The sequence below is a fragment of the Thermococcus sp. M36 genome, assembly GCF_012027355.1.
Classification (GTDB): domain Archaea; phylum Methanobacteriota_B; class Thermococci; order Thermococcales; family Thermococcaceae; genus Thermococcus.
The window spans coordinates 275284-332300 of the sequence record NZ_SNUH01000002.1; the positions used below are offsets into that span (position 1 = coordinate 275284).

The 57017-nt window shown below is 53.4% G+C and carries 56 protein-coding genes, 2 pseudogenes and 1 CRISPR repeat array (2 of these 59 only partly in view); of the genes and pseudogenes, 26 read left to right on the forward strand and 32 right to left on the reverse strand.

The genetic code is table 11. The features are described from left to right. From ppsA to upp, 4 genes are all read left to right on the forward strand, one after another. On the forward strand, positions 1–2230 hold the 3' portion of the coding sequence (gene ppsA, locus E3E36_RS09315; protein WP_167895136.1) for a phosphoenolpyruvate synthase. 125 nt of this gene lie to the left of the window's left edge; only the last 2230 of its 2355 coding nucleotides appear in the window; its start codon lies beyond the left edge, outside the window; its stop codon occupies positions 2228–2230. A gap of 135 nt (positions 2231–2365) precedes the next feature. Further along, positions 2366–3766 carry an MATE family efflux transporter gene (locus E3E36_RS09320; RefSeq protein WP_167895137.1) on the forward strand — a complete coding sequence of 467 codons (1401 nt, stop codon included), beginning with the start codon at positions 2366–2368 and terminating at the stop codon, positions 3764–3766. A 39-nt stretch (positions 3767–3805) separates the two neighbouring features. Then, positions 3806–5263 (forward strand): MATE family efflux transporter, encoded by a 1458-nt coding sequence (locus E3E36_RS09325; protein WP_167895138.1) that lies wholly within the window; start codon positions 3806–3808, stop codon positions 5261–5263. A 70-nt stretch (positions 5264–5333) separates the two neighbouring features. Next, the gene (upp, locus tag E3E36_RS09330) at positions 5334–6002 is read left to right on the forward strand and encodes a uracil phosphoribosyltransferase (RefSeq protein WP_167895380.1); all 669 of its coding nucleotides are present in this window, start codon (positions 5334–5336) and stop codon (positions 6000–6002) included. 64 nt (positions 6003–6066) lie between these two features. Here the strand turns inward: upp and E3E36_RS09335 are convergent, their stop codons facing one another. Continuing rightward, a complete protein-coding gene (locus tag E3E36_RS09335; RefSeq protein WP_167895139.1) occupies positions 6067–6387 on the reverse strand; it encodes a cupin domain-containing protein in 321 nt (106 codons plus the stop codon). Positions 6388–6481: 94 nt separating this feature from the next. Here E3E36_RS09335 and topA point away from each other — a divergent pair. Both topA and E3E36_RS14210 read left to right on the forward strand, forming a co-directional pair. Further along, positions 6482–9781, forward strand: a pseudogene (topA, locus tag E3E36_RS09340) (DNA topoisomerase I); the annotation flags it as partial. Positions 9782–9928: 147 nt separating this feature from the next. Then, positions 9929–10165, forward strand: a pseudogene (locus E3E36_RS14210) (topoisomerase DNA-binding C4 zinc finger domain-containing protein); the annotation flags it as partial. 4 nt (positions 10166–10169) lie between these two features. On the opposite strand, the gene E3E36_RS09345 reads toward E3E36_RS14210, so the two are convergent. From E3E36_RS09345 to E3E36_RS09355, 3 genes are read right to left on the reverse strand one after another with little or no spacing between them, the layout of a single operon-like run. After that, complete coding sequence (locus E3E36_RS09345) at positions 10170–11351, reverse strand: NAD(P)/FAD-dependent oxidoreductase (protein WP_167895381.1); 1182 nt, start codon at positions 11349–11351, stop codon at positions 10170–10172. A gap of 5 nt (positions 11352–11356) precedes the next feature. Next, complete coding sequence (locus tag E3E36_RS09350) at positions 11357–11560, reverse strand: DUF362 domain-containing protein (protein WP_167895141.1); 204 nt, start codon at positions 11558–11560, stop codon at positions 11357–11359. Further along, on the reverse strand, positions 11544–12254 hold the full coding sequence (locus E3E36_RS09355; protein ID WP_167895142.1) for a helix-turn-helix domain-containing protein: 711 nt from the start codon (positions 12252–12254) through the stop codon (positions 11544–11546). Before E3E36_RS09355 ends, E3E36_RS09350 begins: the two co-directional genes overlap by 17 nt. A gap of 136 nt (positions 12255–12390) precedes the next feature. Here E3E36_RS09355 and E3E36_RS09360 point away from each other — a divergent pair, with 136 nt between their 5' ends. The 3 genes from E3E36_RS09360 (at position 12391) to cas2 (ending at position 15925) form a co-directional block, all read left to right on the forward strand. Beyond that, positions 12391–13071: a thioredoxin family protein gene (locus tag E3E36_RS09360; RefSeq protein ID WP_167895143.1), complete on the forward strand. Its 681-nt coding sequence runs from the start codon at positions 12391–12393 to the stop codon at positions 13069–13071. A gap of 200 nt (positions 13072–13271) precedes the next feature. Then, positions 13272–14204 (forward strand): hypothetical protein, encoded by a 933-nt coding sequence (locus tag E3E36_RS09365; protein WP_167895144.1) that lies wholly within the window; start codon positions 13272–13274, stop codon positions 14202–14204. 42 nt (positions 14205–14246) lie between these two features. Continuing rightward, a CRISPR array of direct repeats spans positions 14247–15152; the repeat unit is 29 nt; unit sequence TTTCAATTCTCCTAGAGTCTTATTGCAAC. A gap of 515 nt (positions 15153–15667) precedes the next feature. Then, a complete protein-coding gene (gene cas2 / locus E3E36_RS09370; protein ID WP_167895145.1) occupies positions 15668–15925 on the forward strand; it encodes a CRISPR-associated endonuclease Cas2 in 258 nt (85 codons plus the stop codon). On the opposite strand, the gene E3E36_RS09375 is transcribed toward cas2, so the two are convergent. From E3E36_RS09375 to E3E36_RS09465, 19 genes are all read right to left on the reverse strand, one after another. Continuing rightward, positions 15918–16583, reverse strand: coding sequence for a PD-(D/E)XK nuclease family protein (locus E3E36_RS09375; protein WP_167895146.1), 666 nt, complete (start codon positions 16581–16583; stop codon positions 15918–15920). The genes cas2 and E3E36_RS09375 overlap by 8 nt on opposite strands. Next, positions 16583–17356, reverse strand: a complete 774-nt coding sequence (cas6, locus tag E3E36_RS09380; RefSeq protein ID WP_167895147.1) for a CRISPR-associated endoribonuclease Cas6 — start codon at positions 17354–17356, stop codon at positions 16583–16585. The genes E3E36_RS09375 and cas6 (E3E36_RS09380) overlap by 1 nt, the downstream gene beginning before the upstream one ends. Then, positions 17346–18023, reverse strand: coding sequence for a CRISPR-associated CARF protein Csa3 (gene csa3 / locus E3E36_RS09385; RefSeq protein ID WP_167895148.1), 678 nt, complete (start codon positions 18021–18023; stop codon positions 17346–17348). The genes cas6 (E3E36_RS09380) and csa3 overlap by 11 nt, the downstream gene beginning before the upstream one ends. Continuing rightward, positions 17992–18657: a CRISPR-associated endonuclease Cas3'' gene (locus tag E3E36_RS09390; protein ID WP_167895149.1), complete on the reverse strand. Its 666-nt coding sequence runs from the start codon at positions 18655–18657 to the stop codon at positions 17992–17994. The genes csa3 and E3E36_RS09390 overlap by 32 nt, the downstream gene beginning before the upstream one ends. Continuing rightward, on the reverse strand, positions 18654–20222 hold the full coding sequence (cas3, locus tag E3E36_RS09395) for a CRISPR-associated helicase Cas3' (protein ID WP_167895150.1): 1569 nt from the start codon (positions 20220–20222) through the stop codon (positions 18654–18656). Before cas3 (E3E36_RS09395) ends, E3E36_RS09390 begins: the two co-directional genes overlap by 4 nt. After that, on the reverse strand, positions 20219–21457 hold the full coding sequence (gene cas8a2 / locus E3E36_RS09400; RefSeq protein ID WP_167895151.1) for a type I-A CRISPR-associated protein Cas8a2/Csx9: 1239 nt from the start codon (positions 21455–21457) through the stop codon (positions 20219–20221). The genes cas3 (E3E36_RS09395) and cas8a2 overlap by 4 nt, the downstream gene beginning before the upstream one ends. Then, the gene (gene cas5a, locus E3E36_RS09405) at positions 21447–22190 is read right to left on the reverse strand and encodes a type I-A CRISPR-associated protein Cas5a (RefSeq protein WP_342764402.1); all 744 of its coding nucleotides are present in this window, start codon (positions 22188–22190) and stop codon (positions 21447–21449) included. The genes cas8a2 and cas5a overlap by 11 nt, the downstream gene beginning before the upstream one ends. A 1-nt stretch (position 22191) precedes the next feature. Then, on the reverse strand, positions 22192–23139 hold the full coding sequence (gene cas7a / locus E3E36_RS09410; protein WP_167895153.1) for a type I-A CRISPR-associated protein Cas7/Csa2: 948 nt from the start codon (positions 23137–23139) through the stop codon (positions 22192–22194). Beyond that, positions 23139–23486 carry a type I-A CRISPR-associated protein Csa5 gene (csa5, locus tag E3E36_RS09415; RefSeq protein ID WP_167895154.1) on the reverse strand — a complete coding sequence of 116 codons (348 nt, stop codon included), beginning with the start codon at positions 23484–23486 and terminating at the stop codon, positions 23139–23141. Before csa5 ends, cas7a begins: the two co-directional genes overlap by 1 nt. A gap of 201 nt (positions 23487–23687) precedes the next feature. Continuing rightward, a complete protein-coding gene (gene cas1b / locus E3E36_RS09420) occupies positions 23688–24668 on the reverse strand; it encodes a type I-B CRISPR-associated endonuclease Cas1b (RefSeq protein WP_167895155.1) in 981 nt (326 codons plus the stop codon). Beyond that, on the reverse strand, positions 24665–24832 hold the full coding sequence (locus E3E36_RS09425) for a hypothetical protein (protein ID WP_167895156.1): 168 nt from the start codon (positions 24830–24832) through the stop codon (positions 24665–24667). Before E3E36_RS09425 ends, cas1b begins: the two co-directional genes overlap by 4 nt. A 10-nt stretch (positions 24833–24842) precedes the next feature. Next, positions 24843–25355, reverse strand: coding sequence for a CRISPR-associated protein Cas4 (gene cas4, locus E3E36_RS09430; RefSeq protein ID WP_167895157.1), 513 nt, complete (start codon positions 25353–25355; stop codon positions 24843–24845). A gap of 113 nt (positions 25356–25468) precedes the next feature. After that, the gene (gene cas5, locus E3E36_RS09435) at positions 25469–26140 is read right to left on the reverse strand and encodes a CRISPR-associated protein Cas5 (RefSeq protein ID WP_167895158.1); all 672 of its coding nucleotides are present in this window, start codon (positions 26138–26140) and stop codon (positions 25469–25471) included. Continuing rightward, complete coding sequence (locus E3E36_RS09440) at positions 26141–27094, reverse strand: DevR family CRISPR-associated autoregulator (protein WP_167895159.1); 954 nt, start codon at positions 27092–27094, stop codon at positions 26141–26143. After that, on the reverse strand, positions 27087–27416 hold the full coding sequence (locus E3E36_RS09445) for a hypothetical protein (protein ID WP_167895160.1): 330 nt from the start codon (positions 27414–27416) through the stop codon (positions 27087–27089). The genes E3E36_RS09440 and E3E36_RS09445 overlap by 8 nt, the downstream gene beginning before the upstream one ends. Next, positions 27400–28431, reverse strand: coding sequence for a hypothetical protein (locus tag E3E36_RS09450; RefSeq protein WP_167895161.1), 1032 nt, complete (start codon positions 28429–28431; stop codon positions 27400–27402). Before E3E36_RS09450 ends, E3E36_RS09445 begins: the two co-directional genes overlap by 17 nt. Further along, the gene (cas3, locus tag E3E36_RS09455; protein WP_167895162.1) at positions 28400–30685 is read right to left on the reverse strand and encodes a CRISPR-associated helicase Cas3'; all 2286 of its coding nucleotides are present in this window, start codon (positions 30683–30685) and stop codon (positions 28400–28402) included. Before cas3 (E3E36_RS09455) ends, E3E36_RS09450 begins: the two co-directional genes overlap by 32 nt. Then, positions 30645–31403 carry a CRISPR-associated endoribonuclease Cas6 gene (gene cas6, locus E3E36_RS09460; RefSeq protein ID WP_167895163.1) on the reverse strand — a complete coding sequence of 253 codons (759 nt, stop codon included), beginning with the start codon at positions 31401–31403 and terminating at the stop codon, positions 30645–30647. Before cas6 (E3E36_RS09460) ends, cas3 (E3E36_RS09455) begins: the two co-directional genes overlap by 41 nt. Before the next feature lie 148 nt (positions 31404–31551). Further along, positions 31552–32250: an acetate--CoA ligase family protein gene (locus E3E36_RS09465; RefSeq protein ID WP_167895164.1), complete on the reverse strand. Its 699-nt coding sequence runs from the start codon at positions 32248–32250 to the stop codon at positions 31552–31554. A gap of 146 nt (positions 32251–32396) precedes the next feature. Here E3E36_RS09465 and E3E36_RS09470 point away from each other — a divergent pair, with 146 nt between their 5' ends. Continuing rightward, positions 32397–33701 (forward strand): DUF4139 domain-containing protein, encoded by a 1305-nt coding sequence (locus E3E36_RS09470; protein ID WP_167895165.1) that lies wholly within the window; start codon positions 32397–32399, stop codon positions 33699–33701. Here E3E36_RS09470 and E3E36_RS09475 read toward each other — a convergent pair whose 3' ends face one another. Continuing rightward, positions 33702–33935 carry an amidohydrolase gene (locus tag E3E36_RS09475; RefSeq protein WP_167895382.1) on the reverse strand — a complete coding sequence of 78 codons (234 nt, stop codon included), beginning with the start codon at positions 33933–33935 and terminating at the stop codon, positions 33702–33704. 93 nt (positions 33936–34028) lie between these two features. On the opposite strand from E3E36_RS09475, the gene E3E36_RS09480 reads away from it, so the two are divergent. From E3E36_RS09480 to trmBL2, 3 genes are all read left to right on the forward strand, one after another. Beyond that, entirely contained in the window at positions 34029–34559 is a 531-nt protein-coding gene (locus E3E36_RS09480; RefSeq protein ID WP_167895383.1) for an SWIM zinc finger domain-containing protein, read from the forward strand. 52 nt (positions 34560–34611) lie between these two features. Next, entirely contained in the window at positions 34612–38295 is a 3684-nt protein-coding gene (rgy, locus tag E3E36_RS09485; protein ID WP_167895166.1) for a reverse gyrase, read from the forward strand. 315 nt (positions 38296–38610) lie between these two features. Continuing rightward, complete coding sequence (gene trmBL2, locus E3E36_RS09490; RefSeq protein ID WP_167895384.1) at positions 38611–39405, forward strand: HTH-type transcriptional regulator TrmBL2; 795 nt, start codon at positions 38611–38613, stop codon at positions 39403–39405. A gap of 65 nt (positions 39406–39470) precedes the next feature. Here the strand turns inward: trmBL2 and E3E36_RS09495 are convergent, their stop codons facing one another. The 8 genes from E3E36_RS09495 to E3E36_RS09530 form a co-directional block, all read right to left on the reverse strand. Further along, a complete protein-coding gene (locus E3E36_RS09495; protein ID WP_167895167.1) occupies positions 39471–40382 on the reverse strand; it encodes a hypothetical protein in 912 nt (303 codons plus the stop codon). Next, complete coding sequence (locus tag E3E36_RS09500) at positions 40367–41383, reverse strand: DUF4855 domain-containing protein (RefSeq protein WP_167895168.1); 1017 nt, start codon at positions 41381–41383, stop codon at positions 40367–40369. Before E3E36_RS09500 ends, E3E36_RS09495 begins: the two co-directional genes overlap by 16 nt. A 151-nt stretch (positions 41384–41534) precedes the next feature. Next, a complete protein-coding gene (locus tag E3E36_RS09505; protein WP_167895169.1) occupies positions 41535–42509 on the reverse strand; it encodes a hypothetical protein in 975 nt (324 codons plus the stop codon). Next, complete coding sequence (locus E3E36_RS09510; protein ID WP_167895170.1) at positions 42485–43456, reverse strand: hypothetical protein; 972 nt, start codon at positions 43454–43456, stop codon at positions 42485–42487. Before E3E36_RS09510 ends, E3E36_RS09505 begins: the two co-directional genes overlap by 25 nt. Continuing rightward, positions 43440–44474, reverse strand: a complete 1035-nt coding sequence (locus tag E3E36_RS09515) for a DUF4855 domain-containing protein (protein WP_342764403.1) — start codon at positions 44472–44474, stop codon at positions 43440–43442. Before E3E36_RS09515 ends, E3E36_RS09510 begins: the two co-directional genes overlap by 17 nt. Positions 44475–44610: 136 nt before the next feature. Further along, positions 44611–44823, reverse strand: a complete 213-nt coding sequence (locus tag E3E36_RS09520) for a helix-turn-helix domain-containing protein (protein WP_167895171.1) — start codon at positions 44821–44823, stop codon at positions 44611–44613. Next, on the reverse strand, positions 44820–45146 hold the full coding sequence (locus tag E3E36_RS09525; RefSeq protein WP_167895172.1) for an Sjogren's syndrome/scleroderma autoantigen 1 family protein: 327 nt from the start codon (positions 45144–45146) through the stop codon (positions 44820–44822). Before E3E36_RS09525 ends, E3E36_RS09520 begins: the two co-directional genes overlap by 4 nt. 5 nt (positions 45147–45151) lie before the next feature. Continuing rightward, positions 45152–45877: an arginase family protein gene (locus tag E3E36_RS09530; protein WP_167895386.1), complete on the reverse strand. Its 726-nt coding sequence runs from the start codon at positions 45875–45877 to the stop codon at positions 45152–45154. Positions 45878–46017: 140 nt separating this feature from the next. Between E3E36_RS09530 and hxlAB the strand changes: the two genes are divergently transcribed. The 13 genes from hxlAB to E3E36_RS09595 form a co-directional block, all read left to right on the forward strand. Next, a complete protein-coding gene (hxlAB, locus tag E3E36_RS09535; RefSeq protein ID WP_167895173.1) occupies positions 46018–47238 on the forward strand; it encodes a bifunctional 3-hexulose-6-phosphate synthase/6-phospho-3-hexuloisomerase in 1221 nt (406 codons plus the stop codon). Positions 47239–47247: 9 nt separating this feature from the next. Beyond that, entirely contained in the window at positions 47248–48003 is a 756-nt protein-coding gene (locus tag E3E36_RS09540) for a hypothetical protein (protein ID WP_167895174.1), read from the forward strand. A gap of 3 nt (positions 48004–48006) precedes the next feature. Then, the gene (locus tag E3E36_RS09545; RefSeq protein ID WP_167895175.1) at positions 48007–48660 is read left to right on the forward strand and encodes a TIGR02253 family HAD-type hydrolase; all 654 of its coding nucleotides are present in this window, start codon (positions 48007–48009) and stop codon (positions 48658–48660) included. Next, positions 48657–48836, forward strand: coding sequence for a hypothetical protein (locus E3E36_RS09550; RefSeq protein WP_167895176.1), 180 nt, complete (start codon positions 48657–48659; stop codon positions 48834–48836). Before E3E36_RS09545 ends, E3E36_RS09550 begins: the two co-directional genes overlap by 4 nt. Positions 48837–48839: 3 nt before the next feature. Then, entirely contained in the window at positions 48840–49649 is an 810-nt protein-coding gene (locus E3E36_RS09555) for a glutamate cyclase domain-containing protein (protein ID WP_167895177.1), read from the forward strand. 4 nt (positions 49650–49653) lie between these two features. After that, a complete protein-coding gene (locus E3E36_RS09560; RefSeq protein WP_167895178.1) occupies positions 49654–50274 on the forward strand; it encodes an HD domain-containing protein in 621 nt (206 codons plus the stop codon). A 102-nt stretch (positions 50275–50376) separates the two neighbouring features. Then, a complete protein-coding gene (locus E3E36_RS09565) occupies positions 50377–50889 on the forward strand; it encodes a KH domain-containing protein (RefSeq protein ID WP_167895179.1) in 513 nt (170 codons plus the stop codon). Between the two features lie 43 nt (positions 50890–50932). Then, positions 50933–52249, forward strand: a complete 1317-nt coding sequence (gene aspS, locus E3E36_RS09570) for an aspartate--tRNA(Asn) ligase (protein ID WP_167895180.1) — start codon at positions 50933–50935, stop codon at positions 52247–52249. A gap of 109 nt (positions 52250–52358) precedes the next feature. Next, complete coding sequence (locus tag E3E36_RS09575) at positions 52359–54359, forward strand: DUF11 domain-containing protein (RefSeq protein ID WP_240911837.1); 2001 nt, start codon at positions 52359–52361, stop codon at positions 54357–54359. A 52-nt stretch (positions 54360–54411) separates the two neighbouring features. Beyond that, positions 54412–54768: a peptidyl-tRNA hydrolase Pth2 gene (pth2, locus tag E3E36_RS09580; RefSeq protein ID WP_167895182.1), complete on the forward strand. Its 357-nt coding sequence runs from the start codon at positions 54412–54414 to the stop codon at positions 54766–54768. A 3-nt stretch (positions 54769–54771) separates the two neighbouring features. Further along, entirely contained in the window at positions 54772–56022 is a 1251-nt protein-coding gene (gene truD / locus E3E36_RS09585) for a tRNA pseudouridine(13) synthase TruD (protein ID WP_167895183.1), read from the forward strand. A gap of 75 nt (positions 56023–56097) precedes the next feature. Next, positions 56098–56835 (forward strand): phosphoglycolate phosphatase, encoded by a 738-nt coding sequence (locus E3E36_RS09590; protein WP_167895184.1) that lies wholly within the window; start codon positions 56098–56100, stop codon positions 56833–56835. Further along, positions 56810–57017, forward strand: the 5' portion of a protein-coding gene (locus tag E3E36_RS09595; RefSeq protein ID WP_167895185.1) for a GNAT family N-acetyltransferase. The gene runs 626 nt beyond the window's last position; only the first 208 of its 834 coding nucleotides appear in the window; it begins with the start codon at positions 56810–56812; its stop codon lies beyond the right edge, outside the window. The genes E3E36_RS09590 and E3E36_RS09595 overlap by 26 nt, the downstream gene beginning before the upstream one ends.

Consider the following 57017-nt stretch of genomic DNA (forward strand, 5'->3'; position numbering starts at 1 on the left):
CTGCGTTACCGCTGAGGCCTACAAGTATTTTGTCGAGAATGTCAAGCTTGAGGACGGTAAGACCCTTCAGGAGTGGATTATGGAGATCATCGCCCAGACCAACGTTGATGACTCCAAGCAGCTCCAGGAGAACACCGCTAAGATCAGGCAGAAGATAATCGAACTTCCGATGCCCGCCGAGATAGCCGGGGAGATTGAGAGGGCCTACAAGGAGCTCTCCCAGAGGTTCAACAAGGACGCCGTTTACGTCGCCGTCAGGAGCTCGGCCACCGCCGAGGATCTCCCGGAGGCCAGCTTCGCCGGCCAGCAGGAGACCTACCTCGACGTCTACGGCGTTGACGACGTCATAGACAAGGTCAAGAAGTGCTGGGCCAGCCTCTGGACTGCCAGGGCTACCTTCTACAGGGCCAAGCAGGGCTTCGACCACAGCAAGGTCTACCTCTCAGCTGTCGTCCAGAAGATGGTCAACAGCAAGACCAGCGGTGTTATGTTCACCGCCAACCCGGTCACCAACAACAGGAACGAGATCATGATCAACGCCAGCTGGGGCCTCGGTGAGGCCGTCGTCAGCGGCAGCGTTTCCCCGGATGAGTACATCGTCGAGAAGGGCACCTGGAGGATCAAGGAGAAGTACATCGCCAAGAAGGAGGTCATGGTCGTCCGCAACCCGGAGACCGGCAAGGGGACCATCTACGTCAAGGTCGCCGACTACCTCGGTCCGGAGTGGGTTGAGAAGCAGGTTCTCACCGAGGAGCAGATCATCGAGGTCGCCAAGATTGGTGCCAGGATCGAGGAGCACTACGGCTGGCCGCAGGACATCGAGTGGGCCTACGACGCCGACGACGGCAAGCTCTACATCGTCCAGAGCAGGCCGATCACCACCCTCAAGGAGGCCGAGACCGCCCAGGAGGCCGCTGAGGTTGAGGAGGCCGAGGTCATCCTCAAGGGTCTCGGTGCTTCACCGGGCATCGGTGCTGGCAGGGTCGTCGTCATCTTCGAGGCCGACGAGATCGACAAGGTCAAGGAGGGCGACATCCTCGTTACCACCATGACCAACCCGGACATGGTTCCGGCCATGAAGAGGGCTGCAGCCATCGTCACCGATGAGGGTGGAAGAACCAGCCACGCCGCCATCGTCAGCCGTGAGCTCGGCATCCCGGCAGTCGTCGGTACCAAGGAGGCTACCAAGAAGCTCAAGACCGGCGACTACGTCACCGTTGACGGTACCCGCGGTGTCGTCTACAAGGGCATAGTCAAGAGCCTCGTCGAGAAGAAAGAGGAAGAGAAGGCCGCTGGCGGACAGGTCGTCGTTGCCGGTGCTCCGCTCGTCACCGCCACCAAGGTCAAGGTCAACGTCTCCATGCCGGAGGTCGCCGAGCGCGCCGCCGCCACCGGCGCCGATGGTGTCGGTCTCCTCCGCGCTGAGCACATGATCCTCACCATAGGCAAGCACCCGGTCAAGTTCATCAAGGAGGGCAAGTTCGACGAGCTCGTCGAGAAGCTCGCCGACGGCATCAGGACCGTTGCCGCTGCCTTCTACCCGAGGCCGGTCTGGTACAGGACCCTCGACGCCCCGACCAACGAGTTCAAGGAGATGCCCGGCGGAGAGGACGAGCCGGACGAGAGGAACCCGATGCTCGGATGGCGCGGAATCAGGAGGAGCCTTGACCAGGTCGAGCTCCTCAAGGCCGAGTTCACCGCCATCAAGAAGGTCGTCGAGGAGGGCTACGACAACATCGGCGTCATGCTCCCGCTCGTTGCCAACCCCGAGCAGATCAGGAAGGCCAAGGAGATCGCCAGGAGCGTCGGCCTTGAGCCGCACAAGGACGTCGAGTGGGGAATAATGGTCGAGGTTCCGGCCGCTGCGCTCATCATCGAGGACCTCATCAAGGAGGGCCTCGACTTCGTCAGCTTCGGCACCAACGACCTCACCCAGTACACCCTCGCCATCGACAGGGACAACGACAGGATAGCCTACCTCTACGACGAGAAGCACCCGGCAGTGCTCAAGCTCATCGAGAACGTCATCAAGGTCGCCAAGAAGTACGGCGTCGAGACCAGCATCTGCGGACAGGCCGGCAGCGACCCGAAGATGGCCAAGATCCTCGTCAGGCTCGGCATCGACAGCATCAGCGCCAACCCCGACGCGGTGGAGCTCATCAGGAAGACCGTCGCCCAGGAGGAGCAGAAGCTCATCCTCGAGGCGGCTCGCAAGAAGCTCTTCGAGTGAGCTTTCTTCCCTTTTCTATTCGTTTCTATCGTTTTGAAAATCGGGCAGCGTTTCTCCGAGTAAAGGGGAAGTTTTAGTCGCTGGCTCTTTTATCCACGATAAGCTTTTTATACCAACGTTTCGACAGCCATCTCAATGAGGCGTGAAGTAGAGGCAATGCGCGACCAGATCGTCAGTGGGCCGATAGTGAAGACGCTCATCGTGCTAGCCTATCCTCTAATCATAAACCAGCTCGTTCAGGTTCTCTACAACCTCACCGACACATACTGGCTCGGGAAGCTCGGGAGGGAGGAGCTGGCGGCACCGGGGACGGCGTGGCCGTTGGTGTGGTTCTTCATGGCCATAGGGATGGGCTTTGCAACGGCAGGCTTCGCCTTCGTGAGCCAGTACGTCGGGGCGAAGGCGTATGAAAAAGCGAACAGGGCCGCGGGAGCGCTCTACTCCCTCATGATGTTCTTTGCTATCGGTGTTGGAATATTCGGCGTTATCTCCGCCCCATACCTCCTTGAATTCATGAACGTGAGCGACACTGTCTACCCCTACGCCCTCGACTACACGAGGGCCATATTCGGGGGCATTCCCTTCGCCTTCACGCTGTTCGCCTTCAACTTCCTCCTGAGAGCGATAGGCGACACAAAAACGCCCGTCAAGATAAACATAGCAACCGTGCTCCTCAACCTGGTTTTAGATCCATTCTTCATCTTCGGCTGGGGGCCGTTTCCAGAGCTCGGAGTCGTCGGTGCGGCAGTGGCGACAATGCTCTCCAACAGCCTCGGCTCCATAGTCGGCGGCTACCTGCTCTTCAAGGGGAAAGTGGGGATTCACCTGACCCCTGAGAACCTCCGGCCTGACTGGGAGTTCTACAAGCGCATCTTCCGCGTCGGGATTCCGGCGAGCGTTGGCTCATCGACCACTGCTTTGGGCTTCGTCATACTCGCAAGGATCATATTCACCCTCGGCGGCCAGTTCGGCAACGCCGACGTCGCTTTCGCAACCTATTCGATAACCAACAGACTGACCAACTTCATGTTCGCCTTCTCAGACGGGATAAGCATGGCTATGGGGACGATGGTGGGCCAGACCGTCGGGGCGAAGCTCTATGAGAGGGCAAAGGTCATAGCGGAGAAGACGATGGCCATAAACTTTACAATACTAGGCGTCGGAACGCTGCTCTTCACCCTCTTCAGGGTCGAGATATTCAGCTTCTTCATAAACGACCCGGCGATAGTAGCCGAGAGCGCCAAGGTCGTGAAGTACTTCTCGGCCTCGCTCCCGTTCTTTGGGATATTTTCAGCCGTCAACAACGTCTTCCAGAGCTCCGGGCACACTAAGAAGAGCATGGTGCTCTCGATGCTCCGCCTGTGGGGCATGAGGCTCCCGCTGAGCTACGGGCTGGGCCTCTTCATGAGGGACACAGCCGGGCTCTGGCTGGGGATGGGCTTAAGCAACTTCCTCGGGGCCCTTGTGGCGCTCGCTTGGTTCCTAACGGGGAGCTGGATGGAGAGGATAATTGAGGAATCCGCGAGCACATCATAAACCTTTTATATCAGCGTTTCGATTGCGGTCTGATAGGCAATGCGGGACGGAAAAATCCAGAGGATGCGCGAGCAGATACTTAACGGGCCGATTGAGAGAACCCTGCTCACCCTCGCGGGGCCACTGATCGTAAACAACCTTGTCCAGGTAGTTTACAACATAACGGACACGTTCTGGCTGGGCAAGCTTGGCAGAGAGGCACTCTCCGCCCCCGGAACCGTATGGCCGATAATCGGGACGCTGATGGCCCTGGGAATAGGCTTTACCACGGCGGGCTTTGCTTTTGTCGGGCAGTACATAGGTGCGGAGGAGTACGAAAAGGCCAACCGCTCGGCAGGGGCTTTGTATTCCCTCATGACCTTCTTCTCGGTCGCGACGGCAATAATAGCACTGCTGGTGCTTCCTTACGCGCTGCGCTTCATGCGGGTTAGCGAGAACGTCTACCCCTACTCCCTTACCTATGCCACGATAGTTTTCTTAGGCCTGCCCTTCTCCTTCGCGTTCATGGCATTTTCGGCCCTCATGCGAGCCACCGGCGACACAAGGACACCGGTTAAGATAACCCTCCTAACCGTGGCAATAAACATAGTCCTCGATCCGCTCCTCATATTCGGCTGGCTCGGCTTTCCGGAGATGGGCGTCGCCGGTGCAGCACTCGCGACGGTCGTCGCCAACGCCGTTGGGGCAGTGATAGGGCTCTACCTCCTGTTCAACGACCGCGTGGGAATAAGCCTGAGCCTTGAAAGCCTCAAACCGGACTTCGAGTTCTACAGCAGAATCTTCCGCGTCGGCCTTCCCTCCAGCATAGGACAGTCGGCGAACAGCTTTGGCTTCGTCATCCTGACGAGGATAATCTTCGGCTTCGGCGACGTCACCTACGCGGCATACACTATAACGACCAGACTGGTCAACTTCCTGACGAGCATCTCCCGCGGAATAAGCATGGCGATGGGAACCATGGTCGCCCAGAACGTCGGTGCAGAGAACTACGGGCGGGCGAAGAAGATAGCGGAGCGCACGATGGCCGTAAACTTCGCCATAGCCACCTTTGCGGTTCTGGTGATAGGAATCTTCCGCGTGGAGATATTCCGCTTCTTCCTCGACGACCCGGCGGTAATAAAGGAGAGTGATGTAGTTCTTAAGTACTTCCTAATCTCGGTGCCCTTCTTCAACGGGGTTTTCATAGTCGTGAACAGGGCCTTCAGCTCAGCGGGACACACCAAGAAGAGCATGGCCCTCGGAATATTCCGCCTCTGGGGATTGAGGATACCCCTCAGCTACGCCTTTGGCTACGTGCCCGCGCTGACGTTCACATTAGCGCTCCTCGGCCACAGAATTTTTGTCAGAATCCCGCTCGCAGAGCTCTTCAACTTTACAAGCCGGGGAGTCTTCTTCGGCATGGGCATGAGCAACTTCATAGCCGCCCTAGTGGCCCTCGCCTGGTTCCTGCGGGGGACGTGGATGAGGCGCATTATCGGGGAGGAGTCAAAAAAGTGATACACCATTGGCAAAAATTGGCAGGCGGAAGTCTAATAAACCCAGCGCCGAAGGCTCTCTGGTGAGACGCATGAAGAGGGACGAACGCTGGGAGGGTGTCTACTCCTTCGAAGACAGCCCGTTTATAATGGAGATACTGACCGAGCTGAGGGACGAGAGGACAGGGCCGATACCCTTCAGGAAGGGCCTCGTCAAGCTCGGCCGCTATATGGCCTATGAGATAACCAAGACCATGGAGGTCGAGAGGGTAAAGGTCAAAACACCGCTTGAGGAGACCGAGGGGACCCTCATAAAGGACAGGCGCAACGTAGTCATAATAACAGTTCTCCGCGCGGCGATACCGCTGATGGAGGGGCTCATCAAGGTTCTTGACCACGCGAGGGTTGGAATAGTCTCGGCCTCCCGCGGAAAGGCCCCGAAGTTCGAGATAGAGATGAAGTACGTCAAGGTGCCACAGGTTAAGCCGGATGACACCGTCATAATAGCCGATCCTATGATAGCCACCGGCTCGACGCTCATCAAGGTTCTCGAAGAGGTCAAGAAGTACGGGAAGGCCAAGCGTTACGTCATAGTCGGTGTTCTAGCGGCGCCAGAGGGAATAAGCAGGATAAAAGCCGCCCATCCCGACGTCGAGATGTTCGTGGCGGCGATAGACAGGGAGCTCAACGAAAAGGGCTACATCTTGCCCGGCCTCGGTGATGCCGGCGACAGGGCCTTTGGAGCGCCGATTAAGCTCTAACTCCGTTTTTCTTTTAGGTGCGGCCACGTTGGCTTAACTCGACTGCGCGTTCGCTGTCTACCGCTCACTCCTCCCTTATCATCACCAGGAGCATCTTAAACCTGTCCAGCGCCGTGAGCGCGTGGGGTTCGTTGGCCGGCATAATTATCATTTCTCCCTCCTTTAGCCTGTAGGGCTTTCCGGATATGGTGACCTCCACCTCCCCCTCAAGGACGTAGACCATGGCATCAAAGGGCGCCGTATGTTCGCTCAACCCCTGCCCCCTGTCAAACGCAAAGAGGGTTACGGTGCCTGTTTTTTTGTCCAGCAGTGTCCTGCTTACTATTGAGCCTTCCTGGTACTCGACAAGCTCCTTCAGTTTTTTAACTCCGGGTGCAGCCGTCATCTGGAACCACCTTCATATATTTGCCGGTGAGGTATAAATACCCTCTCCCGCAGTGTTTTTATATCCCGATCCTCAACTGGTCTAAGGTGTCGCCATGGTCACGCTCATCATCGCCGAGAAGCCCAACGTAGCCAGGAAGATTGCCTACGCCTTAGCTGAGGGCAAGCCGGTGAGGAAGACCATCGGAAAGGTTCCCTACTACGAGTTCACCCGCGACGGAAAGAAGATAATAGTCGCCCCGGCGGTTGGCCATCTCTTCTCACTCGCACCGAAGACCAAAACCTACGGCTATCCTGTCTTCGATATAGAATGGGTTCCTGTCTACGTCGCCGAGAAGGGCAAGAGCTACGCGAAGGACTACATTAAAGCCTTGGCCACCCTCGCCAAGAGGGCCGACGAATTCGTGGTTGCATGCGACTACGACACCGAGGGAGAGGTCATAGGTTATACCGCTCTAAAGTACGCCTGCGGCGTTGATCCGTCCAAGGCCAAGCGTATGAAGTTCTCCGCCTTAACGAGGAAGGATCTCCTCAAGGCCTGGTACAACCTCGAACCGACGATAAACTTCGGAATGGCGGACGCTGGAATAGCGCGCCACGTCCTCGACTGGTACTGGGGAGTCAATCTCTCCCGCGCCCTCACCTCAGCCATAAAGCGCGCCAGCGGCAAGTGGCAGGTTCTCTCAACCGGCCGCGTCCAGGGGCCGACCCTCAAGTTCCTCGTTGAGCGCGAGAAGGAAATCCAGAACTTCAAGCCAACTCCCTACTGGGTCATCAAGATGCTTCTGGAGAAGAATGGCCAGCAGTACACAGCGGTTTATGAAAAGGAGCGCATACTGGACGAGGCCGAGGCCAAGCGCATCGTCGAGGATGCGAAGAAGGGACCTGCCTTCGTCGAAAAGATGGAAGTCAAACAGCAGAAGAGGAATCCGCCGGTTCCATTCGACCTTGGAACCCTACAGAGGGAGGCCTATTCAGCGTTCGGCTACAGCCCGAAGAAGACTCTGGAGATTGCACAGAAGCTCTACGAGAGGGGATACTGTCTCCACCCCGATTCACTCATACCCACGCCCGAAGGTGTGAAGAGGATTGCTGAACTTCCAAAAGAAGGGGAGGTTTTTGCCCTGGACTTCGATTTGAAACTATCGAGGGCCAGGTACCGTCTGCTTGAGAGGAACGCCGATGAGCCCATGTACCGCGTCACTCTGAGGGACAGGACGGAGCTGTACCTCACGGGAGACCATCCGGTTCTGGTCTATCGCGATGACAAGCTCATTTTCGTCCCTGCAGAGGAGCTGAAGGAAAGCGACCAGGTAGTCCTGTTGATCAATAAAAACGATCCCCACCCAGCGGAAAGGCAACCAACACTTCTTGACTTCATCCTTGAAAATGCAGCTTCGATGAAAGACTACATCCTCTACAAGCCGGATTTCGGGAAAGTCCTGATGGAGAGGATAAAGTACAAGGGGCTGAAGACCGAGCTCCTCTGGAAGTTCAAAATCAAAGAGCCAACCTATTACAAATACCTCCGGGGCAAAATGCCGGTTCCGGTGATGAAGGTTATCCTCGAAAACGGTGCTATCTCAATGGAAGAGCTTAGGGAGGTTTTTCTGGGCTTTTCCCACAGCACATCCCTGGCCCCTGTAACGTTTGAATTCAGCGAGGATTTCTGGTACCTCTATGGATTCGTCGTCGGGGACGGCCACCTTGAAAGAAAGGGCGCCATCACGATTTCCACAAAGGACAGGGAAGAGGAAACCCTAAAGGCACTCCGTGAGGTCGCTGACTCACTCGGCGTTCCCTTCTCATACGACCAGAAGTACCGGGTAATAACTATCCGCAACAAATCATTAACGAGGCTCTTTGAGCTCCTTGGGTGTCCTTATGGTAACAAGACCGAGGTTTTCAGAATCCCAGGGATAGTGATGGCAAGACCTGAGTGGATTCGGGCATTTCTGGCGGGCTACTACGATGCCGATTCCCACATAGGCACAAAACCTACCGGGGGCAAAAAAACGCTCTCCCCGCAGATAATCCTCACGTCAAAAAACAGGGAAGCGATATACACCGTTAAACTTATGTGGCAGCTCCTCGGTGTCGGCACATACCTGTGGGAGAAAAAGGATAAGAATGGAAACTTTGTCGCCTACGAGCTTAAAGTGTACTCACGGGACGCGCTCCGGTTCTATGAGGTTATGAAACCCCACCTCAGGGTGAAGAAACGCGAGCTTGAGCAGGTCAGAAAGGTGGCAATAAGAAAAAGGAAAGCCTACTCCCATCACTACAGTATCCTCAGAGTTAAGAACTGGAAGGAGAAGCTGAGAACCGACAATTCCCTTTGGAAAAAGTTCCACATGTCCAACCAGACCGCCCATGGGAGTGGCATAGGCCTCGATAAGCTTGAAAGGATAGCCGATTATATCACCGACAATGACTTAAGAAGGATTGCCAGCGGTGACGTTTACGTTCTCCCGATAAACAGGATTGAAAAGTTCCACTACCGTGGCAAAGTTTACGACCTGGTTGTCGAAGACTACCACAACTTCATAGCCAACGGCGTCGTTGTCCACAACTGTTCATATCCTAGAACCTCATCCCAGAAACTGCCGAAGAACCTGAACCTCAGAACGATACTCCAGAACCTCGCCAAACTGCCAGAGTACAAGCCTTTCGCCCATGAGCTTCTGGGGAAGGATAAGCTCAAGCCTGTAGAGGGCAAGAAGGAGGACCCTGCTCACCCGGCCATCTACCCCACCGGCGAGCTTCCAAAGGCCGGTGAGCTGACCAGGGACGAGGCCAACCTCTATGACCTCATCGTCAGGCGCTTTCTGGCCCTCTTTATGGAACCTGCCGTGAGGGAGATAGCGAAGGTGGTAATAAACTCCAACGGTCATCGCTTTATTTTGAGCGGGGCGAGAACCGTAAAGGAGGGCTGGCTGAAGGTCTACGGGAAATACGTCAAGTTCGACGAGGTAATTCTGCCCGCCTTTAAGGAGGGCGAGCCAGTCAAGGTTCTCCAGATAAAGCGCGAGAAGAAGAAGACGAAGCCCCCGGCGAGATACTCCCCGGCGGCCGTAATCAAAAAGATGGAAGACCTTGGAATTGGAACTAAAGCCACGCGCGCCCAAATCCTTGAGACGCTTTACAGCAGGGGCTACATCGAGGGCAAGAAGAAGATAAAGGTCACCCCCCTCGGAATGCGCGTCGTCGAGGCCTTAGAAAAGAACGTTCCGGATATAGTAAGCGTTGAGCTGACGAGGGCCTTTGAGGAGAAGATGGAGGATATAATGGAGGGCAAAGCGAAGAGGGACGAGGTCATCGAGGCGAGCAGGGAGCAGTTGATTAAAATTCTCAAGGTCTTCAAGGAGAAGGAGCTCGACATAGGTAAGATGCTCCTCGAGACGACCGGAACGGGGGTAACGACCTCTAAAGGCTCCGCCAAGGTTTCTGACGGCTCTTCTAAGGAGTCCAAGGGGACTGCCAGCTCCAAGGCTCAAGAAGGCCGGAAAACGGGGAAGGGGCTCGTTCTCGGCAAGTGCCCCAAGTGCGGCGGTGACCTGGTCGTTCGCTACAACAGGAAAACGGGCAAGCGCTTTGTGGGCTGCTCCAACTGGCCCAAATGCGACGTCACCTACCCGCTCCTCCAGCGCGGCGAGATAATTCCGACGGACAAGACATGCTGCGGCGGCGCGCCCGTCGTTAAGATACGCGAAAAGGGGCGCGAGTACGAGATATGCCTCGACATGAACTGCAAAGAATGGAACAAAAAGAGGGCATAGCGTTTCAGAGGAGTTCCCTGAGCAGCTTTATCCTCCTGGGACTCAGGATGACCTTCGGGTGCTTCAGAAGCGCCTTTATTATCTCCCCGTAGTCGCCGCTGGCTATCTTCTCAGCGTCAGCGCCGCTGAGCAGCTGTATGAACAGGTCAAGGTCCTCGTCGGTGAGCTTCTCCGTGACCTTCCTGACCTTGAGAACCTTCTCAAGCCTCTTTCCGTCGGTCTCCCACCACTCCTTCGTGTAGTTCTTGAGGAGTTCGAGGTTCTCCTCTTCCAACGCTTTTACAATCCACTTGCTCGCTATGGTTCCAGCCTCCATGGCCTCGGCCATTCCACCACCGTGCATCGGGTTGACCTGTCTGGCAGCGTCGCCGACAACGACCACGTTGCCCTTCGCGAGCTCTTTGACGAAACCGCCGACCGGGACAACGCCGACGTTGACTTCAAGTATCTTCTTGAACGGTATGTCGTTCTCCTTCAGCCACTTGTCAAGGTAGTACTTCGCGGTGTTCGGGTTGTCCGAGTTTATGCCTATCCCGACGTTGGCCCTGTCCTCGTCCTTGGGGAAGACCCAGACGTAACCGCGCGGGGCTATCTCGTTGCCGAACCAGAGGTGAATCAAATCGGGGTCGTAGCCCTCTATGAGCATCTCGTACTCGTAGGAGGAGTCGAACTCGTGGGGAGGAGCGTAGGTGTTTATGCCCGCCTTCCTGGCGATCATGCTCTCAACACCGTCGGCGGCGACTATGATGTCCGCGTAAATCTCGACCGGCTCGTCCTCGTGCCTGGCCTTTATCCCGACGACCCTGCCGTCCTTCCTTATGACGTCCTTCGCCTCGGTTCTCGCGAGGACGTCGGCACCCTCTCTGGCCGCATAGTATGCCAGCATCTTGTCGAAGACCTTCCTCTCAAGGATGACGCCGCTAACGTCCTTGTAGCGGAGTTCCAGTTCGTATCCGCTGGGAGAGTAGAGCTTTGCACCGTAGATCTCGCGGTTGATGTAGCGCTTGTCGTAAGGGATGTCGTACTTCTTAAACACGTTTATGCTTATGCCCTCGGCACACTGCTTGGGGGTGCCTATGGCGGGCTTCTTGTCAATGAGAAGAACAGAATAGCCGGCTTTAGCCACGTTCCTCGCAACTATCGGGCCGGCAATACCGGCACCGACGACAACGACGTCATATTTCATCTGCTTCATTCGCTCACCTCCAGAGGTTCGGCGCTGAGGGCGCCAACGGGACAGGCGTTGATGCATATTCTGCACGAGATGCACTTGTCCTGGAAGAACTCCCAGCCGCTTGAGTGGACTTCTATGGCGAGGGCCGGACAGACACCGGCACAGCCACCGCAGAGGTAGCATTTGTCCTCGTTGACAACGACTTTAATCTTCTCCGGCATCGTTTTCACCGCCGATTCTTTGTTTTAGCCTTTCCTCGTCGATTTTGATGACTCCGTCTTTTATTATTAACGGTACGAACCTGTCCAGCTCCTGGGCCTTCACCAGCACCTCCCTCTCCTTCAGGTTGAGCCTGTCGCTGAGCTCGTCAACGGTGGCCTCACCGACGAGTAGGACGTAGTGGAGTATCGCGAGCTGCGTCATGTCGCCTATCTCTTCGAGGTACCTCTCCTTTATCTCCTTCATGAGCCTGTCGCGCCTGCTCTCAACGGCCTGAAGGAGCTGGAGTATCTTGTCCAGCTCGGAGGTCAGCTCAAGGAAGGAACCCACCATGCCGAGCAGGCCTTCGTTTTCAGAGGGTATTCTCGTGAGGTCTATCCGGGCCTTCTCTAGCATCGGCTCCCCGAGCTCAAGCCCCCTGTACCAGAAAAGGTTTGGGGTCACCGTGGTCACGTAGGTCTTAGCTATTGCTATGTCGTAGTACTTCCTCGCCGGCCCTATGAAGGGCCCTTCCCTCTCGTAGGATCTCAGAATGCCCTCTCGCTCCATGATTTTAAGGTGTTTTGCCACAGCGGTCGAGGAAACGCTCACCTTGCTGCTGAGGAAGCTGAAGTAGCACTCGGTGCAGGTGAGGTGGCTGAGCAGGTCGCGCCTCACCTTGTTCCCCAGTATGTAAAAGATGTCTGGCTCAGTCATGACCCACACCACCCAGATCTGTGACGCAAAGCTTATATAGTGAACATTCAACCTTAGGTTGCAAACCTGGAGATTAAACTCCACGTGGTATTGTGCTCAAAACGTTATAAACCTTTAGATATGGAGGTGTTGGGAAATGGGACTGATTAGCGACGCTGACAAGAAGGTCATCAGGGAGGAGTTCTTCTCCAAGATGACCAACCCGGTTAAGATCATCGGGTTCATCGGCAAGGAGCACTGCCAGTACTGCGACCAGCTCAAGCAGCTCGTCCAGGAACTCGCGGAGCTGAGCGACAAGCTCACCTACGAGTTCCACGACTTCGACAGTGAGGAGGGCAAGAAGCTCGCGGAGCAGTACAGGATCGACCGCGCTCCGGCCGTCACCATAACCCAGGACGGCAGGGACATGGGCGTCAGGTTCTTCGGCCTTCCGGCAGGACACGAGTTCGGGGCATTCCTGGAGGACATCGTTGACGTCAGCAACGCCACCACCGACCTCATGCCCGACAGCAAAGAGGAGCTTGCCAAGGTCGACAGGGACGTCAGGATACTCGTCTTCGTCACCCCGACCTGCCCGTACTGTCCGCTCGCCGTCAGGATGGCCCACAAGTTTGCCCTTGAGAACGCCAAGGCAGGCAAGGGCAGGATACTCGGCGACATGGTTGAGGCCATCGAGTACCCGGAGTGGGCCGACAGGTACAGCGTCATGGCCGTCCCGAAGGTCGTTATCCAGGTGGACGGGGAGGACAAGGTTCAGTTTGAGGGCGCCTATCCGGAGAAGATGTTCCTGGAGAAGCTCCTCGCGGCCCTCGAGTGAGGGCCTTTATCCTTTTACCCCTTCGGCAGTTGTTCACATCGTCCCACGCGGGGAGGGTTCTTAAGCGGACTGGATGTTTTTACTGTTCGAGAGTGCTCGCTGCCGTAGATTCAGACGTGTCAAAAGTGGATGTTTAATCCCGCCCGCCTTTTCACGGAAAAGTTATAAATACCCCGAACCAGCCCATAGTGGGGGATCAAATGGGAACGGGAATCGGCGGCGTTACCATCAGTTTCACCGGAGAGCTCGATGATGGATTTGAGGACGCTTTTAGGGGCCTTTTTGCACGGCGCTACCTTCCGGATGTGAATGACTCGTCAGGAAGGCCGGACATACTCATTGAGAGATTTAAGGGGGACGAGTTCAGGGTGTTCAGTGCCGTCTATGACCATATGGACAGGGACGAGTACAAGATAGAATCAAGGGTGCCATCCGCCTACGGAAACGAGGCTCCTATATTCTTTATACTCCAGGCGGCGGCCAGGGCGGCAGCAAAGGATGGGAGGATGTTTATAACGGACTCCGTCAGTGTTGTGGCGCCCAGCGGAAAAGCGATACTTTTCGTTGGCTACCCGCACACAGGGAAGAGCACGATGTCAGTTCTAGCCATGGCCAAGGGGCTACCCGTCCTGAGTACAGAAAATACCGTGGTCGAAGTCCGGGGGAAATCCCTGTATATAGTCGGAGGAACGGAGGTTCTTGTCTACGACCCGAGGGTGGGTGGAATATACGACGTTGACATGCCCTATGACGAACAGACACGGAGCGGATACAGGATAAAAGACCTGAGGGGAGACCCCGAAAGGGAGAGGCTCCTCAAGAAGGGTGTTGAAATAGACATGATCGTAGTGCTCCATGCGGCGTTCAACTGCGGTGAAGCCAGTTTTTCCAGAATAAAGGGAAGGAAGGTCAGAAAAACGCTCTGGTACTTCTCAACCGCCTTGATGAAGGGCCTCGACTACTACGAACCGGTGCCCCTTCATGTGCCGATGAACGAGTCCATAACACACAACCTGCGGCACTTCCTTGAGACTGCCTCAGAGAGCTACTCTGGCAGAATGTTCGAGGCCTTTGGAAACCATAGGGCAGTATTCGAGCGCGTGATAGAAATGGAAGTGTCCGATGCAGGGTGAGGGGCTAAAGAATTACCTAATTCATGATTTATTTAATTCTGTTTTTCGATTCTCCTAGAGTCTTATTGCAACCTCCGCTCTACGCCAACAATCCCTTCGACGCCCCGAACCTTTCAATTCTCCTAGAGTCTTATTGCAACTGTAGTTGAGGTCAATCCCGTACTGCACAGAATAGTCTTTCAATTCTCCTAGAGTCTTATTGCAACGAAGAGCAAGAGAGGCGTCACGATAGAAGAATGACTGCATTTCAATTCTCCTAGAGTCTTATTGCAACTTCCGACACCCCTATCCCCTCCTGGGCGGCCTCTGGCTTTCAATTCTCCTAGAGTCTTATTGCAACTCAATGGCCTCCAGAACTCCTTTGTACGTCGGTTCTTTGCTTTCAATTCTCCTAGAGTCTTATTGCAACCTATGATGTCCGGGGTCCCATAAGACCCCACTTCTATGCTTTCAATTCTCCTAGAGTCTTATTGCAACCCCGGCGTTCTTCAAGATAACCGGGCGCGAGGTAATGCTTTCAATTCTCCTAGAGTCTTATTGCAACTTGAACTCGTTCTCAGGCAGGGCTATTTTGGGCTTCATCTTTCAATTCTCCTAGAGTCTTATTGCAACATCAAGAGGATGTACGCGCGGGAGTTCGCCCAAAAGTCTTTCAATTCTCCTAGAGTCTTATTGCAACCTTGACATCCTCAGTAGTGTTGAACTGGTCGAGGAAGTTCTTTCAATTCTCCTAGAGTCTTATTGCAACCCGCTTCAGATGAGCTGCTCATCGAGATGAGGAGGAACTTTCAATTCTCCTAGAGTCTTATTGCAACGAAAGGAGCTTCTCGGCGCTCGTGATGCTCATGTTCGCTTTCAATTCTCCTAGAGTCTTATTGCAACTTTTTTCAGTCAGTCATAGAGTGTGAGATTCGGGTGCTTTCAATTCTCCTAGAGTCTTATTGCAACAGGACGGAAAATTCGCCCGTTTGCCCATTGGAGTATTGAGAGACTTCGAATATTTAAGTCTTTCTGAAAACCGATGAAAAAAAGGGTTCCATCAGGCTTCGAATCCGAGCCTTTTCAGCGCTTTAACTCCCATAAAGAATGCTCCTGGAACGAGCTTCCCACAGGACCAATGGGCACTGCAGGGTAATGCAAAGGGTTAAACGGGCTGTAAATTCGCGAATAGACAGCATCTACTGCTAGAAGAAGGAACGGACGTATCTCCTAAAGAGAGGGGCATATCCAGGTCCAACCATGGCTCGGTCCCACTTTTCGAAAATATTTCGTCACATGACTATAGAAGATATGCAACAAAAAGTTACAAATTAAAAAGCTCAAAAATCGATTTCCAGAGCACGGGGGAGGGCTTATTTGAGGTTCTGGTCCCTTCAACGACCCGTTTCAAAGAATAAAGCGTTCCAGGCGTGATACGCCACAAACGTTAAATCCAGAGATCCCAAATTCAAAAAGGTGGTGCCATGTACATCATCGTGGTCTACGACGTGAACGTGAGGCGCGTCAATCACGTGAAGAAGTTCCTCCGCCAGCACCTTCACTGGGTTCAGAACAGCGTCTTCGAGGGCGAGGTTACGAAGGCGGAGTACGAGAGGATTAAGGCCGGGCTGAAGGGGATAATAGACGAGGGTGAGGACTCCGTTGTAATCTACCGCCTCCGCTCCCAGCCCCTCCGCGATGTCCTCGGCACGGAGAAGAACCCGATGGGGGACGTCATTTAGACTCAACGGCGGTGCAAATCGGCCTGAAGATGCACCCCTCGCATTCGTTCTTAAACCTCGACTTTATCCAGGAGGGAAAGTTGCCCGACTCCAGGGCCTGGACTCCACTTATCACCACCCTTGCCCTCCCCAGGAACTTTTCAAACGCCTCCCTGTCCCGCTCCACGGGGAATACTTTAAACTGCAGCCCGTTGCGGTCAAACACGTAGACGTAGCCAACCTCCCTGTCAAGCATGTTGAGATACGCGTTCAGTTGCTCCCTCGCGAGCTTTGGGGCCTCTTCCATTTCATCAAGGCTCCTCGGGCCGTTTTCGTCTCCGGAGTCAAAGCCCCTGAACTTGAACTCGATGGGATAGCCGCCTTTAAGGGCGTCCACCTTTCCCACCAGCTTCCAGCCGTTCCCGAGCGGATACTCAACAGGGACTTCGAACTTAACGTCCTCTCCTTCAAGGGTCTCCCCGAGCCACCTGTGGAGCACTGTCCCCACGAGCATCTCTCCCGTTCTCTCGTACTTGAAGGTCCCGAGGTATATCGAGAGCGCCGCCTTCCGGAGGCAAAAACTCAGCGACGTCACCCATATCTTCTTCTCGGGGGTTTTCCCGGCTATCGCGTTCTCAATCTGGCGGTTGAAGTCAAGAATCTCCTTCGGGTGTTCCATCATCTCACCTCTACCATTCCAAAGCCATGGGGATTCCTCATTCCGAGCCCCATATCCCAGGCAACGCGGAGGAGCTCTTCATCTCCCCACATTCTGAACTCAAAATGCCAGGCGCGGACCTTTGTATACTTCCCGGTTTTATCATCGCGTTTGATTCTGAACATCTTGCTCCTCGCGCTTTTTGGGAAAACTTCAATCCCAAAGTCCCCCTCGAACAGCTCCCCGTGAACCATGAGGTACTTCTCGCGGAGGTTCCTGAAAACCAGTTCCTTCCACAGGGCGGGCTCGTCCTCGAAGGGACTGTTCGACTGGCCCACCGGCGAGAGGTCCCAACTCCTGAACCCGTTGGGTGGGCTGTTGTGGTAGACATTCACAGGTGAGAGCGTCCGGAGTTTCCTGCCGGAGAGCCTGGTGGGTATTTCCCGTGGCTTTGAATCGGCCCATATAAGCCGCCTCCCACTGAGGTGGAGCCTCCCTGCGCCGAGGGCAAGCCCGTTCACGAGTGCCTCAAGGACGGGCCACGCCGGCGAGCCAACGAAGAGCTTGACCTCACCCGACTCCACCTCCAGGCCCTCCACAGTCGTTCGCGTGTCCCCGAGGGGAATGATGCGTGATGCCACGAACTTGATGTCTTTCCTGTTGTCGTGTATGCGCCTCGCTATTATCGGGTCTCCCAGCTCTATCGCGCGAACGAGAAAGGAGTAGAGCGGGTGGGGGTAGTTGTAGGGAATCGTAAAGGGTTCCTCAAAGCTCAGGAGGAGTTCAAGTCTCATCGCACTCACCCCCCATCAACCTCAGGTACGTTTTGCCAGCTCTAGTGATGTGGTACCTCGGAGCCCGCCCGTCAGGCCGTTCGTCCTTTATCAAGTGGTATTCGCTCATCTTCTTCAGCTCGTTGCTTATCGTCGCGGGTGAAACACCAAGCTCTTCTGCTATGGTCCTGACGCTCTTCCCCTCGCCGAGGCCACAGAGTATCAGCTTCCACCTTCTGCTTTGTGGGGCGAGGAAGGGTCCAAGTTCGAGGGAGATATGGCCCGAGAGGTTTTCAAAGTCGCTTTCGACGATGACTCTGGCTTCCTTTAAGCCGAGGAGTGCCAGCATTGTTCCGACGAGGAGCGGTCTCATTCCCCCCGACAGAACTGCGAGGACAATCCTGTCCCGCGTTAGATGGTCTTCGATTCCCCTCTTTATCGCCAGCACTATCTCCTCGCCGTTCAGGGAGACTTCCAGACGTACAATGTTTCCTTTTCCTACTATCGGAGAGGCTATGCTCTCTATGGCCTCCAGTGCATTGATGGTTCTCTGCTCCCTCTCATAGCCCTCGGGCAAAATTGCCACCAGCTTGTCCCCGTGCTCGAGGCCATCTACCTCCTCCCTTTTTCTCATCAGCGCTCGGACTATGAACTTTTCATCGAAGCCCACCGGAAAGACAACCAGCAAGGTCCCACCCCCTTACCTCCAGGGTCTCCAGGATTTCCTTTCCAAGCGCACTTCCCGCTCCCCCTCTGTTGCAGGCCGCAGAGTAGTTATCCGCCATCACTATTGGCAGGAGAAGTGCGTAAACTGCCCGGAGATTCTTCCGGAGGATTATCTCGACGCTGAGATATTCCTCGATGGGTTCACTCCATGGTATCTCCTTTGGGATTGTAAGGCCTGAGAGCTTCCTTATCAGCGGGGGGCACTCCTCAACCAGCCTCAGGCTCGAAGGCTTTTTGACGAGGGTTTTCCGTATCCAATCGTGGTGATGGAGCAGGACCGCAACCGAAGCAACTTGGCCGGCGGCCCCAAATTCCCGCAGGATCTCCTTCGCCATCAGGTAGGAGTAGAACTCGTGGTAACCGAAGCTCCCGCGCCTCGTCTGGAACGTCTCAAGGCACTTGCCGACGTCGTGGAGGACGTAGGCTTTCCGCAGAATGTCCCCTGCAACCTCTGGTTTGACGTCGAGAAGCTTCCCCAGCAGTGCGGTGTAGTCCCTCTTGATGTAGAGTCCCTCGATCAGCTCAAGGCCCCGCTTTACGTGAGCCTCCATCGTTTCGACGCACTTTCCGTTGCTGAAGTAGGCACAGGGGATCATACGATACCACGCTCCCTGTCGTAGTCCCCGGTGTAAATTACCTCGACGTCATCACCGAGTGCAATTGCCTTTGCAACACGGTACGCGTCTCCAAGTTCCTGGAGTTCAAATCCAACGCCCCTTACATCGACGAGTCCCCTGGAGTAAAGCTCAAAGAGCTTCTTTGGGCTTACGAGCACCATCTCGCTTCCGACCGAGAGTGGAACCAGAAAGCCCCTCATGATTGGAGTGCCTTTGGCCACGAGCCGTTCAACTTCTCCGAGAACATGGGGGGCCCTCTTGGACGGGTCGCCCATGAGCCGGAGGAGTTTTCCCTTCAAGCCCTGATTAACGAGCTTTTTAACGGAACTGGCGCTCAACCCGTGAACTTCCGTCACCATCTCCGCATACGTTGAAGGGACGCGCGGGTGAATATCGCGCTCCTTGATCAGGGTCAACGTCCTCTCCACTTTTTCTGGCTGGTATGGGCCTACCGGAGCATCCTCCATCACTATTGCTTTGCCGGCTCTATCTCCAGCGTGGCGGGCGAGCCTTCCAAATCTCTGAAGGAGGGAATTAATGGGCGCCCTGTCGGTTGTCATAACATCTGCCGAGAAATCTACTCCTGCTTCAACCGCCTGCGTCCCTATTAGAAGAAAATCCTCCTTTTTTAGCCTCTGGAGACGGGTAATGATGCTCCTCTTGTGACTTGGAGTCATTCTTCCGTGGATTAGGATTACCCTGTCGCGCTCAAATCCAAGGTGGGTGTCTGAGATGGCCCTGTTGTACAGCTCGACGGCCCGCTCCACGGTGTTCACTATGACGGCGTTTCTCTTTCCGGGTTCAACGAAGCTCAGCGGGTCTCCCTTCCCGAGTTCAATCGTGATGTCCTTTTTGAGCTCCCTCCTCACGAAGGGGTCGTCCTCATCGGGTGAGAGGACTTTGAAATCGTATCTGTTTTTCATCGCGTACCGCTCGAAGAACTTGACGTGGCCGCGGGAGAGAGTAGCAGTCATCACCACAATGGGGACTCCCTGGGAAGTTAGGAACTCAATCACAGCGTCGAAGGCTGTGGCCATGGATTCGTCCTCAAGGAGGAAGTGGGCCTCGTCAAAGATGACGAGTGATGTGAGGATTGAAGCCTGGGTCAGGTAATCGTAGCCAAACTCCTTTCCCGCCTTCACGCTGTGCCTTTTCTTGGTGTTGAGCTTCAGCAGATCCCACGTGAAGGTGTCAGCGGTGGTCACGTTGAGGGGAAAGAGGTGCATGAACTCGCCACTCGACCCCATCATCTTGGTCCTCGAGAACCCAAACGCCTCCTCTGCCGTCCGCTGAACGTCCTCTATGATTGACCTCATCGGAAGGACGTGAATGACCCTGTCAAATAGGGAAGCGTCATCCAGCGAGTGCAGGGCAAGGGCAAAGCTCAGGAGCGTTTTGCCATAGCCGGTTGGGGCGTTGAGGATGAGAAAAGGCTTGGAAGAGGATGTTAAAAAACCAAACGCCTCCTCAAGGAGGGGCCTTTTCTCTGGCCTAAAGCCCTTTACCCCCGCGAGCCTTTCGACGGCTTCCGTATAAGCTCTCACAGGAGCACCCCCAGGTGTTCCCGCCACATGAAGGCCTTCAGCACCTTCCTCAGCTCGCCGCTCGCGCGCCCGCTTCCCTCAAGCAACGCCCTCCCCTGGCGGAAGAGCCTGAAGACGGAATCCTCGATGAGCCTCCTATCCCCGCTGTTAATGGCCCGGTAAAGGTCCTTGACGAAGATATAAGCCAGCATCTCCCCGTCGCCGTTCACGCCCCTGCCAAGTTCCTTCTCGGCGATGTCCACAAGCGCCCACAGGGGGTATTTGTGAACTGTGGCTTTCCCTTCCTTCAGCCCCACTGTCATCTGAAGTCCGCTGGCGCTCAGGGCCCTTATGCGCTCCACGTAGGCGTTCAGGTACCTGCTGAGACCCGACAGGTCGAGCTGGAGGGTCTTGAGTTCCGTGTACACCTGTCCTTCAAGGCTAATCAGGTGCAGGGTAACGGGATAAACTCCATCGGGCAGGGTTCTGTCCTCCTCTGCAAGTTTCATCGCCAGCTTCATCTCGTAGAGCTCCTCAGTGCTCAGGGAGACTCTATCCGAGATTCCTGCCTCGGTTAGAGGGAGCAGACCTTTTACAATGACGTCCTCGACCTCATAGGGCCAGAGGCCCTCTATTCCAGGCTTTGTCATGAGGTAGTACTTGCCTCCAATGAATCCTGCGAACCCTGTGAAGAACCCTAACGCAACGAGGGAGAACCACAGGGGATCGAGGCGTATCTGGGCTTTCTGACCCGTGGTCGGGGTTAAGAAACCGCTCTGGCGCTCGTAGTATTCGGGTTGCTTGATTATGGCCGGCAGTATTGCGTAATGGTCCGCCTTGGGCTTTTTTCCCGGCAGTTTTGACGTTTCGCCATCGTACTCAACGCCAAGGTACGTTCCGTCCTTGTCCACCCGAACTGTCGTCAGGGATTCCTTCGGGTTGATGGTGCCTTTCCTAAGAAGCTTCACGGTTTCCTCAATAATCAGCTCGAACAGCTCGCCGTACGTTTCGGGAGCGCTCCTGTTGAACCACGCCTTCAGGACCTTGTCAAAGGAACTCCTGTCGTTCCTGCCCATCTTGGAAGTGTGCGCCTTGGCCCTATCTCTGAGGGAGCGGAGGGCACCCTCGATGGAATCTGCCAGCTCTTCGGCGTCGGGTTCAAGCCCCGAGTTCATGACCACCCAGGACATTCCAAGCGAGAGCAGTTCCCTCGTGAGGCCATCGTAGGGGTACTTGGCCAGCGCTTCAAGGAGCAAGGACGATCACCTCCCCACCTACTCTCGCAACCCTAAGCTGTCCCCGAACCCTGACGCTCCCTTCCGGGTAGAACATCACCATTCTCCTTGCCTGTGAGTAGTCCCTGATTCCGGAGCGCCAGTCCACCACCGACTGGAGCGTGCCCTTACCGCTGACCTCAAGCCCCTTGAACGGGAACGCATAGGAAGTCTCCGCGGTCTCAACTTCGATTACATCAGCACGACCCGTCTCAACGCTCTCCACGCTAACGACGGATTCCCGTGAGCCGAGCCTCGTTATCCCCCACGCGGCCCTCTCGATGTCTTCCAGGCGGTAAGTGCTCTCCGCAAGTGCCTCCTCGTTGATGATGTAGACCGCGGTTATGGTGGCGTCGTTCGTACCGTACATCACGGCGAAGGGGAACGAGGTGACCGCACTCTGCACCTTTCCGCGGTAGACGGTGTTAATCTTCAGCAGTGCCCCGTAGAGCCTTGGCTTTCCGGAGGTTTTCACGGTCACCCAGTCAAAGAGTCCCAGAACCTCTCCCACGGTGCTCCTGAACGTTCTTCTGTCGTAGACTGTCTCGGCCCGACTGCCCCCAATGTGGAAAAGCGGGTACGCTATAGCCCCGATTAGGGTCGTTGGGGGAACGTAGCGTAGCGCGGTTCTCATCTTGCTCTGCGGGAGGGCGCGGAGGGCTATTATTCCCGTTGGCCTCATCGTGACCTTCAAAAAGAAAGTCAAGGGAACCACCTCAGAAGGCTCCCTGTTCTTTGAGATAGTCCATTGCCTCCTTCAGGGCCTCCTCGGGGACCTTCTCGCCCGTGGCGACGGTGAAGAGGTACTTCTCTCCGAGGCCCTCAAGCACTTTTAGCCTCCTCTCCGTTCTGGCAATGTAGTCGTCGTAAATCGGCGAGGTGACGACGAAGGGGTGCTCCGTGACGGCCACTGCCACCTCTGTTATACCGCCAACTGGGAAGAAGCGGGACAGCTTGGCACCGAACTGAGCAGAGGAGAGCATTCTGAACAGGGCCTTCAAAGCGGCTTCGCGCCTGGCTTTTATTTCGTTCTCGTTGAGTATTGGTTCGGAGGTTATGGCACTGACACCTATGGCGTTGAGGTCGAGGTTGAAGGTGAAGCCGTAGAGTGCCGTGCCTGTCTCGACGTAGTAAATCATCTGCTCCGAGGCGTTGCCCTTCTTGCTTGAGGAGTCCATCTGGGCATGCCTCGCGTGGAGCTGGGGCTCTGAGGTTGCGAACAGGGCCACCGACTTAACTGGGAGCGCGTAGCTGACCTGGAAGGCGGAGCTTCTCCTGACAGGTGGTTTCTCTGCGTACAGGAAACCTCCAACGTCCTCAATGACACAGGATTGTACTATTGCCACTTCAATCTTCTTCGGGTCATCTGGGATTGGGTTCACTTTCTTCTTGAGGTGAACCTTGTTCATGGACTTGTAGAACTCGTTCCTCCTGCAGTCGTCGCACACAGGGAGGTTGAGGGACAAGGCCTCTCTCACGAGGTGCTCCTGGTACGCGTGAGCAAGGCTCTCACCGCTCAGTGCCGGGACGTAGACGGTCTTGAGCTTCCCGTCCTCCTCAACGAGGTACGGGACGCGCCTGTGCTTGCTGTAGTTGCCTGCGGTCTCGACCATGTTCAGGGCCTCAACGTTGGCCTCAAACCTAACACCGACGCTCAAGAACATCACTCATCACCTCCAGATTCCTTCTTTGAGGGATACGCAAGGGCCAGGGTCGCAACGCGCTTTGCAACCCCAATATCAGAGCGAACGGCGTCGAGAAAGGCCTTAACTTCCTCCTCAGGGGGTATGCCCGGAACTGGAATCTTCTTCCCGTCCTTTTCCACGTACCTTCTACCGTTATCTTCCACAAAGGCGCTCTCTCGTATTGACCTGAAGGCTCTTAGAGCCTCGTGGAGCGTTACCTCCACTGGTTCGGGATTCAGGGCGTTCCCAATCCTGTCCACGTAGCTGAAGTTCTTCGTCTGTACGAAGAACCTCAGCATTTTCACTATTCCCTCGTACTCGGACATGGAACCACCTCACTATCAGTAAGGATGTTACTTCTATATAAGGTTTGCATTTAGTTTTTGTTTAATAGGAACTTCAAAATGTTTAGAAAAAATTAAACATAAAGTGAAGCCGACTGAAAAGAGGGATAAGATTTCTCTCCTGAGCGCCGTTCCTGCCCTTCCGAAACACTTTCCGGATATGTTTGGTCATAATTAAACACCTCAGAACCACGCTACCAGCGGCTCGTATTCAGCAATGCCCACGAGATGTCTTATCAGCTTGTACGCCTCGAGCCTGATCAAACGCTGCTTTGTTACGTTCTTCTTCAGCTTCGGATGTCTCACGCTCGTTCTCACCTCCTTGTTGTAAACCTCCACGACTTTCCTCATGCCATCCTTGGTGAGCAGGATGCCGTTCAGCTCCTTCCGGAAGTGTTCCTTCCTGATGATTCCCTGCTTGATGAGACGGCTGGCTATCCTGTCAACTATCGCCGGCTTGAATATCTCGCTCAGGTCGAGTGCCAGTGAAAAGCGCCGTTCCCCAGGTTCATGAAGGTAGCTTACGGTTGGAACTAACTGGGTGTTGTAGAGCTCGCTCACTATGGTTGCGTAGAGCCTTGAGTTCAGGAAGTTTATCAGTGCGTTCATCTCGTTTTGAGGCGGTCTCCTCGTGCGCTTCACTATTTTGAAGCCATCGGGCAGGTGTTCGTCCCAGCGGGCGTAGTACTCCTGCCTTATCCTCGCCTCGACGTTCATGACGTCGGTTATCTTCCTGGCCTCTTCCAGCTCCTCCAAGAGTTCGGACAACAGCTTGGGGAAGTCTCCCTCGACCTTCCAGCGCTTCAGGTTGCGCGCCATGTTCCTGGCACTACCGATGACGAAGAGCTTCGCCAGCTTAAGCCTCTTCTCCTCGTCGAGGTAGTGCTCGGCCTGTCTGATAACCAGGTCGCCGGAGTGAAGCTTCTCCTTCGGGTAAAAGCTCCCGTCGTAGTAGCCGTAGTGGTTGAAGAAGTGAACGGCTATTCCTTTCTGAGCGAGGAAATGCAGCGCCTGGGATGTTATGTTCACGTGGCCGTAGATGTAGATGTCGTAGATGCCCTCAACGGCGAAGGGCCTTTTCTCGCCCCCGCTCTCAAAGTAGAGGGTGTTCTCCCTCCGGAAGAGGGTCCCATCGGAGAGCAGGGTGATGGAGCGCTTTCTCATTTGCTTTCACCATTGTGAGTGATCTTAGATTTGCCCCTCTTCTTGGATTGATTTTTTGAGATCCCCTCAAAGTCCCCAACGCATTCGTCGAAGCCCTCAAGTATGGATCGCTCAATGTCTTCAGGGGATAGGCTCTTCCCCAATCTCAACGTTTTCCTCCTCACAACTATCACCTCACACCCAGCACAGCTCGTAGTAGGCGCACTTTTTGCACTTCTTCGTCTTAACCGGCTCGGGTGGGGTGGGGAGTGATTTTATCCGCTCGACATCTCTGATGGCCGTCTCGACTTCTTCCTCGCGGCCGTCGAGTGTAACCTCCTTCGTCTCCCTAAGTTGCGGGTAGTGGAGAACCGCCTTCGCTTTGATGCCGTGCTGCTTGAGGTAATAAAGGTAGTACAGCGCCTGCATCTCGTGAGCCTTTTCCATGGATTTGCTCTTTTTGACCTCATGAACTTCTATGGTGTCGCCCCTGCGGATGAAGTCTATCTTTATGCTCCCAATCTGAACTTCCTTCTCCTCGCTTCCATAGCGTCGCTCATGGAGGAATTTACCAAGGTCAACCCATTCGCTCTCCTGCTCCATGGTGATGCCCTTGGCGAAGTACCAGAGCTTTGTGGGGCAGATGAAGAGGTAGTTTATCTCGGTGCCACGGGTGAGGAGTTCGTCGTGGGGATATTCAGGGAGCACGGGCGAACCTCCAGCCGGACAGTTTATTACAAATTTGTTTGTAACAAACAACTTGTAACGCTGATTGCAGTTTCATTTGTAATCACCTCAATACTCCAGCAAGCATGTAAAATTTAAGAAACGAAAAGAACCTTCCAATTACTACCCTCTACCGGCCTTTTGGAGAGTCTTAGGGGGTAGTATTTCGTCTCGTATGGCTTTCCAGGGCTTTTTGGGGAATATGGGTTGATCTGTTCAAAGGTTGCCTTTGGTGAGAAGTCCTTCACAGGGTAGATGTACGAACCTGAAGGAATCTCAGAAATCCCAACTGGGAATACTATTCTTTGGGGAGGTTCGTTAACCCATTCAACGCGTTTCACGTATGCCAATGAATCGCTCGTGCCGAAGTATCTTATATGCTTTGCGTAGTGCTTTACTTCCTCCGGAACGTCATCTGGCAGTCCCATGTAAACCTCTACGTCTCCAGAGAAGTGGGCGTATTCTCTGACGCCAAAACTCTGCTGGAAGCCGCTCTGGTCTTTCTTTTTCTTGAGTCTCTTCACGAAGACACTGTTGATGGCTATCTCCTTTGGGGGCTTAATTCCGACCTTTGCGTCTCTGATATAACCAAATATCCTCTTTCCCTCACTAACTTTTCCACTCATCCTTATAGCCATTGAGACTATTGCCAGCTTTATAGTGGATGGAGCTATCAGCGGTAGTGCTAGTGCGTACTGGGACGAGTATTCTGGAATCCTGTATGAGTAAAAGGAGGGAAAGTGGACGACTAGCTTAAGCCACCTCATTCACTCTCCCCCAAATTCCATTTGGTACGGCTCTGCACTCATCAATGTCCTAAGCTTCTCCACGAAGTCCGCTACACCCTTAAACTTCACAACCTGAATACTATCCAAGGCGTTCGCGATCTTCTCAATCTCGCTGATGTAGTTATCCTTCAGCGGTGAGATTATAGGTACTGGCATTGGCTTGGTCGAGTAAACTATCACACCCTCGAAATCAACGACGTGAGGCAACCTCGTAGTTGTCATGGCTCCCTCAGGCCTTGTGAACATAAGCTGATATGCCTTAAGTGCAAGCTGATAACGTTCCTTTCTGCGCTTTCCATCGTAGGTATACACGTCCTGCTTTGCCTCGTTAAGACCTATGCGCCAAGGCTGGAAGACGGTAACTATCGCATACCTGCCAGTTCTCGTTGGTCTGTGGTATATCATCTGGGTTCCACCTTCTCTGCCTTCTTCACTCTCCTGTCTCTTGCCTTTCTCGCCCAAAGCGTGTCTCGCATGAAGGTGTATGTCTCTGTAAACCTCTGGGATTCCCAGAGCCCAGCCGAACTCAACGGTGGACTTCCTTGAAACCGTTGGCTTTTCGACCATAAAACCATGAACATCACAAATGTCGCAAGTCTTGACGGCTTCTCCTATAACGTAAGCTGGGCTTTCGAACTTGTTCCTGTTCTTCGAGACGACGTAGTTAAACCTCTCTGGATGGAGCGTTCTACAGGCCTCACATAGATGGCTTTTGTCATCAAGAAGCCACATCAGCTCAGCGTGTATGTGCTTGAGCATTTCCCCTGAGATGCCGTCGGTAGTTACTGCTTTTCCGGTGTTCGGATCTATTATCTTGACGCTTCTCGGCTCAACAACGTTTCCGACGTTTCCCTCGTTGTTGAGGCTGTGGAGCTCCCAAAGGGCCCTACCGAGTATGGCAATCTCAAAAACCTTTCCCTTTTCTTCACTCATTCTCCTCACCTCCTTTAACAAGGGCATAGCTTATGAGTGCAGAACGAACGAGCTTGACGCCGTGTTCATCCACTAACCTCATTAGTTCAACAAGGCTCTCTTCCTTTGGCCTTTTCAGTTGCTTGCCTTTGTAGCCTTTCTTTGCCAGAGTTTCATACCTCCTGAGGAAGCGCTTTATCACTTCTGCGAACTGCTCCTTGGTTTCGGCATATTCCAGTTCGACTAGAGAGGAGTAGTCTTCCCCGATTCTCAGGGCTTTTCTAAGTGCTACTCCAAAGTCCTTGACTGCTTCGTTCTCAAACAGCTCAGCTAACTTCGACATTCTTCAGCACCTCCAAAAGGGAATCCGCGTCATAAGAACCGAATTTTATTGAGTTCGACCTCAACTCGTTTCTCAAGTGAAGCCGGATGTAGGAGTAGTAGTTCTCCAAAGTTGGTTCAGCTATGAACGTAGATAACGCCATGGCAATATCTTCGTAGCCCTTGATGTAGGAAGTTCTATCAAGAATCTCAATCCACTTGTCAATGGCCTCCTCACCTTCGAGCGTCTCAACAAGGGAGTGGAGAAAATCCAACGGAAATAGACCAGAGGTAAAGGGCTTAGGTTGATTCCCGGTCCTCATCATGACACCATAGAGGATTCCCCCAATTTTGGGTAGAAAAGAACCGCCACGCATTAGCTCTTTTTCTTCTTTTACGAGCCTAACTGCAATTCTCGCGACTGTGGAGAAATAGCCTGCTCTATGGAAGCCTTTGACTGATTCCTTCAGCCTGTGTTTTATCGTATAAACGTCCTCAACTCTGGTATCCAATGGAAGAGGATAAACAGCTACCAAATAGTCCTTTGAACCTTTCCAGACAGAGATATTTATTGCCCCCAACACAGCGAGATAGAACTCTTCAGCAGGTATCTTTACTTGACTCTCCGAGTATGAGCTAAGAACTGCTTTTCTAATGCCTTTACTTGCCCCAAGTTCAAGGGATTGGGGAAGTGTAACTGATTTTCCGTTGAGTTTAAGTCTGAGAACCTGTTTTATGTTATCCTCGTTGGTAAAGAATTCTACCATATCCCTCCTTAGTGTTTTAATTCTGGCTTTACTCAAAGTAGCTAAGACATTGCCCCATTCATCAATGTCCTCCCCTAAGTAACCTCTAATTTTTGGAAGCTCTGAAAAGTCTGGCTCATTCTTGCTTCGTATCTCATAATAGCTCCCTGTATCAGCAATGATTGCTTCTTTGGACAGTGTATGGACTACTATGCCGAGTCCATAGGCCTTCGCTAAGTCAAGAAACTGCCATCCAGTCTTAGGAACTAAATATCGATTCATACGACTCACCACCTGTAGCCAGTCTATCAGAGATGCGGAGAAGCTTTGAAACTAACCCATAAAGCCGGTAATATTCATTCTCCTCAGCAACATTCAGATAGTTGAATCCTAAAGAACCGGCTGGATGGCTGTGAATGATAGAGGTTTCAATATCTTCTAGAGGACAAACTTGCAAAATGTAATCCACCACATTGGGAATTAATTTGAACTTCTGGAACTTTGAAGACCAAGGAGAGTGGTGATGGGCTATAGCAAGGTAGAAAACCTTAGCAAGTCCTCGGTCTTCAAAGTATTCTCCTAAGTATCTTTCAAGGGCCTTAGCCGAGACCGTTGCATGGGGCGGTAACTTGCCTTTCTTCTCAAATCCGTGGGCTATTGGCTCTTCTCCGGGTCTCCAGCTGGCTTTTTTCTGCCAGTATATGTTCAACTTTCCAAGATCGTGTAAAGCGACACTCAGCTCTATCCAGTTAATTAGCTCTTTCTTAGAAATGCCAAAATACTTGGCAAATGCTCCAATTGGATAGTCATAGCGTGGAAGCATATACACTCTTAGAACATCGAGTGTTTTTCTCGAGTGTTCTACCCAGCTTTCCTTTTTCATTCTGCTCTCTCCCATTACATTGGTCGCATTGTCTTTCTCCTCGAACTCAAACCTCTTAATATCTCCACTTCTATCAAAGAGTAGCCCTAACTCCGGGGAATAACTGAGGCCCTCGATGATATAGAACTCGAAGGGTTGAATGTCATCCTTCCTGGATATTTGGGTTAAGGTATACCTACTTGAGTACTCATCTAGAATAAAGTTCTCCTCAACAAGGTACACCTTTCCTCCAGCTTCTTGGATTAGGTCAAACTTACCCCTAAGAACCCTAAAATCAACTCTAACACGCTTGAGCTTCCAGGCATCGTCAGGATTCAGATTACTTACGTCATCGTGGATGGCAATATCAACTGAATACGCCTCTCTAACGTTCTCTTCGACATAGGATCTTTTACCTTCATAAACTGCCCTTGCAAGGCCTCCCAACCGCTCATAAAATTTGTACGGGTCTAGATAGCTCTCAAATGGTTTTGAGAGAACTTTCTCAACAAGTTCTATCTCTGTTTGCCAATCAAGTAGTTCAACACCCTTTAGAGCATCGATAGTGGATTCAACGAGTTCCTTAGAGTAAGGGACGTAGGGATTTCCTGCTTTTTTCCCGACGTTATATATGACAATCTCACCTTTACCTCCCCACCTAGCAACTCTTCCAGCTCTCTGGATGAGAGAATCAACAGGAGAAATCTCAGTCAGGAGTTTCGCTGAAGATATATCCATTCCTACTTCAATAACCTGTGTTGATATCAGTATAGCCTCATTAGCGGAGCTTCCCTTTCCAAAGATTTCCCTGACTTTTGCCTCCTTCTGAGACCTATCTTCCTCAAGGAAGCGAGAGTGAATTAAAACTACCGGTCTGTCAGCGTTGGCCTTCAATTCCCGATAAAGTTGCTGGGCTTTCCCGACCGTATTAACGACGACAATGAGCTTATCAACGTCCTCCGCTTGTCTTTCTATTTCTTTTACTGTGAGGGAAGTGCCATTGAACAGTGGCTCCGTATTGAGTCCGACTTTCCTTCTTGCCCTTGATTTTACTTCCTGTTCATCCTCTACCTCTATTATCTCAACTTTCCCACCCTTTTTCTCGGCTAAAGCTTTCACTCGCTCCATAAAGTTTCGAGGTAGGGTTGCTGACATCATAACAAATGGAATACCTAACTTTGCACTCTCAATGCTCATAGCGACTGAAGTCAGAAGGCCCTTCTCCGGGTGAAGGGTGTGAACCTCATCAAAAACAAGCATCGCAGAACCCGCTGTCCCTAGGAATATGTTTCCCCATCTTTTTGGCATGCTCAGGGGAACGCTTAGGTAAGCCCCAGCTGTTTGATCAATGGTTGCGACAATCACGTCTTCCTCAAAGAGCTGGCTCTCGGGCCTTTTGCCATGGTGAACTGCCACTCGAAGCTTCTTGTAGGAAGCATAGTGCCTCGCTCTCTCCCCTATGCTCTCCACGAGTGTTCTGTTGGGAAGTGAGTAAATCATTTGAGAGGGCAGGTTCTCGTTGGTTTCGAAAATGAAGGGGATGAGGACCATCTCACTTTTTCCTGAGCCGGTGGGAGCACGGACTATAAGGGAGCTTCCCTCGATTAGGCTCTCCATTGCCTCCAGTTGGAAGGTGTAAGGATTAAACCCTGTTGCCTTTCGAAAGTCCCCTCTTACGTCCATCGACCTTCACCATCCCAAACCCGATGGAGTTCTTCTCCCCAAACCCGGCCTGGTAGCCAACCTTCAGCAGACCCTCGTCGCCGTAGGTCCTGAAGACGAGATGCCACGCGATCTGGAATATTCCAGGCTTGACCTCGAAGCGCTTGGGCTTGGCGTTGAGGACCTTCATCTCGAACTCTTCCGGCGGCTCGCTTCCGTGCAGGATAACATACTTCTCGCGCAGGTTCTCTTTGATCAGCTCGTAGAACTCCGGCTCTGCTGGACTGAGGTCGTAGGTTCTCGGCTTTCCGAACTGGACCCTCTTGGTTGTCACGGCTATCGGTGAGAGGGTCACGAACTTCTTTCCACTCAGCCTTCGCGGCTCGGCGAGAGCTTGGACTTCCTCGACCGTAAACTTCTCGCCCCAGAGTTCTACCTCGGGATTCTGGAGCAGGCCGCCGATGAAGGCTTCAGCAATCTCGGCGATGGGCGTCGAGAAGTAGAAAAAGCCTCGCCTGTAGCCGAGCAGAGAGCTCTTGTCCTCAGCCAGCTCGCGCCTTTCTGCCATGAAAAGAGAATACGTGAACAGCTTCGGAACCTTGGGGGCGTGGAGATGTAGGCTGAGGTCAGGGTTCACGCGCTGGATGCGCCTGTATATCAAACCTTGGAGCTTGTGCTGGTGGTTGAAGGGTATCCGGAACGGCTCATTCTCCGGACGGAGTCTTATTGCAAAGCGCACGGTACCACCCCATACCGGGACGTTACATTATGTATTGCCTTTATGGTTTATAACTCTTTCTCTTGAGAAGAGTATTCAAAAATCCTTCTGAAAGTGCAAACTTAGAAAAGAAGGTTGAGTAATGATGGAAAGAGTAAGTAAGAGAAGTTCAGAGAAGCATCCTCGCGTCGACGGCAACGGCGCTGTCCTCATAGGCGAAGATGGGGTTGATGTCGAGCTCCTTGATCTCCGGAAGCTCGAGGGCGAGCTCGCCGACCTTGGTGATTATCTCGGCGAGGGCCTCGATGTTGACGGGCTTCTCACCGCGCGCTCCGGCGAGGATCGGGTAGGCCTTGATCTCCTTGATCATGTCGAGGGCCTCGTCCTTGGTTATCGGGGCAACGCGGAAGCTGACGTCCTTGAGAATCTCGACGAAGATTCCACCGAGACCGAACATGATGGCCGGACCGAACTGCGGGTCGCGGATCATACCAACGATGACCTCCTTGCCGAGCGGGAGCATCTTGTAGACGATGACGCCCCAGAGGTCGGCGTCCGGCTTGTAGTTCCTGGCGTTCTCCATGATGGTCTTGAATGCCTGCCTGGCTTCATCGTCGTTCTTGATGTTGACCTTGACACCGCCGGCGTCGCTCTTGTGGATGATCTGCGGAGAAACGATCTTCATGACGACCGGGTAGCCGATTTCACGGGCGAACTGGACGGCCTCCTCCTCGTTGGTGGCGACCTTGAAGTCCGGAACCGGGACGCCGTAGAGCTTGAGTATCTCCTTCGCCTCCGGCTCGACGAGCGGCCTGTTTTCGGCCTTGGCCTTCTCAATGATTGCCCTAGCCTTTTCAATCCTGTCCATATCAATCACCTCATCAGCTTGACAGTTCTCAATCCGAGAGGGGAGTTAAAAGGGTTTCCATTTGCCAACCTTTCGTTTCAGCCCCGTTTGAAGCGATGACAGGGGTATAAATACCCCTTCACCCTAAGTAATATGGGTGATTCTTTATGAAGAAGAAGGCTGTTATAGCTGTTGGCGGCATTATGCTGCTACTCTTTGCGGTGTTTTCATTCCAGGGAGAGAAGGCAGCAGCGAGCGATACCACGGTTGTCCTGTACAACTCTGCTAGGATTGGTGTCATAGAAGAAATCAAGGAGGTCGAGCTTGAAGAGGGCCTGAACGAGGTTCCCCTCAATGAGCTGGCAGGGCTGAACATAGCCGAGGTAACGATAAGGCCCCTGGATGAGGAAGTTCAGGTTCTCGGGGTCTTCAGCAGGGGCTCAAACGGCGACGTTTACTCCGCGAACATTGGGAGTGAAGTGGAGGTGAAGCTCAGGAACAGTGAAACCGTAAGCGGAAAGTTCCTCGGCTTCAAGAACGGGAAGATTGCCATAGAGGGCGACGGCTACTACCTCATCAACCCGAACGAGGTGGCCTACTTCAAGGCCAAGAACCTCGAAGGGGAGGCGAGCGTTTACGCGGTCCTTCAGGCGGACAAGGCCGGGAAGTACAACGTGAGCGTGACCTATCGCGTCGCCAACATGAGCTGGGAGAGCAGATACAAGCTCTACATAGGCGATAAAGCAAAGCTCTACGGCTACATAGTGCTTAACAACCCCACCGCCCAGGAGTTCAAAGGTGCGAAGGTTCTCCTGGTTGCAGGCGACGTTCAGCTCTACCAAGCACTTCCACAGCCCCGCGTGCTCTACACGAAGGCGGACGCCGGTGTGGAGACCGTCCAGGTGGGCGAGCCGGAGAAGGTCGAGGCGTTCTACCTCTACAAGCTCGGCATCGTCGACCTCAACCCGTCGAGCACCATGATGTATCCTTACCTAACGATGGAGGTCCCCTTTGAGAGGGAGTACCTCTACGAGAGCCGGCCCTACAGCGGCGAGGGTGCAGTTTACGAGTCGATATCCTTCAAGACGGACAAAGTCCTTCCCGCTGGAATAGTTGAGATATACAGGGAGACGGATGACGGAGCGTTACTGATAGGAGAGAACATGATAGAGCACACCCCCAAGGGTGATGCCCTGAGGATAGGCGTTGGAAGGGACTACGACCTCAAGGGCACCACGACGGTGCTTGAGCAGAAGAACGGCGAGGGCTACGCATACTACAAGATCAAGGTAACCCTCGAAAACTTCGGGGACACGACCAAGACCGTGATAGTTAGACACTACAAGTGGGGTAAGCTGCTGAGTTCGAGCCTCCAGCCTATCAACGAGACTCAGACCTACGTGGAGTTCAGTGTCACCCTGGAACCAGGGGAAAAGAAGGAGATAGTCTTCGACTACGAGAACCGCTGGTGATCAGCTCTTCCTGAGCGTTATCTCGAACCTCTTTTCTCCCTTTGTTACGTCGAGCACAAGGCTCTTGTCGTAGTCAACAAACTTCGTGCCGATCACCGCGTACCCTTCTTCCTCCAGGAACTCCGCCACCCTGAGGCCGAGATCGTCAAAGAACTCGGCGGCCATCGTGGCCATGCTCGGCTCCTTTATGCCGAGCTCGTCGTGGTACCTGCGCGCAAGCTCGAAAACGTCCATGATCACCACCGATTATGGTACGCGAAAGGCGATAAAACGCTTTCGCCCGAAAGGCTTAAAGCGGGCCCGGAGTAAGCTCCCACAGTGAGAGCCATGGACGCAAAGACCCTCAGGAAGGGCGAGAGGTACTACAAATCCGGGAAGGTTCTCTGGGTCGTCAAGTACGGGGACAGGCTCTTCTCCAAAGTCCTCGGGACTTACCCGTACTACGTCGAGCTGAACCTGCAGACCGGCGAAAACCGCTGCACCTGCCCGCTTGGAGGAGACTGTAAGCACGTTGCGGCCGTTATGAAGGCCCACGAGAGCGGTTTCTACTTTGAGACCTTCGATAAGCACGCCGAGCTCTTCCCCGAGGCAGTTGCGATGGAGTTTCTGGCCGAAGTTCCGGAGCTGGCCCTCGACGTCACGCTGAAGGAGCTCCGCTTCGCCCTGAGCACTGACGAGAGCGGGAGCGAAGTGGCGAGGATCTTCAGGAGGGCCCTGAAGCTCGTCGAAATAACCGGAAAGCGGGAGGCCCTTCACGTCCTGGAGGAGGTCGCTGAGGAGTACAGGCACGTTTTTGAGGACTACGAACTTTCCCTAAAGCTTGAGGACGAGCTGAGGGAGCTTGAGACGGCTCTCTAAAAAAGCCTTATAAATCCCCCAAACACTAAATTGGAACTTAGAGGGTGGGAAAATGAAGGCGATCTATCGGGAGATGTGCCCGAACTGCCTCGGTAAAATCTCCGATGAGAGGCTCTACCTTAAAAACCCTTGCGGCGTGTGCCTTGACGGTCCCGTTCACGCTGATTCTTATTTTGACCTTGTTACTGCCGTTAGAAGTGCGCTTCAGCTCAGGGGCACGCTTAGGGAGTGGGAGAGGATATACAAGCTTGAGAGGGGAGTCCGTGAAGTAGAGGAGTTCTTCGAGAGGGCCACAGGCTTCACCTTCTGGAGCGCCCAGAGGACGTGGGTCAAGCGCCTTCTCAAGGGCAGGAGCTTCTCCATCATAGCCCCGACCGGAATGGGCAAGAGCACTTTCGGGGCCTTCATGGCAGTGTGGCACGCCACTAAAGGGAAGAAGAGCTACATAGTCGTCCCAACAACACCGCTTGTCATCCAGACCGTTAGGAAGATCAGGGCCATAGCAGAGAGGGCCGGAGTCGAGGTTAACCTCGCCTACTACCACGGCAACCTCCGCAAAAAGGAGAAGGAGGAGATGCTTGCCAAGATACAGGGCGAGGATTACAATATCCTTGTAACCAGCGCCCAGTGGCTGGCGAGGAAGTACGACGAGGTTCTCAGGGGAAGGCGCTTTGACTTCATCTTCGTGGACGATGTTGACGCGTTCCTTAAAGCGAGCAAGAACATAGACCGCTCCCTCCTTCTCCTTGGCTTTACTGAGGAGGTCATAAACAAAGCCTGGGAGATAATACGTCTCAAGAAGAGCATGGCGAAATACCTGAACGGCCGCGCCCAGGACAGGGGGGAGAGACTGAAGGAGCTAAACGAGGAAATTTCAAAGCTCCAGCAGGAGATTGAGGAGTTCAAGAGGAACAACCCGGTAGGCATAATGATTATAGCCTCCGCCACCGGCTCGGCTCGCGGGGACAGGATAAAGCTCTACCGCGAGCTCCTCGGGTTCGAAGTCGGCTCTGGGAGGAGCGCGCTGAGGAACGTCGTTGACAGCTATCTCAAGCCTACGAAAGACGTCAAGGAGCACGTGGAAGAGCTCCTCACCATGCTCGGGAAGGGAGGCATAATCTTCACCCCAATCGACCAGGGGCTCGGCTACGCCGAGGAGCTGGTGAACTACCTCCGCGAGAGGGGGTTCAGGGTCGAGCTCGTCAGCTCGAAGAACAAAAAGGCCATAGAGAGGTTTGAAAACGGTGAGGCCGATTATCTGGTCGGCTCGGCCACCTACTACGGCTCCCTCGTCAGGGGGCTTGATCTACCGCACCTCATACGCTACGCGGTCTTTACCGGTGTTCCAAAGTTCCGCTTTTCCATAGATCTTGAGAGACCGACGATATACCGCGCCCTTGGCCTTCTCAGCGAGATAATGGAGTTCCTGAGCGACGAGGACAGGAAAACCGCCGAGAAGCTCCACGCCCGGCTGAGAAAGCTCATCAGGAACATACCCCAGTTCGAGCTTCTCAAGATAGAGGAGGCTCTGGCCGAGGGGCTCCCTATAGAGAGCGGCTTTCACAACCATGTTCTGGGGGTCTTCCGGGAGCTGGTGGAGTTCCTCAGGAGGGTTCTGAAGGACAGGGATGTTCTGAGGAGACTCGCTGAGGATCCCTTCATAAGCCTCAGGGAGGAGGGCGGAAAGTGGTACATCGAGATTCCAGATGTTAGAACCTACATACAGGCGACCGGGAGGACGAGCCGCCTGTTTGCCGGCGGGATCACCAAAGGTCTCAGCGTTCTCATAGTGGACAACGAGAAGGTCTTCAACGGCCTGGTAAGGCAGATGCGGTGGCGCTTCACGGAGTTCAAGATGGTGCCCTTTGAGGAGCTGAACCTCAATGAAATTCTAAAGCAGATAGACGAGGACAGGGAGAAGGTCCGGCTGGTGATGGAGGGCAAAATAAGCGCCAAGGTCAAAGACCTCGTCAAATCTGCCCTCATGATAGTCGAGAGCCCCAACAAAGCCCGGACGATAGCGAACTTCTTCGGACAGCCGAGCAAGAGGCGCATAGGCGATCTCGTTGCATACGAGGTCAGCATAGGGAACAAGATGCTGACGATCCTGGCGAGCGGAGGGCACATGTTTGATCTCGTGACCAACGAAGGGTATCATGGGGTTCTGATCGACGAGGAAGAAGGTATGATTAAGTTTATTCCTGTCTACGATACGATAAAGCGCTGCAGGGATTGTGGCCACCAGTTCGTTGACTGGGAAGAGAAAGGCGTCTGCCCGCGGTGCGGGTCGACCAACGTGCGCGACGCCCTGGAGAACGTCAATGCCATGCGCGAGATAGCCCAAGAGGTAGATGAGATACTCATCGCGACTGACCCCGACACCGAAGGTGAGAAGATAGCCTGGGACATAAGGAACGTCCTCTCACCATACACACCAAACATCAAGCGCATAGAGTTCCACGAGGTTACTAGGCCAGCAATAATGCGCGCCATTGAAGAGGCAAGGGACGTCAATGAAGGCCGCGTTAACGCCCAGCTCGTGCGCAGGATAGAGGACAGGTGGATAGGCTTCGAGCTGAGTCAGGAGCTTCAGAGAGTTTTTGAAAACCGCAACCTCTCCGCTGGCAGGGTGCAGACCCCTGTCCTTGGCTGGATAATCGAGAGGTACAAAGAGTTCAGCGAGAGCGAGACCTACTTCCTCGGATTGACCCTCGAAAACGGCCTCCAGGTCACCGTTGAGGTTGGCAAGGACGGAAAGAACGTGGAGCCTCCGGAGTTCGTAACGGTTGAGAAGGTCGAGCTTGAGGAGAGGGAGCTGAACCCCAGTCCACCTTACACCACCGATGCCATGCTGAAGGACGCTTCAACCTTCCTCAAGCTCTCAGCGCCTGAGACTATGCGCTTAGCTCAGGACCTGTTCGAGATGGGTCTCATCACCTACCACCGCACTGACTCAACGCACGTCAGCAACACAGGAATAGAGATAGCTAAGGAATACATAACCCAGGAGGTCGGAGAGGAGTATTTCAAGCCCAGGCCCTGGGGTGAGGAGGGAACCCACGAGGCTATAAGGCCGACGAGGCCGATAGACACCGGCAGGCTGATGCAGCTCGTCCGCGACGGCATAATCCAGCTCCCTAAGAACCTCACGAGGAACCACTACCGTCTCTACGATATGATATTCAAAAAGTTCATGACGAGCCAGATGAGGGCCGCGAGGATCCTCTTCGAGAGGGCAACGATAAACGCCGGCGTTGGAAAGGCCGAGATAGAAGGTTACATCGAGGTCATCGAGGACGGCTGGACAAGGCTCCGCTCTCCGCCGTTCAGGCAGCTGCCAAGGCTTGAGGAGGGAGCCAGGCTCAAGGTCGTGGAGGCCAAGAAGTGGAAGGCCCCGAAGGTTTCGCTCTACACGCAGGGCGACATAATAGCGCTCATGAAGGAGCACAAGATAGGAAGGCCGTCAACCTACGCAAAGATAGTCGAAACCCTGATAAGGCGCTACTACGTCATTGAGACCCGCGGCAGAAAAAAACTGGTGCCGACCGAGCAGGGCATTAAGGTCTACCACTATCTCATAAGTAAATATAAGGAACTCGTCAGCGAGGAGAAGACCAGGGAGCTCGAAGAGCTGATGGACAGAGTTGAGGAGAATAAGGCAGACTATCAGAAGGTGCTGGAGGCGCTTTACGGGGAAATACGCCGGCACCTCAGGGCATGGCAAACAGTCTCCTGACCCTCCATCTCCCGGCCTAAGTGACAGATGCCGCGGATTACACGTTCGAAAGGTTACATTGATATCACTTTTTTTACTCATTGTGAACGTCTTGTCCGCCAATATTCCCGGCCAATTTTGCTAATCAGTAAAACCAAAAATCTTAAAACCCTCAGTGTAGTAATAGGTTTGCATTGACACGCAACAGCAATAATATCCAGGAAAGTCATCCCGGGATAATTGCCGGGACAGAAGGCATGCCACTAACAATTGGTGGAAAAAATTTATATGGTATGAGACCAACTAAAAAATATAGAAAATGTGGTGGTGGTAAAGATGGTTAAGGACAAGATGGTTGAGCTCCTTCAGGAGCACTTTGAGTTGAACCTCTACGAAGCAAGGGCGTACGTGGCGTTGGTTGGTTTTGGTGTCCTCACCCCGGCCGAGCTGGCCAGCGTCTCAGAGGTTCCGGCACCGAGAACCTACGACGTTCTCAGGAGCCTCGAGAAGAAGGGCTTCGCCATAAGCCAGCCCGGAAAGGTCAACAAGTACAGGCCCGTCCACCCGCAGAACATCCTCGAGAAGTTCATCGAGGAGTGGCAGGAGCGCGTTGCGGAAGAGCTTGAGGCCAAGAAGAGGGCCAAGGAAGAGCTCCTCCAGCTCATGAGCCCGCTCATCGAGACCGAGATTCCGAAGTACGGCGTCGAGAAGGTCTGGGTCGTCCGCGGAATAAGGAACGCCACCCTCAAGACCAAGGAGATGTTTGAGGAGGTCAAGGAGCAGATACTCCTCGCCGACGACGGTTACATCGCCATCAACCTCGAGAGCGACATCATCAAGGCGATAAACAACGGCGCCAAGGCCAAGATAATCGTCACCGAGAACGTCTACCACAGGCTCAGCGCTTCCAAGATACTCGACTACCACAAGGCAGGCAAGCTTGAGCTGAGGGTCATAGACAAGCTCGAACTCCCGATGCTCATCTGCGACGACGAGGTCTTCTTCGCCCTCGAGGACATGGCTGCCAGGTACTTCAACTACGAGACCCAGATATGGATCAAGGACTTCCGCGTCAAGGCCCTCTTCGAGGGCAAGTTCAACGAGTACTGGGATAAGGGAGAGAAGGTCTGAACTCCTTCGGCCTTTCTATTCCCTTTTCCCTGTCTTTTCTGCAAATTGAAAACAAGGAAAGGTCGTCATTTTCTCCTGAGGACGAGTAAAAGTGTGGCGAGCAGAACCAGAAAGGCCAGCCCGCAGATTTTGCGGTTTTCTTTCGTGCTGGTGGGAGTTTTTGACGTGCTGGATTGTGTGTGGGTAGTGTTGATTTTTCCAATCGTTCTGGTTGAGGTGTTCGTAACTTCTTTGCAAATCGTTACGTTGACGATTTTAACGCTATTCGGAAACCAGAAGCCGTTTATCACGTTCGTAGTGTTGATGTAAAAGAGTGTAACGTTCCTCGTTAAATTGCCCTTTTTAAGAGTGAAATAAACTGGAAACTGAGTCCAGTTAACGACCAGGGGCAGCAGGGGAGACCAGGTGGTATCGCTCGCGTTTGCAACAAGGAAGAAATTTCTTGGAACCTCGATTTTCCAGCCGTTTATCTCTTTCTTGAACACCTCCTTTTCGAGTTGAGACCAGCCCGCGTTGACGCGTTCAACGCAGAATTTTTTCGTATCTAACCGGTAAACGTAGTCCACGTTCACACCACTCTGAGCCTCTGCAGAGTAAGCGAAGACGCTCACGTTAACGTACCAAGAACCGTTCACGTAAGTTATTCCCTTGAAATACACCCCACTCACGTTCCTGGGGGCGTAAGGAGGAAGACTTGAGAGCAGGGCAGGAGTGAAGTTCAGAAGGTAGAGCTGAGAACCATCGAAGAAGAGGAGATACTCGTAAACATCATACACCTCAGCCCAACAGTTCTCCATCATACCACAAGTGATGCCGTAGTTGTCAACCTCAGCGCGAATCAGAGCGTTTGTCCCGTTTGAGAAGACAGTGTAGTGAACCCCATAGAGAAAACCGCCTGAATTCACGTAGTAGACTGCCGAAACCGGAACGGTGAGGAAAAGAAGGGCAATAAAGAGGGGAATCACCAGTCGGGACATTTTGACCTCACCTTATCGACGACTCTCAAGTCGGTGCCGAAGTAGTATGCCCTGTCTGGAAAGATGGTGTTTATAGCCCGTTCTGGAGGAACTGGAGCCTTATGGAACACTTCAGAGTAAACTTTCAAAATTGAACTAACGTAATCACAGGCGCGATTAATGCACTTTTGTTCTGTTTCTGGAGTGGGCTTTTCGTCACATCCAACTCTTTCCACGAAGTGATTGTCCTTCCACCATCCTTGAGTGCTTTTGCAGTACGCACAGTTGCTCTGTTCTCCAATTATGCTGTTGTCGGCCTCCATCTCAATAGAAAGGCCATGTTTCTTCATCCACTTCACGCGGGATACCAACTCCTGCAGAGTGTAATCACTTCCGTCGTCTAATTTAGTAGTCTGATAGTAGTGAGGCTGAACGAACACGTGGTCAAAATACTCTGCAAGGGTTGGAATAGTGACATAGTCAGAGTTGGTTATCCACTTCATAGCCCTGTTTCCAATAGTGGGAATCCAGATTAGTTCCTGTCCATGTCCGTGGACGTAATTATATAGGCCTTGGATGAACTCCCTAGAGACGTTTTCACCGTGAGGTCCTGTTTGGAGAGGGCTCTCGTAACTCCAGTAAAAGCCCTTCATGTTGTCAATATCGACGGAAAGAACTCCATCAATCCAACCCCTGTAGTATGAATCTGGGACACTTGAAAAAGACGCTTGGGTCTGATCCCTCTGCCTGCCATCGGGGCGACTAAAAGGGATTGTTATGTAAAGTGGCGTGTCAATGCCCAGGGGGAGAACCCATTCCGCTAACTCTCTCCCGTCGTTGTACCCATTAGAGTACATAAAACCACTGCAGTGAGAGTTACGCCCTTCACCATCCAGTATTATCAACCTATCAAAACCCCTCTCCTTGAAGTCATCAACAGTGGCTTTCCTGCCCCCAACCGTCATCCTTGACTCGTAGTTAGAGCCGTTCCACCTAATCCACCATAGTGCGAACTTTGCCACGAGACATCACCATCATGAGTACTACAAGGCCATATAAAAACCTGTTTGGATTTCTACTTGTCAAAATTGCAACACAACGATTCAAAAAACAAAAGGTAAAAACCAATTACTCAGCTTTGGTTCAAATCTCCCCATGTGTTCTTTTACTGTATTACTTACGTCTCCGTACTGCCAGCGCTGATGTTGCCAGCAGAACCAGAAAGGCAGTGCCGCAGATTTTTCTCCCGTGTGTAGCGGGTTTGTGTAGTTCAGCGGTGGCGTTTGTGGCAGACACGACTGGCTTCTCGCATACAAGCTCGCTAAAATCTGGGGGCACTTCAAGCAGGGAAACCGTCCCGTTTTCGATCCTAGAGAGCAGAGGGGCTTCATCAAGGCCCTCTCCAGCGGGAAGTTGCACCACCTCCCTGTTGATCAGCACGATCCCTCTTTTCGCCTTGAAAGCTGTTAAGCGGAGCATTGATGCGTTTATATCCCCTGGAAGCGTGGCGGTGTAGTCCTTTCCCTCAAAGTTGAATGCTATCCTTCCCTCTCTGGCCTCCACGTAGCTCCCGTAGGTCTGCGTTGAGGGGAGCTTAAAGGCCGAGACGTTAAGTTGCGCTCCGTTGCACCTTTTGGTCACGGTTCCGTTTGGGTAGGCGGTGATGGTGCACTCTGAAACCTTCTCAAGGCAGTTCCCTTCAAAGCGGTATGTCTCCCTTACGGTCACGTTCTTGATGAGCGTGAAGTTCTTTGGTTCGCCGTCGATGGTTAAGGTGACGTTTTTGTACGGTTCCTTGGATTTCTCCACCTTAAGCACGTAGAACGTTCCGTTTATCATGCCAACCGGAGTTGTATTCATGAGCGAAGGCCCGTATCCCCCGAGCAGAAAGGCTCGCTCCCCGTCCGTCAGGACGTAGTATTCTTGGAGAGAATTCGCGAAGTCCAGCCTGCTCTCCCATTCTCCGGCTATCATCCCGCAGACGTAGCTGTCGTGCTCGACGACGATGAGCAACCAGCCGTTTATAGGATAAACTCCCTTGACGAGGTAAACCTCATAGGCAGAGCAATCCGCCGAGACCGCCCGAGTTGAAGAGGGGATTAAGAGGATTAACGTTAGGAGAGCTATGAACTTTCTGATACGCGCCACCTCCTCATTTTCCTCACGCAGGCTGGGGCTAAAGCGCCGAAGAGGAGAAAAGCCGGCCCGCAGATGCCCTTTTTGGTTTCTTTTGTGTTGGTTTGTGTTTTTGTTGTATTAGGAGACGTCTTTGTTGTGTAGGTTGTGCCGTTGGTCTCAACGGCCATGCTGGTAGATGTATTCGCACTGATCTTGCAGACCGTCACGTTGACGATTTTAACGTCACTCGGGAACCAATAGCTGGGAACACCAGAGGTGTTGGGAGGAACGTAGTTATCGCGGGTGACATTGAGATTCAGGTAAACGAGGGTGATATTTCTTGTGAGGTTGCCCTTTCTGAGGGTGAAGTAAACAGGAAAAACGCTTGAGTTCGTCAGTATCGCCGGGCCGAGGGACCAGATGCTCGCGTTCTTGCTCATGGTAACCCACACCTCGCTCACGTTCGCGTAACCCCACTCGCCGGGGCCAGGCTGCAGTTCAACCCGCCAGCCGTTAATCTCGTTGCTAGTTTTTCCCCGGGGGAGCCAGAACCAGCTGACGTTTAAGGGTTCAACGCAGAAGTTTTTGGCATTGAAGCGATAAAATCTCTTAGTACCTGAGATTTTAACCATCAGATACCAGCTTTCGTTTACGAAGCTCGCCCCTTCATAAGTCCCGTGGGGTGTTCCAAAGGTGGGAGTAAAGTTCAAACGGTAAAGTCTGGAACCATCGAAGAAAAGAAGAAACTCCTCGGCCCACAGGGGCTCAGATTCTCCATTCCATTGTCCCCCAAGCAGTGGGGGATTGTATGGGACGTATTCGAGAATCAGGAGGTGAATGAACGCGTCGCTTCCGTTGGAGACGACGGAGTACCGGACATTATAGACGGAACCGCTGGGATCGACGGAAATCACTGCTCTGGAAAAGAGGGTGAGGGAGAGGAACAGGATGATGATGGTTTTAAATGTACGGTTCATTGAGTTCCCTCCGGCAACGTTCTTGGAGTGCGTCCATCACTTTGAGGTTAGTGCTGAAGTAGTAAGCCAGGTCCGATGGTTCCCATCTGGCGTCGTGTAATGCTCTCATGTAATCTAGGGCGTAGTTTATTGCTTTCTCATGCTCGTGCTCCCTACAGTTCTCATAACAGGTTTTGAGGTTGCGGTCGCACCCCATGTTTTCGGGGCATCTACCTGAATATCCGCACGGAATGCCCAGGATTGTCCTGTCTGCTTCCATCTCTATTGAGACTACCGTGTTTGGATTTTGTTTCCTGACATGTTTTTGTAGCCCATCGTGAATGTACCTGATTTTCTCAACGAGTTTCTTATATGAGTACGAGAACGTTTGTTTAGTGCCGTTAATGTTCTCTATGCAGTTTTTGTTCTGATAATAGTTTGGCTGAACGAATACGTAATCAAAGTAGCCGCCAACTTTGAGAATCCCGTCAAACGCATCATCGCTCAAATACGACACGCCCCTCTCATTAGTCGCCGGAATCCAGGTCAACTCCAGCCCATGGTCGTGGATGTAGTTGTACATGTATTGGATGAATTCCTTGGAGACGTTCTTACCGTAGTTGCCTGTTTGAAGACAACTCTCATAGCTCCAATAGAATCCAGTGAGGTCACTGTTGTCAACGCTCAGAACACCATCAATCCAGCCTTTATAGTACGAGTTCACGCCGGAGTATTTAAACGGGATCAGTGCCTGGTCCCTTTGGCCTCCATCAGGACGCTTGAAGGGTATCGTTATGTACACCGGAATCCCGTGCACGTTGTCCAGTACCCATCTTGCAAATTCTTTCCCATCGTTGCGTCCTGAATCATAATACGGGCCGGTATAGTGAGAACCTCCTCCCTCCCCATCAAGTACAACAACCCTATCAAAACCTCTCTCCCTGAAGTCCTCGACAGTGGCCTTCCTTCCCCCAACGGTCATCCTCGACTCGTAATCAGATCCATTCCATCGAACCCACCATAGTGCGAACTTTGCCACAAGACATCACCGTTATGAATATTATCCAGACATATAAAAAACTATTTGACTTTCTACCTGTTAAAATTGCAACATCATGAGTCAAAAATTGGAGGTAAAAATCGATTACTCAATCTCCAATCCAAATATGAAGAGTTCAAACGTACTTGAACTCCTCCTCAAGTTCGTCCTTCTCCCTCAGCTTCCAGTAGAGCTTCCCTTCCTTCTGATAGCTCTCCACCTTCCCCTGCTCGACGAAGCGGAGCAGGTAACGGCGTACCTCCATGGGTTTTATTCCGGTTGCCTCGGCTATTTCCTCGATAGTCTTCGGGCCGTCCTTAATAGCCTCCAGCACCCTAACGTTCTTCATTCTCCTCCCTCCAGTTTTTTGTATCGCTCCAACAGTTCAATTATCTTCTCCATAACCCTTAAGTGTTTCTCAAGCTCCCCTATATCGTCTGGGAGTGAGTTGGCAAGTTCGTTGAGCTTCTCCATGAGCTTCTCCTCAACACCCTCCATCTCTGCCTTCCGCTGTTTTGCCCTGTGCTCACATATAGGGCAGAAAACTTTCCCTCCCTTCTCGAAGAGGGGTGAACCACATTTTGGACAGTGCTTATCGAGCATCTTAGCTCCGGAGAGCATCAGGGGCATGAGGACAGTTCTCATCTCCTCCTCCGTTGGGCCCTTTTTCACTGTGATCACCCCATGAGGAGCTGGAAGACCTCGACAAAGGCCTTTTTTCCGAGTTTTGAGCGTCTTATCCTGTCAGACACCTCAGATATGTCAAAAGACGTTATCCGGAAACTGCGTTTAATCTCCCCAAGGATTTCGAGAAGCTCTTCCAAGGTCAGCTCGCCGTGCTGGAATCTGGCTATCCTGTACTCCGGCCTGAGCACGTCCATATCCACCGTCAGGTATATCTCGTCCCCCAGGTATCTCCTGGCCTCATCCAGGATTTCGAGGATGTCGTTGGTCTGGAGGTTCTTGTAGGCCCTCCACTTCCCGCGCACCTTCCTGCTCCTCAGGAGCGCGGGGAATATTTTGACCCTCCTTGTCCAGAGCTGAGTCCTCTCGGTAGTGGGTATCATAAGGACGGGGGCGAGAACCACGGCTCTGTTTACAATCCTCTCATCGAGGGCGTAGGCCAGCCATGAGCCGTGGTCGAGGTAGTCGTGCATCAGGTCGGTGTGGGCGTCAACGCTGAGGATGGACGGCGGGCGAAGCTTTTCTATTATCCCGTAGGTCGCGAGATGCTCACCGACTATATACGCCCTGTCCTGGGGGATGCGCTCAGGGAGGAGCTCAACCCGGCTGGACTCGACTATCATGTAGTCCTCAATGAGCTTGTTCCGCTTGAGGAGCTGCAGAACGTAGAGAACGCCGTCCCTGTTGGGCCTTTCGCCGAAGGGGATGAACGTTACCATTGATTCCACCCACCGGAAGTTGGGGCCCCACTTTTTAAACCTTGGCAGGGACGATAAACAAATTAATGTCAAATCTCAAAGCCAAAGTTTAAAAAGTAGCCCTATAAAGATTAAAACGAAAACTCATCGGAGGCGAGGGAATGATACTCCAGGTCGCTCTTGACTTGACTGACATTGAACAGGCAATTTCTATCGCCGAGAAGGCCGCACGCGGCGGCGCCCACTGGCTTGAGGTCGGCACCCCACTCATCAAGAAGGAAGGCATGCGCGCTGTTGAGCTCCTCAAGAGGCGCTTCCCCGACAGGAAGATAGTCGCAGATCTGAAGACCATGGACACGGGGGCACTGGAGGTCGAGATGGCCGCGAGGCACGGCGCGGACGTCGTTTCTATCCTCGGTGTCGCCGACGACAAAACCATAAAGGACGCCGTTGAAGTAGCCAGGAGGTATGGAATCAGGGTCATGGTGGATTTAATAGGCGTGAAGGACAAGGTCAAGCGCGCCAAAGAGCTTGAAAAGATGGGCGTCCACTATATACTGGTCCACACAGGTATAGACGAACAGGTCCAGGGCAAGAGCCCGCTGGAAGACCTCGAAAAGGTCGTCAAAGCCGTCAGCGTTCCCGTCGCCGTCGCGGGAGGGCTGAACCTTGAGACGATACCAAAGGTAATCGAACTGGGGGCCACAATAATAATCGTGGGCGGTGCAATAACCAAGGCTGACGACCCCGAAGAAGTTACCCGGAAGATAATAGACCTCTTCTGGGGAGAGTACATGATGACAATAAGGAAGGCTATGAAGGACATAACGGAGCACATAACCGGCGTTGCGGAAAAGCTCAAACTGGAGCAGGTCAGGGGCTTTGTCGATGCAATGATAGGGGCCAACAAGATATTCATCTACGGCGCCGGAAGGAGCGGCCTCGTCGGTAAAGCGTTTGCGATGCGCCTCATGCACCTCGACTTCAACGTTTACGTCGTCGGCGAGACGATAACCCCTGCCTTCGAGCCTGGAGACCTTCTCATAGCCATCAGCGGTTCCGGTGAGACCAACAGCATCGTGGACGCCGCGCAGATAGCCAAAAAGCAGGGCGGGAAAGTTGTTGCGATAACCTCCTACGCCAGCTCAACCCTGGGGAAGCTCGCCGATGTGGTAGTTGAGATACCGGGAAGGGCCAAGACGGACATACCCACAGACTACATAGCCAGGCAGATGCTCACCAAGTACAAGTGGATAGCGCCGATGGGTACCCTCTTCGAAGACTCCACGATGATCTTCCTGGACGGCGTCATAGCACTCCTGATGGCAACGTTCCAGAAGACCGAAAAGGATATGAAGCGGAAGCACGCGACCCTAGAGTAAGGGGTCGCCATGGTGTCTTTTACTCATATTTTTGTGGGCATTGGAAACGCCGGAGCGCGGATAGTCAACAGTATAGGCGTTGACGGCGCAGTCAAGGTAACGGTAAACCCCGCCTATTATCTCCTTCCCCGTTCGAAGGAGTACGAGGAGCGCCTTAGGGGGTTCTTTTCAAGGATACCGGAAAACACCTTTCTGTGGCTGATCTTTGAGGACAAGGAGGCCAACATAGAGCTTCTCAGGATAATCACCGACAGCGCACCCAGAGACACGATAAAGCTCGCCTACGTGCTGACTCCCCAAAGGGAACTTGTTGTGGGGGAGAAACCCCAATGGGCGTCGGGCTTCGAGACGGTGTTCTACGACTCCCTGTGGGACTTCTTGAAGGGGGACGACACACCCCTCGTCGAAGCGTTCCAGAGGGCCTCCCACAACATAGCTGAGATGTTTTCGCGGCTCTATTACTACCTTGAAGCCCAGATGCTCGTGAACATTGACTACGCCGACCTCTTCAACATTATCCGCGGAGGGAACGTCGGCATCCTGCGTCTCCTGAGAAGTGTTGACTTTGGCTGGCACTGGGGTGTGTGGGACAGGGGACTTATAGGCATACTCGTCGGGAAGGAGTTCCCCCTCAGGGACGCCCACGGGATACTGGCCAACTTCCAGGAGATTCTGGCGGAGAAAGACATAATCTGGGGCGTCATAATGGACGAGTCGCTGACAAAGGAAGTTGAAATACTCGCGCTGCTCGTCAAGAGGTGGTAGCGGATGAAAAAAATAAAGGCCGTTCTCTTTGACATAGACGGAACAATGCTTACGGAGATGCCCCTCATACAGATGTTCCTCCCCCTCGTGTACGAGTCCTTGGCCAAAAAGTTTGGAATAAGCCGCGATGAGGCCAGAGAACGGTTTCTTGGCGAGGTATTCTCCCGAAGGGACACCTACGACTGGCACGACTGGAACTTTTTCTTTCGGCTGTTCTCCCTGGATATGAAGTACGAAGACATCCTCCGGAGCTACCCCCACAAGCTCCAGGTTTACCCTGACACGGTGCCCGTGCTGAAGTGGCTCAGGGACAGGGGATACACCCTCGGAGTGGTGACGAGCGGGCCAGAGTACCAGAGACTGAAGCTCAGGCTTGCGGGGCTTTCAAAGTACTTTCATGCCGTCGTTACAAGGGACGACGTAAACGCCATAAAGCCCGAGCCCAAGATATTCCTGCACACCCTAGGGAAATTCGGGATCCAGCCAGAGGAGGCCGTTATGGTAGGTGATTCCCTTACCCAGGACGTTTACGGGGCCAAGAACGTTGGAATGGTGGCCGTATGGATAAACCGGAACGGGGACAACGGTTACCACATGCCCGACTATGAAATCCGAACCCTTCACGAGCTGAGAACGGTGCTGAGGTGGTTGGAATGAAAAAGATATTCGAAGCAGAAGGAAACTTCATCAGGTACGAGGAGCACAGGGTCAAATTGGAAAACGGCGACGAGCTGGTTCACAGAAGCGAAGAGCCGACCGAGCTCTGGTGGAAGCTTAAGGAGGCAGTAAAAGGCAGGAAAGTCCGCATAGTCGTATACGACACCGGTGAATGAAGCATGATAGCGCATTTAATAAACACTGACGTCGGCAGAAGGGGCGTCCTCAGGGTATACCTCGACTATCGCAGGGACAACCCCAATTTTTTAAATAATTCTGCAAAAATGCTGTTAGACAATTATGAGAGGGTTCTGATCATAACGGGGTTTCCGATACCCCCGTCAATGAGGGCAGAAACCGACGGCCCCCCCGGGGCGCTTGCCGTTGCCAAGGCCATCGAGGCCCTGGGTGGGAAGGCGGAAATTCTGACGTATCCGGAGGTTAGGACCGCACTGGAGCCCTTCGGTCTGAGGTTCGTGGAAGAGCCGGAGTTGTCGGGGTACTCACTTGTCATAGCCATCGAAACCCCCGGCCGGGCTCCCAACGGAAAGTACTATTCCATGGGGGGGCTGGAGATAACCAGAGAGACTTTTGACTGGGCCGTTCTTGAGGCGGGAGAGCTCGGGATACCCACAATAGGCATAGGGGACGGCGGCAACGAGGCAGGGATGGGGAAGATCTACGACCTCGTGAGACGGTACGTCCCGAGGGGGGAGGTTATAGCCAGTACAGTCGAAACGGACGAGCTCATACTATCCGCCGTATCAAACTGGGGGGCCTACGGCCTGGTCGCAGAGGCCTCAATAGAGTCCGGGAGAAAGCTACTTCCCGACTGGGACGAGAGAACCATAGTAAGGATAATCTCCAAGCTCGGCCTCATAGACGGTGTTTCAGGACAGAACACGGCCACTGTTGACGGCATATCCACTGGCATCCACGACAGAATCGTTGAACTTTTAAACGCATTGGTTGATGAAGCGCTAAGGTGATCGAATGAGGCTGGATAAATTCATAGCCGATGGTAGGAGCCTCAGACTCATAGAGAGAACCCGTGAGTATGCCAAGCACTTCTTCGAGAGGGAAGGCACCCACGGCTTCAGCCACGTCGAGAGGGTATTCAACCTCTGCATGCACATTGGAAAAGAGGAAGGCGCAGACCTTGAAGTCCTCGCCCTGGCGGCGCTCCTCCATGACGTCGCCCGTCCTCTGGAGAGTGCCGGGAAGGTTGAGGACCACGCCCTTGAAGGGGCGAGGATAGCCAGACAGTACCTGAAGAGCCTGGGATATCCCGAGGAGAAGATCACCGCCGTCGCTCACGCCATAGAGGCCCACAGGTTCTCCCGTGGCCCCGAACCGAGGACACTTGAGGCGAAGATACTGAGCGATGCCGACAAACTGGACGCCATAGGTGCAATAGGTGTGGCCAGGGTCTTTATGTACTCGGGGGAGCACGGCAGAGACATAGAGGCATCGCTGAGGCATTTCGAGGAAAAAATCCTGAAACTAAAGGACCTTATGTACACCGAAACTGCCAGAAGAATGGCGGAAGAGAGACACCGCTTTACCCAGCAATTCATGGAGCGCATAAAACGCGAGATAGAAGGAGAGATATAAGGCCTCCTCCAGCCTTTTCTTCCATAATAAGGTTTTTAAAGGACTTCCGGAATTAAGGGTTAGCCCATTTAAGTTCATTTTTCAGGCAAGGGAGGTGAGGAGATGAAGGCACCGATCTGTGAGGTGTGTTTGAAGACCGACGACATTCTGTGCCCGGCTGACGAAAAAAAGCTCCAGGAAGGGGTCATAACCGAGCTTGATGTCAACGTTGCGAGACTCCTGTACAGGCTCATCGGCGATGCGGACGTCGAGTTCAAGAAGGCCGTTGAGGCGGGGGACATAATCGTCATTATGGTCGGGGAAGGAGACGTCCCAATAACCATCGGTAAGGGCGGGAAGAACATCAAGACCCTTATGAGGGAGCTAGGTAAGAGGATACGTGTTATAGAGGCCGTTGAGGTCAAGGGAACCGATGACGTTAAGAAGCTCGCCACCGACCTCCTCTATCCTGCGGGAGTTTTTGGAGTCAACATAGTCTACAAGCCAGGAGGAGGAACCTACTACAAGGTTCTAGTGATGGGCAGGGACCGGAGAAAGCTCCCCGAAAAGGCGGAGGTCTTGGAGAGCATACTTTCCCAGATAGCAGGGGAAGAGGTTAGGATAAACTTTATTTAAACTTCCTTTTCTTTCCCACCGTTACTGACCGGAGGTAGATGGTATGTACAGAACGCACTACTCAGCCGAAATAACTGAGGAGCTCAACGGCCAGAGGGTTAAGGTCGCAGGATGGGTCTGGGAGATAAAGGACCTTGGGGGAATAAAATTCCTGTGGATACGGGACAGGGAGGGGATAGTCCAGATAACAGCCCCCAAGAAGAAGGTTGACCCAGAGATATTCAAGTTAATACCAAAGCTCAACTCTGAAGACGTTGTGGCCGTTGAGGGCATCGTCAACTTCACGCCCAAGGCAAAGCTCGGATTTGAGATACTCCCTGAGAGGCTCGAAGTCTTAAGCAGGGCGGGTAGCCCGCTCCCGCTGGACCCCACCGGGAAGGTCAAGGCCGAGCTCGACACCCGCTTGGACAACCGCTTCATGGACGTCAGAAGGCCCGAGGTAATGGCTATATTCAAGATACGCTCCAGCGTATTCAAGGCCGTCCACGACTTCTTCCACAACGAGGGCTTCATTGAGATCCACACGCCCAAGATTATAGCAACGGCCACCGAGGGCGGAACCGAGCTCTTCCCCATGAAGTACTTCGAGAAGGACGCCTTTCTGGCCCAGTCCCCTCAGCTCTACAAGCAGATAATGATGGCCTCTGGACTGGACAGAGTCTACGAGATAGCCCCGATATTCCGTGCCGAGGAGCACAACACGACGAGGCATCTCAACGAGGCCTGGAGCATCGACGCGGAGATGGCCTTCATCGAGAACGAGGAGGAGGTAATGGGGCTCCTCGAAAGGCTCGTTACCCACACCATCAACTACGTGAGGGAGCACAACGCGAGGGAGCTTGAAGTGCTAGGCTTTGAGCTTGAGGAGCCAAGGCTACCCTTCCCGCGCGTGAGCTACGACAGGGCCCTTGAAATCCTCGCCGACCTTGGCAAGGAGATTCCATGGGGTGAAGACATCGACACTGAAGGAGAAAAGCTCCTCGGAAAGTATATGCTGGAGAACGAGAACGCGCCGCTCTACTTCCTCTACAAATATCCGAGCGAGGCCAAACCGTTCTACATTATGAAGTACGACGACAAGCCGGAGATATGCCGGGCCTTTGACCTTGAATACCGCGGTGTTGAGATAACCTCCGGCGGCCAGAGGGAGCACCGTGTTGAAATCCTTGCAGAGCAGATACGGGAGAAGGGCCTGAACCCGGAGAGCTTTGAGTTCTATCTCAAGGCCTTCCGCTACGGAATGCCGCCTCACGGGGGCTTTGGACTCGGCGCAGAGCGGCTGATAAAGCAGATGCTCGACCTGAACAACATCAGAGAAGTCATCCTGTTCCCGAGGGACAGGAAAAGGCTGGCACCGTAACATCTTTATATCATCCTTTCCTTTTGGTTATTAGCTGACTACCTATACGGAGGCTGGAGATATGAAAAAGGCAGTAGCTTTAATCTTGTTGGGCTTAATGATTCTCTCAATGACACCAATGACCCGGATAGTAAAATCCGCTGAGGTTCCCCCCTACGCGTCCATCAGTGCAATATCCCTCGGAAGGGGAGACAAGGCTGTTCTCGGCCAGTTTGAGGTACAGTTTGTGGATGCAAACCTTGACTGGAGTCAGGTGTACATAAGGATCACCGGGCCGGAAGGAAAAAGCGTCGGGGGAACCATTGGGAGGGACGGCTACGTTTCATACCCCTCCGATTCGGACGTGTACCTGAGGGCACTGGTCACGTTCATAGACAAGTACAAACAGTCGATATACCTCACCCTCCAGTCCCCCCTGGTGCTCATAGCAAACCAGACAATGAACGAGGGGGACACAATAACCCTCCCCTCACAGTACCACGGGATAAAGATAAAGCTCTTGGACGCCACCTCGGTTGATGCCACGTTTCAGGTGGACATGCCAGACAAAACTCGGGTCTTCCAGCTGGACGAAGGGAGGGGCGTGGGCCTCGGATATCCCCTCGGAAACGACGACTTTATTTACTCAAACTACGTCTACATAGAGCTTGTGGAGACGTACTCCGGAGGCCCAGCCAAAGTCAACGTTTACGTCCCCAGGGTGCCCGACACCAGCTTCGAGGTAGTTCCAAAGGAAGAGACACCTTCCCAACCGACCACCATCTCCGGGACAGTTCTGGTATACAACGGCCTTCTCTACGTCAACGAGCAGCTCCCCGTTACCATCAATAATGTCACGTACAACATCAAGCTGATCTCCACGATCCCGGACATGGTTCTGGTGGACGTCCTTGAGGGCAGCAAGAAGATTGCCGATCTGAGGCTGGAAGTGGGGGACATCCCGAAGGACGTCCCAAATGCTCCCCTGAAGCTGTCCGTCCAGAACGTTGAGCCCAATTATAAGAGGGCAGTCATAAGGGTATACGCCCCAGAAAACGCCCAGGTCACCCCAATACTCAGGGAGGCAAACATAGCGGCCAAGATAGACGCAATACCCAAAGAGATAATGGTGAACGACAACTTGGTTCTCACCATAAACGTCCAGAACCTCGGGAGAGGCGATGCGTACGATGTGAGCGTTGCGGCCCCAATACCCAACGACTTTGAACTGGTGAGCATGACCAAAAACTGGAACCTGAAGACGTTCCCCGCATTTACCAACATGCCCGCCCTCATTTACGTCCTGAAGCCCACAAAGGTCGGCGAGTTTGATATAGGGAAGGTCATGGTGACTTTCTATGATGACAAGAGCCTTGAGACGGGTAAAAAGAAGATAGTGTACTCACAGGCACTTCGGGGCATTAAGGTTTATGGCATACCAAAGCTCGACGTTACCGCCTCGGCGTACAACGGCACATGGTCGGACTACATCACTGCCAAGGCCGGAAGCAAGGTTCGCCTGAAGTTCACCATCAAGGCATCCGGTGAGAGCCCGAACTTTGAATTTATAAAGAATGCGACGCTGGTTCTAAACCTCCCGTCGAGCGTTGACGGGCCCTCCGAAATCCCCGTAGGGACGATCAAAGCGGGCGAAACAAAGAGCGTGCAGACTGACCTGAGCATAATATCCGAAGATCTGGCCAACGTTGCTGCTGAGCTTGCGTACCGTGATCCCCTCGGAAACGAGCACAGACTAGCGCTCGGGAACCTCGTCACAATAAACAGCGTCCCGCCAAAGGTCATTGTCAAAGAGGTCAAAGTGTGGCCATCGCCCGAAGAGCTACCCTCCTATGTTGAGAAGGTGCTGAGCAGCACGAAGGATCCTGAGTCCCTGGCCAGGCAGATAATCAGCGTTTCAGAGGGCTATGCCCCCACCACCAACCCGTGGATGCCCCTGGCAGTTGTGCTTGCAGTGGCGACGGTGGTGCTTGGGGGAGCGGTGTACATGTACAGGACGGAGGTCCAGAGGCTCAGGGAAAAGATGAGAAAGAAAAAGAGCCGGCGGCCGGGAGGACTGCCCAAGAAGGCAGAGGAAGAGAAGCAGGAAAGTGAAGAAACATCCGAGCTCTGAACTCTTCCTTAAATTTATAAGCTCCCCCCTCCACTTTTCTCCGGGGTGAACCATGTTCAGGTACAAGCAGGTCATAGTCTCGCGGAAGGATCTCAAGCTCAGCAAAGGTAAGTTCGCCGTCCAGGTGGCCCACGGGGCTGTTACTGCTGCCCTCAAGGCCCAGAAGGAGAAGCCGGAGTGGTTCAAGGCCTGGTTCCACGAGGGGCAGAAGAAGGTCGTCGTCAAGGCGGAGAACGAAAGGGAGCTCTTCGAGCTAAAGGCCCAGGCCGAAAAGCTCGGCATCCCAACGGCGCTCATCAGGGACGCTGGTTTAACTGAGATCCCCCCTGGAACGATAACCGTGCTGGCAATCGGCCCGGCCCCGGAGGAGCTGGCCGATAAAGTTACTGGACACCTGAAGCTGGTGTGAGAGATGAACTACCGCGAGTTTTTCTCCAAATTCCGTTATCTGAGTGAGACCCCCGGGATAGGGGGGAGGATCAAAGCTCAACCTGAGGACTTCGTCGTCATCGAAGACCCCTTGCCCCAGATATTCGAGGGGAAGAAGCACGCGGTGTTTCTCCTCAAAAAGCGAAACTGGGACACCATGAGCGCCGTCAAGGAGATAGCCAAGCGGGCTGGGATAAACTACAGGGACATAGGCTTCGCCGGGACGAAGGACAGGCACGCGGTGACCTACCAGTACATCAGCGTGCCGGCAGGGGCAAAGGAGGCAGTTGAGAACGTCCAGATAAGGGACATCGAGCTGAGGTTCGTTTCCTACGGCCGCTTTATCAAGCTTGGCTACCTCCGTGGAAACAGGTTCAGGATAATCGTCCGCGACGTTGGTGAGGATGCCTTTGAGAGAACCAAGGAAATAGTGAGAGAGCTGAAGAAAAGGGGCGGCTTTCCCAACTACTTTGGCTACCAGCGCTTCGGGGAGAAGCGCGTCACGAACCACCTGATCGGAAAACTCCTCCTGCAGGGGGACTTTGAGAGTGCAGCGAGGCTCTTCCTCGGCGCCCACGGTGGCGGAATGGAGGGGGACGAGGCCAGGAAGCACTTCTGGGAGACCGGGGACGTTGAGAGGGCCCTGGAGGAGTTCCCCAGCTTTCTCCGCTACGAGAGGACCATACTCCACCGCTACAAAGAGACCGGGAGCTGGAAGAGGGCTTTTCTAAGCCTTCCGCTTCCCATAATGCGCATCTTCATCCACGCCTACCAGGGCTACCTCTTCAACCTCTACATCTCAAGGCGCATCGAGGAGGGCATCCCCCTCGACGAGGCCCTAGTGGGGGATATAGTCATCCAGCTTAAAGGTGGCATCCCCTACCGAGACAGAACCTACCGCGTCACCGAGACCAACGTCAGTTTCGTTAACGGGAAGATAAAGAAAAACCAGGCGATGGTGTCCGGCCCCCTCTTTGGCTTCGCCATGAGGAGGGCCAGTGGTGTTCCAGGAAGGCTGGAGGAGGAAATCCTTGAGGCGGAGGGGATATCCCTTGAAGTCTTCAGAAAGCTTCCGAAACCGATGGCTGAAGCCGGCGGAAGGAGGGAGCTTTTGATAAGGCCCCTCGAGCTGACCTACGGCTACGTGCCTGAAACTGGAATGTGCTTCAGGTTCTTCCTTCCGAAAGGTGTTTATGCGACCAGCGTGCTCAGGGAGATAATGAAGGACCACTGATTGCCCCGGACATGTTAAAAAACTTTTTATTTGCCTGCGTTCTACTATTTTGCTGGCACTTGAGTGGTGAGGGTCATGGAGGTAAAGGCTATTTCCCTTGACATAGATGGTACCATCACTTACCCGGACAGGCGGCTTCATGAGGATTCTCTGAGGGCGATAAGGCTGGCTGAGCGCCTGGGCGTTCCTGTCATGCTTGTCACAGGCAACTCTGTTCCCTTCGCTGAGGCGATGGCGATAATGATAGGCACGAGCGGCCCGGTTGTTGCCGAGGACGGGGGAGCACTTTCCATCAAAGAAGGAAAGCTGAAGAAAAGGGTTTACCTGACGAAGATGGACGAGGAGTGGATTCTCTGGAGCGAGATAAAGAGACGGTATCCCGAGGCGGTCATGAGCTTCTCGATGCCCGAGAGAAAGGCCGGACTTGTTATTATGCGAACGGTTCCTGTCGAGGCCGTTCGCGATATAATAGCCGAGCTGGAACTCAACCTCATCGCGGTTGATTCTGGCTTTGCGATTCACATCAAGAAGCCCTGGATAAACAAGGGGACGGGGATAGAGAAGGCCTGTAAAATTCTGGGAATAAGCCCTAAGGAGGTCGCCCACATAGGGGATGGCGAGAACGACCTCGATGCCTTCCATGTCGTGGGCTACCGCGTCGCCGTTGGCCAGGCGCCAGAGAGCCTGAAAAAAGAGGCGGACTACGTGACGAAAAAGATCTACGGGGCCGGCGGTGCCGAGGGGATACTCCACGTGCTGGAGAAGTTCGGATACCTTGGTGAGGCCGATGAGAATCCGCTTGGCGGCCCTTGATGATGTTGAAGGGATAGTTTCACTCCACACAGCCAGCGAGAGGCTTAACGGTAGCATTTACGAACGCTACACCAAGGGCGGGCCATGGATGGCTGTTGAGACCTGCGCGATCCACCTCAACAACCTCCTCCTTGATGAGCAGCTTGCCGCTGTCGCCGAGCTAAACGGTACTATCGTTGGCG

Coding starts and splice junctions, on each gene's coding strand:
- E3E36_RS09565 (WP_167895179.1), top strand. CDS start 50,377: ATGAAGGCACCGATCTGTGAGGTGTGTTTGAAGACCGACGACATTCTG.
- cas6 (WP_167895147.1), bottom strand. CDS start 17,356: ATGAGACTTGAACTCCTCCTGAGCTTTGAGGAACCCTTTACGATTCCC.
- E3E36_RS09575 (WP_240911837.1), top strand. CDS start 52,359: ATGACACCAATGACCCGGATAGTAAAATCCGCTGAGGTTCCCCCCTAC.
- truD (WP_167895183.1), top strand. CDS start 54,772: ATGAACTACCGCGAGTTTTTCTCCAAATTCCGTTATCTGAGTGAGACC.
- E3E36_RS09320 (WP_167895137.1), top strand. CDS start 2,366: ATGAGGCGTGAAGTAGAGGCAATGCGCGACCAGATCGTCAGTGGGCCG.
- E3E36_RS09470 (WP_167895165.1), top strand. CDS start 32,397: ATGAAGAAGAAGGCTGTTATAGCTGTTGGCGGCATTATGCTGCTACTC.
- upp (WP_167895380.1), top strand. CDS start 5,334: ATGAAGAGGGACGAACGCTGGGAGGGTGTCTACTCCTTCGAAGACAGC.
- E3E36_RS09560 (WP_167895178.1), top strand. CDS start 49,654: ATGAGGCTGGATAAATTCATAGCCGATGGTAGGAGCCTCAGACTCATA.
- E3E36_RS09360 (WP_167895143.1), top strand. CDS start 12,391: ATGGGACTGATTAGCGACGCTGACAAGAAGGTCATCAGGGAGGAGTTC.
- E3E36_RS09510 (WP_167895170.1), bottom strand. CDS start 43,456: ATGAACCGTACATTTAAAACCATCATCATCCTGTTCCTCTCCCTCACC.
- pth2 (WP_167895182.1), top strand. CDS start 54,412: ATGTTCAGGTACAAGCAGGTCATAGTCTCGCGGAAGGATCTCAAGCTC.
- cas2 (WP_167895145.1), top strand. CDS start 15,668: ATGTACATCATCGTGGTCTACGACGTGAACGTGAGGCGCGTCAATCAC.
- E3E36_RS09530 (WP_167895386.1), bottom strand. CDS start 45,877: ATGGTAACGTTCATCCCCTTCGGCGAAAGGCCCAACAGGGACGGCGTT.
- E3E36_RS09365 (WP_167895144.1), top strand. CDS start 13,272: ATGGGAACGGGAATCGGCGGCGTTACCATCAGTTTCACCGGAGAGCTC.
- aspS (WP_167895180.1), top strand. CDS start 50,933: ATGTACAGAACGCACTACTCAGCCGAAATAACTGAGGAGCTCAACGGC.
- cas7a (WP_167895153.1), bottom strand. CDS start 23,139: ATGTTCTTGAGCGTCGGTGTTAGGTTTGAGGCCAACGTTGAGGCCCTG.
- E3E36_RS09375 (WP_167895146.1), bottom strand. CDS start 16,583: ATGGAACACCCGAAGGAGATTCTTGACTTCAACCGCCAGATTGAGAAC.
- E3E36_RS09345 (WP_167895381.1), bottom strand. CDS start 11,351: ATGAAATATGACGTCGTTGTCGTCGGTGCCGGTATTGCCGGCCCGATA.
- E3E36_RS09475 (WP_167895382.1), bottom strand. CDS start 33,935: ATGGACGTTTTCGAGCTTGCGCGCAGGTACCACGACGAGCTCGGCATA.
- E3E36_RS09350 (WP_167895141.1), bottom strand. CDS start 11,560: ATGCCGGAGAAGATTAAAGTCGTTGTCAACGAGGACAAATGCTACCTC.
- cas3 (WP_167895162.1), bottom strand. CDS start 30,685: ATGGACGTAAGAGGGGACTTTCGAAAGGCAACAGGGTTTAATCCTTAC.
- E3E36_RS09355 (WP_167895142.1), bottom strand. CDS start 12,254: ATGACTGAGCCAGACATCTTTTACATACTGGGGAACAAGGTGAGGCGC.
- E3E36_RS09390 (WP_167895149.1), bottom strand. CDS start 18,657: ATGATCCCCTGTGCCTACTTCAGCAACGGAAAGTGCGTCGAAACGATG.
- E3E36_RS09445 (WP_167895160.1), bottom strand. CDS start 27,416: ATGTCGAAGTTAGCTGAGCTGTTTGAGAACGAAGCAGTCAAGGACTTT.
- trmBL2 (WP_167895384.1), top strand. CDS start 38,611: ATGGTTAAGGACAAGATGGTTGAGCTCCTTCAGGAGCACTTTGAGTTG.
- E3E36_RS09590 (WP_167895184.1), top strand. CDS start 56,098: ATGGAGGTAAAGGCTATTTCCCTTGACATAGATGGTACCATCACTTAC.
- E3E36_RS09325 (WP_167895138.1), top strand. CDS start 3,806: ATGCGGGACGGAAAAATCCAGAGGATGCGCGAGCAGATACTTAACGGG.
- E3E36_RS09555 (WP_167895177.1), top strand. CDS start 48,840: ATGATAGCGCATTTAATAAACACTGACGTCGGCAGAAGGGGCGTCCTC.
- E3E36_RS09550 (WP_167895176.1), top strand. CDS start 48,657: ATGAAAAAGATATTCGAAGCAGAAGGAAACTTCATCAGGTACGAGGAG.
- E3E36_RS09480 (WP_167895383.1), top strand. CDS start 34,029: ATGGACGCAAAGACCCTCAGGAAGGGCGAGAGGTACTACAAATCCGGG.
- E3E36_RS09540 (WP_167895174.1), top strand. CDS start 47,248: ATGGTGTCTTTTACTCATATTTTTGTGGGCATTGGAAACGCCGGAGCG.
- E3E36_RS09520 (WP_167895171.1), bottom strand. CDS start 44,823: ATGAAGAACGTTAGGGTGCTGGAGGCTATTAAGGACGGCCCGAAGACT.
- cas5 (WP_167895158.1), bottom strand. CDS start 26,140: ATGAGGTGGCTTAAGCTAGTCGTCCACTTTCCCTCCTTTTACTCATAC.
- hxlAB (WP_167895173.1), top strand. CDS start 46,018: ATGATACTCCAGGTCGCTCTTGACTTGACTGACATTGAACAGGCAATT.
- E3E36_RS09495 (WP_167895167.1), bottom strand. CDS start 40,382: ATGTCCCGACTGGTGATTCCCCTCTTTATTGCCCTTCTTTTCCTCACC.
- E3E36_RS09465 (WP_167895164.1), bottom strand. CDS start 32,250: ATGGACAGGATTGAAAAGGCTAGGGCAATCATTGAGAAGGCCAAGGCC.
- cas1b (WP_167895155.1), bottom strand. CDS start 24,668: ATGAGAAAGCGCTCCATCACCCTGCTCTCCGATGGGACCCTCTTCCGG.
- rgy (WP_167895166.1), top strand. CDS start 34,612: ATGAAGGCGATCTATCGGGAGATGTGCCCGAACTGCCTCGGTAAAATC.
- E3E36_RS09545 (WP_167895175.1), top strand. CDS start 48,007: ATGAAAAAAATAAAGGCCGTTCTCTTTGACATAGACGGAACAATGCTT.
- E3E36_RS09440 (WP_167895159.1), bottom strand. CDS start 27,094: ATGAGTGAAGAAAAGGGAAAGGTTTTTGAGATTGCCATACTCGGTAGG.
- E3E36_RS09335 (WP_167895139.1), bottom strand. CDS start 6,387: ATGACGGCTGCACCCGGAGTTAAAAAACTGAAGGAGCTTGTCGAGTAC.
- csa5 (WP_167895154.1), bottom strand. CDS start 23,486: ATGTCCGAGTACGAGGGAATAGTGAAAATGCTGAGGTTCTTCGTACAG.